Genomic DNA, 57,671 nt, shown 5'->3' with positions numbered 1-57,671 from the left:
GAAAGTCCAAACAGCAAAAAACTTCCATTAATCAAAGTAAGTGGAAATCGATTTGTTACAGAGAATGGAGATACAATTTTATTCAGAGGTTTATCAATTTCTGACCCGGATAAAATTGAACATCAGGGTCAATGGAATAAAATACTTTTTGAAAAAGTAAAAGAATTAGGAGCCCAAATTGTTCGAATTCCAATTCATCCAGTTGCTTGGCGGGAAAGAACTCCGGAAAAATATGTAAAACTGATTGACCAAGCAGTTGAATGGTGCACTGAATTAGGAATGTATATCATTATTGATTGGCATAGCATTGGCAATCTGGAAATGGAATTGTTTCAAGACCCAATGTATGAGACAACAAAAAAAGAAACTTATGAATTCTGGAGAACCATTGCACGCAGATACAGTGGAAACAATACAATTGCATTTTATGAGCTTTTTAATGAACCAACACTTTATTTCAATCAATTAGGTGTTGCCACATGGAGTGAATGGAAAAAAACAAATGAAAATATTATTAAACTAATCAGAGCTTATGATAAAGAAACAATCCCTCTTGTTGCTGGATTTGATTGGGCTTATGATTTAACTCCATTACTTATTGAACCAATTGATGCAGAAAATATTGCTTATGTAACTCATCCTTATCCACACAAAAGAACAAAGCCTTGGGAACCAAAGTGGGAAGAAAATTTTGGATTTGCTGCAAACCATTATCCAATTATTGCTACTGAAATTGGTTTTACTTTAGGTGATGAATCAATTAATGCAAATGGTGAATATGGAACTGCAATTATTAATTATCTCGAATCAAAAGGAATAAGCTGGATAGCATGGGTTTTTGATCCAGAATGGTATCCACGCATGATTAAGTCCTGGAAAACTTTTGAACTGACTGAATGCGGAGAGTTCTTCAAACAAGCAATGAAAAAGTGAAGTGTTTTTTATAAAAATAAATGCTGAACAAAAATGTCATGGATATCGAAAAGTAATTTTATGAAAATGATAAATTTTTTGGATTAACATTCATGATAAAACAATGAATCAACTTATTAAAATATTTTTGATAATTCTTTTTGCCGTATTTAATTCTATAAATTCACAGCAATATAACATTATAAATTATGGTGCTGTGGGTGATGGAAAAACTTTGAATACAATTTCAATTCAAAAAGCAATTGATGATTGTGCATCACACGGAGGAGGAACTGTTTACATTCCAGCAGGAACTTTTTTAACTGGTACAATCCAATTAAAATTAAACATTAATCTCTATCTCGAAAATGGTGCAGTGCTTTTAGGTTCTCCAAATCTGAATGATTACTACATTGACAGCATCAGAGTTGGATTAATTTTTTCAAAAAATTCTGATAATATTTCAATTAAAGGTGATGGAATAATTGACGGCAGCGGAGATTTATTTAATTATATAAATCAGAGAAAAAAATTTCTTCCTCCCGAGTTCAGGCTTTATACACGTCAAAAAGAAAATTATTGTCCTGATGACGCCGGAATTCAAGATGGACCAATTGAACCTCATCCACAGAGACCATATCAAATGATTATTTTTTCTAATTGCAATAATGTAAAAATTCAAGATGTCACAATAAAAAATTCTCCTTTCTGGACTTTACACTTTGCCGATTGCAATGGAGTAACTGTAAACAATGTAAGAATTCTTAATAACGTTTTAATTGCAAATAGTGATGGAATAGACTGCACATCCTGCAGCAATGTATTGATTTCCAATTGCGAAATTGTTGGTGGAGATGATGCTATTGTGCTCAACAGTTACAGCACTCACTTCGAATTGCCGGGTTTTCAAAATCTCAAACGTCCTTCCGAAAATATTGTAGTGAGCAATTGTATTCTTATGTCTCGTTCAAGCGGAATTAGAATTGGCGGAATTGACCATAACTACATGAAAAATTATTCTTTCAACAATATTGTAATCTATAACTCAAATCGTGGAATTGGTTTGTTTACTGGAATTGAAGGAGGAATTGAAAATGTTTCGTTCTCTGATATAATTATCGAAACAAAATTGCATACTGGCGATTGGTGGGGCAAAGCAGAACCAATTCATATTCAATCAATTCCAACTACAAAAGAAAGAAAATCTGGAATAATCAAAGACATTAAATTTCACAACATCAAAGCTACAAGTGAAAATGGAATTATTCTTTATGCATATGAAAAAGGAAGTATCTCAAATATAATTTTTGATGGATTAGAATTATTCATAAAAAATGGACCTCTTCAAAAAACTTATGGCGGAAATATCGATTTGCGTCCAACTGCATTTCAAGATTTGAATTTATTCAGTCATGATATTCCGGGAATCTATTTAAAAAATGTTAAAAATATATTCATCACAAATTCTTCACTCGAATTTGAAAAGAACATGGAAGATTTTTTTACATATGGAATATGGGCTGAAGGCTTTGAAAACATTATAATTGATAAATTCAGAGGAACACCGCCACCTGCAACAAAAGATGTGATGTTTTATCTTGAAGATGGAAAAGATTTTAAGATTTATAACAGCATCATAAAAGCATCTTCCAAAAATTTTATAAGAAAAAAGAATGTAACTAAAATTGCATTGAAAAATAACTTGTTCGAATAACAAATTTATGGCGGATAATTTTAATTGCTCTTACAATGAATAATAATTGGGCAATTTGAGATATGATAACTTTCAAGCAAACATGGGGATTTGCACTTTTACTTCTGCTTGCACTGGTATATCTTGGAATTTTTTATTTCCAAAGGTATAGAATTCAAAATAATCCTGTAACAGAAATTTATTTTGCTGATAGAATTACCGCTGCTCACCGAGTTTTGATTGATGAATACAATAAATTAATGAAAGGAAAAGTAAAAGTAATTCCGATTGATTTTCCAAATTTTGATTTCAGCACAAATGAAAGAAAAGAAGTTTTAGCAAGGTCATTAAGAGGAACTGGAGATGGAATTGATATTTTTGCAGTTGATATTATCTGGGTTCAAAGATTTGCAAAATGGTGTGAACCTCTCGATAAATATTTTACTGAAGAAGAAAAAAATAAAATTCTTCCTTTGGCTTTAGAATCATGTTATTCAAATGGCGAACTTGTTTCTGTTCCGCTAAATCGCGTGCAGGGAGTTTTATACTATCGAGAAGATTTACTCAATAAACTCAAAGATGGAAAAAAGTTAATAAATAAAATTCATAACAATATAACCTGGCAGGAATTTATTAGAATAAAAGAAAATTCAAGAATCGATTTTCCATTCTATATTTTCCCAGCAGCAGATTATGAAGGATTTATATGCAGTTTTATGGAATTATTATTAAGCCAGAATCCCGATTATTTCCATCAATATGGTTTTAATCTCGATAGACCAGAAGCAGAAAAATCTTTACAAATGCTTGTTGATTTTATTTATAAATATAAACTTACTCCTCGTGATGTAATAAAATTCACAGAAATACCAAGTTATGCTTATTATATCAAAAATGATGGATTGTTCTTAAGAGGATGGCCCAGTTACGACAAAGATTTTAAAGAAACTCCATTCGATCCATCAAAAGAAAAATATTTAAGAAAAGCTCCCCTTCCATATTTTGAAAATGGAAGACCTGCTTCTGTAATTGGCGGATGGAATTTAATGATTTCAAAATTTTCAGATAAAAAAGAAGCTGCTGTTGATTTTATAAAATTCTTGTTGAGTGAAAAATCTCAGGAAACATTTTATCGTTTGAGCGGGCATTATCCTGTAATCAAAAAATTTTATTATGATTCTTCTTTTGTAAAAAAATATCCTGAGTTCAGAGAAATTAGAGAACTAATTAAATACGGAATACACAGACCCGCACATGAAGAATATACTCGTTATTCAAAAATTATGTCTTACTATTTTGAACAAGCATTATTAAAAAAAATAAGTGTGAAGGAAGCTCTGATAAAAGCAACTAATTCAATTCAATATGAAAAAAATATAATCAAAGAATATTAACTATGGTTCGACAGAAAGTTAAAAGCAAATTTTCCAAATATAGATTTGAAATCAAACATGTAACTGCATTCCTGTTTATTTTGATTTTGTTTCAGATAATTATGGCTCTTGTTCAAAAATCTTCTCTTAATGATTTTCTTGTAGAAACTCAGTCGTGGTATCAAAAATATTCTGCAGAAAGACTTGCAATTGTAACCTCTACAAGCATGGAACTACTCTATGAAAATTTATTTATGGACAAACCTCAAAATGAATACGACGAAAGAAGAATTACTTATTCATTCAATGTAATTTTTAAGCAGCAGCTCATTCAAAAAAGCGTGGAGGATATCAGCTTAATCTTAATAAAGAATCACAGATTGTATGTAATAGACAGCGGACAAAAACTTTATAAATTCTTGACAAACACACTGCCGCCTTATGAAAGCCAAAAAGATGCACATATCGAAGCAGTAAATTTATTTTTGTCTGTAAAAGATAAAATGAAAGCTTCCGAAATAATTTACAGCACATTGGAAAATAATAGAACGTTCAACATACTTGTGCCTTTTGTACCTGATGGCGAATACCTCGGTGTGATGTATATGAAAATTACTCCCGATTTTTCTTTCCTCACAAAAGAAGTAAGAGCAAATTACGATAAAGTTGCTCTAATTTATACATCGCTTATTTTCATCGGCTTGATAATAATTTTTGTTGTTTCTTCCCAAGCAGTCAAAGAGCGTAACGAAGCCCTTCAAAAATTTTATGAAGAACATCAAGAAAACATTAAAAAACAAATCCGCCTCGAAAAGGAATCTCTCTTTACAAAAAGAATTTATCATACACATCACAAAGCAGAAAAAATAATTGGTTTTATAAAAGAAGATGTCCGAAAAATGAATGCACCTGGCATCGAAGAACTTAAAAGCAAAGTAATTACTTATTCGAATTTTATTTCAAGAATTATTTATGATATGAAATGGTATGACCAGGATATTAACACAATCATTAATCCAATGTTCAAAACAAATATCAATGAAGTAATTAAATTCATAGTAGAAAATGTTTTTCTTAGAATATCAAGCAAAAATGAGATGTTCACTTTTAAGCTTGACCTTGACGATAAACTTCCGCTTGTAAATGTAAATGAATTTGTAATCTGGGAAATTCTTGAACCATTAATTCAAAACAGCATCGACCATGGCAATAAAAGAATGATTACAATAAAAATTTCTACCAAGTATGATGCTATTGAAAATCTATCTTACATAATTATTGAAGATGACGGTGTGGGAATAAAAGAAGAACTTCTTGAAATTAGTGACAATGGAATAAAAAGAATATTTTTAGAAAATGAATCCACAAAAAAAGTTGAAGGTGCTAACTCTGGATATGGATGCTACATTGCATATCAAATGGCAGTTGAAAAATGCGGCTGGGATATTGATGCATTTAATCTTAAAGAAGGTGGATGCAGATTTATATTAACAATAAAAAATTATGGTGAGCACTATGAGCAAGAATGAACAAATTAATGTATTGTTAGTTGAAGATGAAGATTTTGATGTTAAGAGAGTAAAAAATACTCTCAACTATTACAATTCCATGGTTAAACTGCTCGATGTTGTTTCAAATGGACTGGCAGCTCTTCAGCTTATAAAAGAAAACCCGGATAAATATGATGTCGTTATTATGGATTATCAAATATCCGGAGGACTTAAAGGCGAAGAACTTATTTCCAAAATAAAAGATTGTGACCCGCTCATTCAAATTATTGTAATCACAAAGATGACTATTAACATTACCAACTATGATTTTGCTAATAAACTTTTACGAGCAGGAGCATTCTGGTACTGCACAAAATATCCTGGTAATATTGAAGAATATATTTATCAACCTACAGATTTTATACTTAGCATTTTCAATGCTTATGAAAAGAAAAAATTAGAAAAGCAAAAACTTAAATCCGATAAACGACTCAGACAAAGCATAGAAAAATTGCTTGAATCAAAAAAGATTATCGGTGAATCAAAACCAATGCTGCAGCTGAAAGAAAATATTGAAAAGTATGCAAAGAGTGATGTAAATATTTTAATTAATGGACCTTCAGGAACTGGAAAAGAATTAGTTGCTTGGAACATTCATCTTAAAAGCAAAAGAAAATATGAAAACTTTATTCCTATAAACTGCGGAAGTATTCCATCGGAATTAATTGAAAGTGAATTGTTTGGTTTTGAAAAAGGTTCATTTACAGGAGCCAATGGAAGTAAAGCCGGACTTTTTGAAATAGCAAACAACGGAACAATCTTTCTTGATGAAGTAGCAGAACTCCCGCCTTCAGCTCAGGTAAAATTGCTTAGAGTAATTCAAGACGGGGAAATTGAAAAAATTGGAAGAACGGAAAAAATTTCTGTAAATGTTCGAATAATTGCAGCAACAAATAAAAATCTTGCAAACGAAGTAAACAACAACCGATTTAGAGAAGATTTGTATTATCGACTTAATGTAGTTCCGATTGATATAGTTCCGCTTAAAGACAGAGGAGATGATATTATACTTCTTTTCGATTACTTCCTTGAATATTTCAGCAATGATATGGGAATTCCAAAACCTACTTATGATGAGAAAGCAAAAGAAATCTTATTAAATTACAAATGGCCTGGCAATGTAAGAGAATTAAGAAATGTTGTTCAGAGATTAATATTAAATTGCACTGGCGGCGTTATTACTGCAAAGGACATCAGCAATCCTTTAATTCTTGGAAGTCAAATAATTGCCAAAGAAGAAACTAACTTTGAAGATATTTATAATGGACAAGTATTGCCTCTTAAAGAAGTTGAAAAACTATTTCGCATAAAATATTTCAAGTATGTCAGAAGCATTTCAAGTTCAGATTCTGCTGCTGCAGAACGGCTTGGTTTGGCTCCATCAAACTTCTATAGAATGTGTAAAGAATTAGGTCTTAAATAATGCTGATGTTATTCAATTTGTCATGCTCAACAAATTGTAAACGAGATTGAACTTCATCAGTATTCCAAAATTATTTTAAATAAATAGAGGCACTATGAAAAAAATTTACTTGCTGCTTATTGGAATTTTATTCTTAACAGAAGGTTGTGCATCAACAGTTGTAAAGGATACTTCTGATTTCATTAAAGTAAGAGGAACTCAATTCGAACTAAATGGAAAACCATATTACTTTGTAGGCACAAATTTTTGGTATGGATGTTATCTTGGTTCGCCCGGGGCAACAGGTGATAGAGAAAGACTTAAAAGAGAACTTGATATATTAAAAGAAAATGGAATTACAAATCTTCGAGTATTAGCCTCTTCAGAAAAATCATACATTAAAACATCTCTTGATCCTGCAATTCAACCTGAACCAGGAATTATTGATGAAGATTTGCTTGAAGGCTTGGATTATCTTTTGTATGAAATGAAAAAAAGAAATATGCATGCAGTTGTTTTTTTAAATAACTATTGGGAATGGTCTGGTGGTTTTGTTGTTTATAATAAATGGTATGGTTCTGGCAAAGAGGTAGACCCAAATAGCTCAAATTATACTTGGCCCGACTTTATGAACTATTCTGCCGAATTTTATAGAAACGAAAAAGCAAATGAACATTTTCGAGAATACATCAAAAAAATAATTACTCGAAAAAATAAATTTACCAATCGATTTTATTTTGAAGACCCAACCATAATGGCATGGCAGTTAGCTAATGAACCGAGACCGGGCTGGGGCGATCCCGCTCTTCCTTATCTTGATTATTTTTATAAATGGATTGATGAAACAGCAGCATTTATTCATTCGATTGACCCAAATCATCTTGTTACTACTGGTAACGAAGGTTTAAGAGGAAGTCTTGACTCGGAAGAAATTTATTTAAAAGCTCATCAAAGCAAAAATATTGATTATATGACATTTCATCTTTGGCCCAAAAACTGGGGATGGTTCGATGCAAAAAGAATTGATGAAACTCTTCCTTCCACTATTCAAAAAGCAGTTAATTATATCAATCAGCATTTAATTTATGCCAGACAATTAAATAAGCCAATAACATTGGAAGAATTTGGATTATCACGTGATTATGAAATATGTTCACCCGGAACTCCAACAACTGCAAGAGATAAATATTACAAAATTATTTTTGATGTTGTTTATGACAGTGCAGCTGCTGGAGCACCAATTGCAGGCACAAACTTCTGGTCGTGGGGTGGAGTTGGAAGAGGCAAAAATAAGGATAATGTCTGGCGTGTTGGTGACCCATTTGTAGGTGACCCGCCTCAAGAACCTCAAGGATTTAATTCAATTTATGATACTGACTTATCTACTCTTTCAATTATTAAAGAACACTCAGAGAAAATGAATTCTTTGATTGAAAAAGGATTTAATCAAAAATTATTTTCAGAAAAATAATCCGGAATTTTGTTATGAGATTAAAACTGCCTTTATTCTTTTTAATAACCGCATTAATTACTTCCTGCATACCTGAGTATAACAGCATCGAATTTCAAAAAAAGTTGAATGTAAAATTATCAGATTCTACTGCAAGCAAAGAAACTGTTCTTCTATTTCATAATCTCAAAAAAATTTCTGAAGATAAAATTATTTTCGGTCATCACGATGATACTGCTTATGGTGTTGGATGGTTTGGCAAAGATAGTTCAGATGTCAAGAGCGTAGTTTTTTCTTATCCTGGTTTGTACGGCTGGGATTTCAGTCACATTACATCATACAACAACTCACCTATAAAAAAGTATTTTCAAAAACTTGTAACCGAAGCTTACATGCGAGGTGGAATTAATACTTTCTGTTGGCATTATAATAATCCAGTTACCGATAAATTATTCTATGATACAACAATTGCTGTTAGAAAAATTTTACCCGGGGGAGGCTTTTATCTGAAGTATCTCAGAGCACTCGATTCAATAGCTGATTTTGCTAACAATCTTAAAGATACAACTGGTAAATCCATACCAATTATTTTCAGACCCTTTCATGAATTTGATGGCAGCTGGTTCTGGTGGGGGAAAAATTTTTGTACAAAAGAAGAATTTATTCAACTCTGGAGAACTACTGTTACCTATTTGCGTGATAAGAAAGGTGTAAAAAATTTTCTTTATGCTTATTCACCTGATAGAAATTTCTATTCAGAAGAAGAATATCTCGAAAGATATCCAGGTGATGAATATGTAGATATTCTTGGAATGGATAATTATTATGATTTTGTTCCGGATGGAGATGGACTTGATTGGGTTATCAAAAAATTAAAAATTGTTACAAGAATAGCACAAAAGAAAAATAAAATTGCTGCTTTTACAGAAACAGGCCTCGAAGGAATTGTTAATGATAAATGGTGGACAGAAAAATTACTCAAAGCACTAAATGATGATTCAATAAAAGTTGCTTATGTGATGGTTTGGCGTAATGCAAACGAAAAACATCATTATGCGCCATACAAAGGTCATCCAAGTGCAGAAAATTTTGTAGAATTTGTATTCAGTCCAAAAATTTTGCTTGAGAAACATCTTCCCAAAATTTATGATGAAATTGTTGATGACAATACACTGAAAGATATTGATAGAAAAAAATCATTTGACATTATTAAAACACTTGGTTTTTATCCAAAAATATTTTGATAAATTATTCAATTGTAATTGAACAAAGCGGAAATAACAATGTTATCCATTCTTGCAAGAAGTATCTGAAACTAATTAATTATTACAAAGAGATTCTTCACTCAAAATGAATGTGTTAATTTTTTCTTGCAGGTCATTCTTAATATGTAAGTGGTGTATATCATTTAATTATTACTATTTGAGCAGCAACATTTTTTTTGTTTCGGTAGAGAATTTTGTGTGAATTGTATAGTAATAAATTCCACTCGATAAATTTTTATTATCTTCAGGAAAATTTATTTGATAAAATCCTGCAGCTTGGAAATTTTTGATTATAGTTGAAATTTCATTTCCCATGACATCAAAAATTTTTAGTATCACAAATGAGTCATACGGCAAATAGTAACTTATTCTTGTAGATGTGTTAAATGGATTCGGATAATTTTGATATAAAGTAAATTCTCTCGGGACCTCATCACTTACAGAAGTAGTGCTTGAATTAATTATATCTTTCAGAATCCAGTTTTCAGGGTCAAGTTCAACTTTAATGGGTTCTCCTTCAACTTCAAGCTGCCATGTCTGTATTTGCGAATCATTGAATAAGATAAATGTATTGGTTCCATTTTTTGTTGTAACTCTAAATTGAACCGGCATGGAAAAGAATTGAGGGTTTGTATTTTGTTTTTGTGTGAGTGTGAGATTCAAAATAAATTTATTATTGATTGATTTTGTATAATTCCATGTAAATGAATACTTAGGATAGCCTTCACCATAAATCCATTCATCAAAGAAATATTTTAAATTTAGATTCGAAACTCTTTCTGCAATTCTTTGAAAATCTTCTGTCGTTGCAACAGAATAAGCTAAATCCGGTTCAGTTAAATATTCTTGTAAAGTTTGAAAAAATTTTTCTTCACCAAGAATTCCTCTAAGCATATGAAGAACAGCGGCTCCTTTGCTGTAAGAGCGACTGTAATTAAAAATTTCTGAAACATTGTTAATATCTTGAACATAAATTGAACCTGATGCATTCTTGGCAGAATTCATCATCGAATTAATTCTGTTATTGAAGATTTCCTTGCCATATTTTTCTTCATAATAAATATTAGTAGCATAAGTTGCAAAACCTTCATTAAGCCAGATATGATGCCAGTCTTTGCATGTTATTTTATCACCAAACCATTGATGAGCAAGTTCATGAGCAATTATATCTTCATAAAATGCACCAATGGAGGTACAAGTTTGATGTTCCATTCCACCGCTGAATCCGCATTCTGCATGTCCATATTTTTCTTTCAGAAAAGGATATTCACCAAATTTCTTCGAAAAGATTTTTAGCATATCAACCGTTATATCAAGATTGCTTTTATAATCAGAAAAATTTTGAGGATAGATATAATGTTCTACAGGCAAGAATTTGCCGGTTTCGTATTCAAAAGGAGTTTCATATTTGAAATAATTTGACATTGCCAATGAAATTAAATAATTGGCAATTGGATAACTATTTTTCCACTTGTAAGTTTTTGTGCCGTCATTGTTATTAACAACATCTATTAACTTTCCATTAGAAACTGAAACAAAAAATGAATCTGCCGTAATCCATACTTCAGAAGAATCTGCTTTGTCTGATGGTGTATCTTTGCAGGGGAACCAATCTTTGGCACCGTAAGGCTGGCTTAATGTCCACACAACAGGATTATCAATTTTTGTTTTTGAAAAAACAAAACTTCCGCCAATACCGCCGCTTGTGTTAGGATTACCCTGGTAATAAACATCAATCGTTACTTCTTCTCCGAATGAATAATTTTTATCTAAATATATGATAAGATGATTATCAGATGTCTGATTAAAACTCAATCTGGTTTTGCTTGATATAATCGAATCAATTTTGAAACCCTTATAAAAATCTAAGTTAACAGAGCTGAGATATTCTTTGGTAGGTCTTAATTTTAAAGTTGCAATCCCTTTAAGGAATTTTGAGTTATAATTCACGGACAAATTTAGTTTGTAATATGTAACATCAATATTTATATCTCCATCATAATTAATTTTGAAAAGAAAGCTGGTTTTTTGATAATAATTAATTTTTCCTTTTGAACAATATTCAGCATCGATTTGAGCTAATAAATTTATATCCAGAGTAAACCATAAAATTATTATAAAGATTTTTTTGATTTCATACATGATGACTAATTAAGAATTTTTACACAGAAGAAAAAACATGAACATTGCCATGAGATAAAAATTTATTTTGGCAATTCACATAATTGAGTTAAAACTCCATGAGTAGATTTTGGATGAAGAAATGCATAGCGGTAACCTTCTGGACTTAATTTAGGTTCTGCATCAATTAACTGAACTCCTTTCGAAGCAGCTTCTTTCAGTGCTTCGACTAAGTTTGTTACAGCAAAAGAAATATGATGAATACCTTCACCTTTGTTTTCTATAAATCTTCCAATTGGTCCATAAGGTTCAGTTGATTCTACTAAATAAATTCTTGTTTGTCCAATTGTGAAATAAGCAGTTCTTGTTTTTTGTGTTCTTGATTCTTCAATCGAATCGCATTTAAGACCAAGAACATTCTGATAATATTTAATTTTTTCATCTAAATTTTTCACTGCAATGGCTATATGTTCGATGTGTGTAATTTCCATTATATTAACTCCGTTTTTGGTTAAGTCAATTTACAAATAGTAATGGATTAACAAAAGGGAAATATTGAAAGATTTGAATAATTGATAAAAAACTGATGGCACAAAGTTTATTTTGTGCCATCAATGAATTTATTTTATGCTAATAAAAATTTTATTTGCCGGTACTAAACATTACACCTGCAAATATTCCAAAGAAATCAGTTCCATTAGTTTGATAGGTAACTTCTGCAAATACTTTTAAATTTGGCGAGAATTCGTAGTCAGCACCACCAACTAATCTAATTCCGAAGTCAGAATCAGTTTCAGAACCTGAATAAACCGGTGAATCAATGCTTACCTTTCCAATAACAAAACCAAGTCCTGCCCCACCATATGGTTTTATTGGAGAATTGCTTAATGGGATATAGTATTTACCAAGTGCATAGATTGTAATTTCTGATAATGTAGTTTCCCAAGTTCCTAAATACGTTGTCCCAGATTCGTATTTTTTTGACCAATAATCAATGCCAGCATCTAACTTTATTGAAGAAATTATTTGCCCTAAATTAAATACTGCACCAAAGCCAATTGTGCTTTCGATTGGGTCTTCGGGTGAAACATACCCAAGTTTACCTCCAATGCCTTTAAACCCAATATCAGTTTGAGCATAATTTGCATTGCTGATTAATAATGAAAAAATTAATAATACGGTAATGGTGTTTAACTTTTTCATATTTTACTCCTGTAATTAGTTAATGATTTATTTAGGTATTCTATCAATGAAGATAGATATATTAATAATCATTGTTTATAAAACACTAATTGATTAATAAAGAAACTGCTTTCATATATACCGTTTATTTTTATTTGCCAGTCAAATGAGATTGTTACAGGAGTAGTCCCTTTCGCACCTAAATTTGTTGTTGATAATTCTATATAATTATTCTCATCTTTATGCACTTCAAGATAAAGATTCTCAATATCATAGGCTTTATCATAGACCCATTGAATGTAATTGTATGGGGTTTCACCAGGAGATATTAAATTAAATGTTACAGAATTTGAAGAACCCTCATCCCATATAATTTTGCCTTCGTACCAATATCCAATGTTTAGTGTGTGTTCTTTTGTTAAAATCATTTTAATCTTTTTGCCGGCAAAAGAAGATTTTTGACCAAATGAAATATACTCTGGCATTGTGGCTGTCCATGTCCCAAGCAACCAGCCTTTGGGACGCGGCATTGTCACAGTCAGTTGCTCCTCTTCTGTCGATGTTAAATTGTCTTTTTTATCACAACTGCATATCAACAAAACAAGGAGCAATAAAATGAAATTAAAATAAGTTTTCATATTCATTACTCCGTGTTGCTCATTTTATTAAAGTCATTTTTTTAATTTCAGAATGATTCTTAGTTTCAATTTTATAGAAATAAATTCCGCTACTTAGATTACCTGCATCAAAGTACAATCTATAAATTCCTGCATCTTGTTCTGTGTTTACAAGTGTTGCTATCTCTCTTCCCAAGAAATCATAGATAATAAGTTTGACATTTTCTTTTTCTGGGATAGAATATTCAATAGTTGTCATTGGATTAAATGGATTAGGATAATTTTGAGAGAGATAATATGATTCAGGTTTATTCTTGCACTTATCAACTAAATTTGTTGGAGTGGAAGAACGATATACAAATCCATTCTTAGCTCCCGCGTAAATAAATCCTTGTTTATCAATCGCTAACGAGTAAACTGCAATATCGCTTAGTCCTGCTTTTAATAGTTTCCAGCTTTTGCCATCATCAGCAGAAGAGTAAACACCACTTAAAGATGTCCAAAAATCTCCGCCATCTGCTGCAGCAAATATTTCACCTTCAGAATTTAAAATTAACGAACGAATAGCTGTAGACATAAGATTTAAATCGAATACACGTTCCCAGAGGTCGCCATTATTTGTCGAATAATAAACCCCATCCGAAGTGCCGGCTAAAATTTTGTTAGTTGGTGTGATAATAAACGAATAGGTTTTTGCACCGCTCCATCCTATGTTTTTCCATGTCAATCCATTATCATTAGATCGGAATATGCTATGTCCATCTGTGCCTATAAAAATATCTCCGCTTGAGTTAAAAATAATCGAAATAATATCAGCATTAGATAGATTCGTATTAATTGATATCCAGTTGTCACCATTATCAGTTGAATAATATAATCCCCCTTTGTAAGTGCCAGTAAAAATATAACCACTTGGATTAAATGCAAAAGATTCAATCCATGTCCATGAGATGTTTTTATTAATTTGTGTCCAAGTAGAACCATTATCTGTTGAGCGATAAACGCCTCCTGCATCAGTTCCTGCAAAGATATATCCATTGGAATTAATTGCTAGACAATTTACCCATGAATTTTTCAATGCAGTTTGCTGCCAAGTATTACCTTTATCAGAAGAAAAGAAGACCCCCTTTCCATAAGTACCTGCAAAGAGGTAACCGTTTAAATTAATTGCAAGTGAGCTTATTGGTTCTGAACCAGGTCCATTTGTTTTTTGCCAATAATCCTGTCCAAAAACACCATTCAATAAGCTGATAAACATTAACAAAGAAAAAATAAATTTTTTCATTTTATGTGCCTTTTAATTGCTAATGTTTTTCTTTTACCTAATCAGCAGCATTTTTTTAATAACATTGTATTTTTCTGTTTTTAGTTGATAAAAGTAAACACCGCTTGCAACATTATAACCAAGATTATTTGTAGCATTCCATTCAATGTTATGATAACCAGCATTCAACTCACCTTTGAATAAGGTCTTTATTAATCTTCCTCTTATGTCATAGATATTTATTTCAACATTACATTTTTCAGCAAGTGAAAATTTTATTTGTGTAGTGGGATTAAAAGGATTGGGATAATTTTGGTAAAGTTTATATTCATACTTTACGGATTCATCAGCTATAGATGTAATTACAGCTCTGAAATCAAAACTAATTTTTGAATGATTGCCAGCAAAATCATAAACAATTATTTCAACATGATTTGTTGCATTGTTGTTTATATCATCTCTTGTAGCCAAATAAAATATTTTAGATGTTGAGGGGTCATACATTATTTCTTTTTCTTTACCATTAATTATAATCTTTGAGTTAATTAAATCTAATCCCAAACCAAATCTATTTTCTTGAACTATAGCAAAAATTTCTGGATAAGTTTCAATTATAGCTCCTTGTTTAGGACCATAATCAATAATATTGGGTGCTTCTTTATCAGATATATTTGATAATTCAATCCCAAGTGCAAATTCACCAAGTTTATTTGTGCTTACAATTACAGAGTTATCCTTAAGTTCTCCTCCAAGGTAAACCCAGTTAAGAAGTTTTTTATCATAATAATAGATTTTAATATTTGATGAGTCTTCCATACTCAAATTAAATTTCTGTAATTGTTCTGGATGAATAAACATTTTAATCGTAAAAGGAGAATTCAGAGTATCCCGTAATATTGTTCCATCATTCTTTTTGAAAGAAATACTCATTACATCACTGATTATGATAAGATTGCTTTCATACAAGTCAAACTTTTTATTTGTAACTTGATGATATACAGTTGTTGACCTGTTCATATTCATTACTTTTGGTGGTTGGAATGGTTCTAATTGATATAATGAAGGCAAGTAAGAACCGAAAGTAGTAATAATCGCTGTCCCTGTATCAACCGCAGTTCCAACAACAGTTCCAATTGCATCACCAGTCTTAGAAACTACATCTATAACAAATTCCTTACCTGCAACGATAATCTTCTCCATTGTAGTAATAATATTTAGAAATGATTGTTTAACAAGAGGAATTACACCTGAGAAAATATCTCTTAAGATTGAAGTAAAGCTATCACTATTCATTTCATCTGAGTATTCGTTAGTATAGATTAAATAATTGTCGCCGCCTAAAAAAGCTTTAGAAAATTTTCTTGGAAAAGTAAGTTCATCGTAATATTTGAATTTTATACCGAATGATAAACCAACACCAACACCTAATGCGGCATCAAGGTCAATTCCAAGATCAAGAGCATAACCATTCCCTCTAATTTCTGATGTGGTAATATCAATTGGTATAGTTGCATCGTATGAAAATTTTATAGTATTTGTTAAATCTGTAAGTATATCTGAACTCAGAGGAATTTTTCTATCTTTTGTATAAAAACCAAGAATTTTAGTATTCGAGTTTGATAATTTTGGATATAATTCTTTTGGAACATCAAACTGTGTGCTGTAATATTGATTTGTCGAAGCATTAAATATATTAAGACCGCCACCACCTTTGAGTGAAAGACTTAATCCGTTGAAATTAAACGATGGATTAATTTTTGTTTCAATCGAAACCTCTGAACCTAAACCTGCATCGAAGAAACTAAAATTGCCTCCACCTAAATCAAAATCATGTTGAGATTTTAATCCAAAGTCGAGTGTTGAAAAATTGAAACTTAATGCCTCACTAAATTCTACAGAACCAACACTATTGTTACTTATTGATGGATGTGATGAATTGAAGTTATTAAGTTTTAGACCTACAGCAATTCCTAATGAAGGATTTAATGCATTGAATTCTATTCCTTGGAATTTAGATTGAAATCCTACACCAACTGAACCTTCAATGCCTAACCCTGTGTATATTTTGATTAAACCATCATTGAAAATTGGCATCATCCCGGCAGTAGCATTAATTGTCTCTACAATAGCAGCGAGAATTGCACCTACTCCAGGTGAAAGACTTGCACCGGCAAAAGATAAGGTCTCCAGCAAGAAACCAGCTTGAGCCATCTTGATTTTCTCTGGCTCCAAGTTTAGTTGTGAAAAACCAAATTTCTGTCCAAAGAAAGTTTTAATTGTAGAAGATGTATTTGTAACAGTAGCGGAAGCCACAGTAAGATTTACATCTGGAACTTTTACTTCTGTTGTTAAACTTGCTTCTAATCTTCTATCAAAAACTAAATTTTTGTTATGGTCTATTTGGATTTCTAATCCAGCTCCTGCTTCCCCTTTTACAGATAATTTAGCAGCAGAAGCTGAAGCTCCAACACCAACAGAGCCTACTGTTCCGCTTACTCCAGCACTTCCGCTTGCAAACACAGTCCATGTTCTTTGATAAGGTGTAGGAACTCTTCTAATTCTTATTTGAAATTGTGAAGCATTAAATGAATAAAAAGTATCACTAACTGTAATACCATTGCCTAGTATAAAACTCATCAATGAATCAACAAACAAGTAACCAGGTAAGTCAAGCCGGAAAATTCCCCGGCTAATAAATTTCCCTTCTACATTTATATTTCTGTTAGCAGATATTAATAATGCTTTTACATTTGAATTGGAATAAACTCCTGTTCCATTTGATGTCAATTTAAAGTAGCAATAACCTGTTCCATTTTGTGGAACTTGAATATTTTTTATCGAAATGCCATTATGTAATGTATCAATTTGTGCAGATACATTTAATGCAACTATTGAAATTTTATGAGGCTGATCATAAGTACCATGATAAGAACTTAAGCCGAAATCATCTGTTGCTTTAATGTAATATTCAATATCAACATTAGTTACAAATTCTTTGGGTATAACAGCAGAATAAACATTTTGAGATGTAAAATTCATTTGCAATGATTGATAAGATATTTGCCCGCTCTTTCTGTAATAAAGTTTTGCATCAGTTAAATTATTTGTTGTGTCTGTAATTATAGCAGTAATATTAATCGCAGTATTTTTTGAAGCTGCTTCGACAATATTATGCTCAATCTTTGGAGCCACATTTGGAAGAACAGCTAATTGATAAGGACTTTGTGCTGGATTTGTTTTGGGGTCCGATACTGTAATGTTCCCATCAGTTGCAGTAATATAATAATCTACACCGGGAGATTTAACAAATGAAGAAGGAATACTTGCTGCAAATTTATCTGCACCATATTTCGTCATCGTAACATTGTAATAATAACTTTGATTTGTAGGCTTGTAATAAAGTGTTGCTGATTTCACAAATGGTTCAATTTCATCTGTAATGACAGCACTAATTTTAAAAGATGTTCCTTCAGTCCATGCTTTTCTATGAAGTGCAAGCGTAGAATCTGTGCGCTGTATTTTAGGCATCGAAGCAGGGTTATAATAAATTGTATCAGAACTTTCATTTGACTTGTAATTGACAGTTACAACGATTTCTCGATTTTTATTCTTAGCAATAGGGTCCGAAGATTTATATTGAACAAGATAATTGTTTGAAATAATAGTTGAAATATAATTTAGTATTTGATTGAAATCAGAACGAATGTCAAGTATCTCACCATTGGTAACATTTGTAATTGGAGTAAATTTGTTATATAGATTTGAGTTAGTTAAAACAAATAGTGTTATTTTATTTTCCAGACAAATTGAAACAGCCTCGTCTATTGTAGCACCGCCTTGATCAGGGTCTTCATCAGTAATTATTATAAATATTTTTTGTGAACCCGGTCTAAAATTAAATGAGGATGCTGATTGTTTAATTGCATAGTAACCAGGTTCTTTTCCACCATCTGTTTTATTTAATTTCCATAAATTATTCTTAAAATAGTCTGCATCACTTGTTAGCATTCCATTATTTTCAATTATTGGATTGCCGGAATTTGCTAAAGCTCCATATCTACATAACCCAAGCGCATAATCGACTCCTGAACTTACAAGATTATTTACAAAGTTAATTACATTATTTGAAACAGCAGATTGCTCATCACCCATACTTCCACTGTTATCCATAATGAAAACTATATCTGCTAAACGTGCATTGCCAGATTGACCAGGTTGAATAACATTGAAATTCTCTGTTTGAAATGTCCCATCTTCAAATACTTTAAAATTCGATAAGTTTAATGAAGAGATTCCGTTATAAAATGTATCCACCGAAACATTTAATTGGATATTAGGAAAGTTTTGAATATCCAGACTAACAATTTTTGTTAATAATGGAGCAGCATAACCTTCACCACTTAATTCAACTTCATAAACTTGATTAGAGCTGTAATAAATTTTTAATGTTGCATTTTCTACACCTCGTATTGTTGGTTTATAAGTAATCAAAATTTCTTTTGATTTATTTGGTGAAAGCGAAAATAAGCTTGTTACTTCTTGGAAGTTCCTGATATAATTTACAGGTTGTTGAGTTAAAGTTTCATCATAAGATAAAATACTTAAAGTAGCACCAAGAACATATGTGAATTTGCTGCTATTAATTCTAATAGAATCGATTGTAATAGTTTGTGATGATCTGTTTTTTATAACTAAAGGTAAAGTTCTGCTGTCTTTTAAATTAACTACACCAAATGAAAGAGTTGTAGGTTCCGTAAAGATTCGAGATATCCCTTTCCCCTTCAATTTTATAATTGCAGGTGATTCATCTTGTTTGTTATTGTAAATTAATAAATTCGATTCTACTTGAGTTAATGATTGAGGAGTAAACTTAATTTTGACAGAAACAGTTTCTGATTTAGCAACCCAAATATTTTTAGGGGGAGTAACACTGAATGTAAATGCATTATTATCAATTTCAATTTTATTTATAAATAAATCAATTGAGCCCTTACTTGTTACCAGCTTGAGTGATTTTTCTGTATATGAACCAATTACATTTTCACCAAAGTCAATTTCATTTTGAATGACAGATAATAAAATATTGCCATTAAATGGACTTTGAGAAAAGGGAGTAAAATCAATTAAGCCATCTATTTTTTGTCCAATACCACTTGGATTATTTGTATTACTTGGTCCACTTGGGTCTCCCCAAAAATTATTTATTGCATTAATAGTTGAAGTGCTGTAATTTTTTATAGCTGTGTTGTTATTATAAAAATCATTATAAATTATAATTGGATTAGAATTATTTCTAACAACAATAGCATAATTGTCTTTAGTAAATCTGCAATTTTTTATTTCCGGAGATGAATTATCTATGTTTAGATAAACATTATTGAAAAGACATTTTCTTATTTGTGCGGTAGAATTATACAATACTTGAATTAATGCATCACTGCTTGATAAACCAATGAATTCAACACTATCAGCTATAAAATTTCCTTTTGAGGAAGAACTATAACCAATGTTTATTCCAGAACTTGTGGGAAAATAAATTTTTGTATCAGGTTCTATCGATAAAACAGCATTATCTCTTATTGTCAATCCATTAATGTAATAAGGCGAATAATTTTTAGTTAAAGTTAAGTTCTTGTTAATTGTGCCTTGATAACAAAGTCCCGGGTATAAAACATTAGTGTCATAAATAACATTATCAAGATTTATGCTTGCACCATCTTTGAGAATTACAGGGTAACCAACTCCCTTAAAAGTACTATTAAAAACAGTTGCATCATTATTTTCAATATACAAATAGGTGTTATCAAATATGCAATTAGTTAATGTACCTGTTCCGCATTGATTCTTAAAATAAATTCTTGAATCGCTTGAGGTTATTCCTTTCCAGTATACATTGCTTGCGATTAAAGTTCCTTTTGATGTAGAAGACGAGCCAAGAGTAATTGGAGTTGATGTAGTAAGATAAATTTCACAATTAGATTCAATAAATAATGTTGAATTGTTCCTGATTGTTAAATTATCAATATAATAAGGAATGTTATAGTTTTTCAAAGTATAATCAGAAGTGATATCACCATGAAATTGAATACCAAAATTTGAATTGGAAGGAAGAATATCAACATTGCTTAAAATTGCTTTGCCTCCATCGTTTAATACAATTGGATAAACACAATTACTAAAGCTGGAATTACTAATTGTTATCTCATTATTTTCAATTAAAAGATAAGTATTATCAAAGGAACAATTTTCTAATGTTCCACTTGCAGAATTATCTTTGAAATAAATCCTTGCATCATTTGTTAATAGTCCTTTAAAGCTGACACCATTTGCAATTAAATTACCTTTTGAAGATTGGCTGTATCCTACAGTTATATAAGATGATGTTGTAAATTGAACTACAACACCGCTCTCGATAGTAAGAGTCGCACCATCTCGAATAGTAATAGAACCTGTAATATTGTAAGGACTTCCATTAAGTGACCATATTGTATTTGAATTTATGGTGCCCTGAACATTGGTTTGAGAAAAAGTATATGAAACAACCAAGAAAAAAAAGAAAACAAAATACCTAATATTTGCTCTCATTTTATATTAAATATTGTTCATTTTCCCGAAATAAGAGCAAACTGGATTTATAATTAAATGTATTTTCTAATTGAGAGCAGTACAGGTATTTTGTTCAGGAAGAGAATTCTTTATAGCATTAATTTAACAAGATTAAATATTAATGCAAACAATTTTTTTAAAGGGTTAATTTACATCACATGTGGTTAAATTTTTATAAAAAGTAATCTTCAAAAAATTTTTCTGATTACTTGACAAAACAATTCAGATAATCTATTTTTGTGCACGATTTTTTGTTATAATGTATTCCGCGTTAGCTCAATGGTAGAGCATGCGGCTGTTAACCGCAGGGTTGCAGGTTCGAGTCCTGCACGCGGAGCGAAGGGACTTGTGGTTAAAACAAGTCCCTTTTTTTATGAACTTGAGCAGTAGTAAATTGTTTTTTAGTAAACAATTCAGGTGCTCTGTTCGCAATTAATTTATTTATTAACAATTTTAGGAGCATCTTTAAGATGGCAGAAAAAGTAAGAGGAACCGTAAAGTGGTTCAACAGTTCTAAAGGTTATGGATTCATTTCTCGCAAAGACGGAGATGATGTTTTTGTTCATTTCCAGGCAATTGTTGGCGAAGGCTACCGCAGTCTTCAAGAAGGTCAACAAGTTGAATTCACTATTGCTCAAGGACAAAAAGGTCCGCAAGCTCAGGAAGTAAAAGTTATAAAATAATTCTTTAACAGAATTTTAACTTAGCTTCATTAAAGCCCAATTAATTTTAATTGGGCTTTTTTATTTCAACTTGTTGCTAAAATATTTTTTGAGCTTTTCTAATTTGGGTGATATAACAAAATTGCAGTAGGGCTGAAACTGATTGTTATTATAATAATTTTGATGATAATCCTCTGCTTTATAAAAATTTTTGAATTTACTTACCTCAGTTACAATTGGACTATCCCATATTTTACTTTCATTTAATTTCTTAATCATCTCTTCAGCTATTTTTTTCTGTTCTTCATTATGATAAAAAATTACAGAACGATATTGAGTGCCTACATCTGCTCCCTGTCGATTTAAAGTTGTGGGGTCATGTGTACTGAAAAAAATTTCAAGCAATTCTTGAAATGAAATTATTTTGGGGTCAAAAGTTATTTGAACAACTTCGGCATGACCTGTTTTTCCTGTACACACAGCTTCATAAGTTGGATTTGGAACACTTCCGCCTGAATACCCGCTTTCAACTTTTAGCACACCACGAACTCTTTGAAAAATTGCTTCTGAACACCAGAAGCACCCTTCTCCAAATGTTACAATTTCATACTTATCAGAATTCATAAGATTCTCTTTGGATTTTTTTGTTAATTCATTATCAATGTTCAAAATGTTAATTAATAGAATAATCAAAAAAATTTTTATTGCAGTCATTTTATATCTGCTTTATGAACCATTACAAAAATTGTAGATAAATAGTTCAATAAAAATTTTGATGATTTTATTAATGGAAATAATTAATTTAATTTAGAAAAAATCCTTCCTAAATATGAGAGGCAAAAATGAAGGCAATTGTAAAATTATTCATTCTTTTATTATTGCTGTGTTTTTCCTCTGTTAATTTTTCACAGGTAGCTAATCATATTGTAATTGCTGAAATCTATGCTGCTGGGGGTAATGCTGGAGCTGTTTACAAGTATGATTATGTTGTTTTGTATAATCCATTACAAAACGACGTTGATTTAAACGGATGGTCATTACAATATTCACCATCTACAAGTTATAATTATAACAACAACATTATATTACTTAGTGGAACAATAAAATCAAACAGCTATTACCTTATTCAGCTTTATAGTGGAGGAGATATTGGAAATGTATTACCTATAACCCCCAATGTAATCGGAACTACTAATTTATCAGCGACTGCAGGTAAAATAGCTTTAGTCAATAATTCAGAAGCAATAAGTAATAGGTTTGACATTAATGTTGTTGATTTTGTCGGGTATGGAAGTTCTGCCAATGAATTTGAAGGAAGTAATTATGCGATTTATCCAAGCTATGCAACAAGAAGTCTTTGCAGAAAGGATAACAATGGTAATGAAACTTATGGAACAAATGGAAATGGCTGGGATTCAGATGATAATAAAAATGATTTTTTCTCTAATAATATTCCCTCTCCTCTTCCTGTTGAACTTGTCTCATTTAATGCAATTCCATTTGGAAGTAAAATCCATTTAACTTGGTCTACAGCAACAGAAGTAAATAATTATGGTTTTGAGTTGCTTCGGTTAAACAAAACTTCTGCAGATAATCAATGGAATAAAGTTGCTTTTATTCCAGGTAATGGAAACAGCAATTCACCTAAATTTTATTCATACATTGATGAACCTACAGGTGGTTATGAATTTCTTTATAAACTAAAACAAATTGATTATGACGGCTCCTTTGAATATTCTAATAATATTTATGTAAAACTTGATTTACCCAGCCAAATTAAATTATATCAAAATTTTCCGAATCCTTTTAATCCAATTACGAAAATCAAATATTCTATTCCTGATAATGTTAATCATGCAAGCACAAAAATTGTAATTAAAATCTTTGACGTACTTGGTAAAGAAATAAAAACTCTCACAAATGATTTTTATTATCCAGGAAATTATGAAATTGAATTCGATGGAAGTAATTTATCGGCAGGAATTTATTATGTTGTGCTTATGACTGATAATCAAAAATTTATAAACAAATGTTTATTGATTAAGTGAATCCTAATCTAATTTGTAACATCAAATTGATGAACAAAAAATTTTACGAGGAGGAAATATGAAAAAAAATGTTGGAAGTACAGACAAAATAATTAGAATAATTTTAGGTCTTGCAATAATTATTATTGGAATCATTACTCAAAGTTTATGGGGATTAATTGGTTTAATACCAATTGTTACTGCATTGATTGGTTGGTGCCCTTTGTACTTACCTTTTGGCATATCAACTTGTAAAACAGAAAAATCTGAGTAATCTTATTAAGCTCTATAGGTAATATTTGCTAATAGCAATCAAGAGAAATCTTGATTTATCAATGTAAACTTTTTTGCATTTTCATAAGGATTACCATTAAATATTGCTGATACAACAGCAAGTGCATCTATTTTATATTCAAGCAGTAAGTGATAATTATTTTGATTAATCCCTCCTATAGCTACAATTGGGATTTTAATTTTTTTTCTTGCTGTCTTAAAAAAATTGAGTGAGTTTATTACTGGTTCATTTGGTTTTGTTGGAGAAGTAAAAACTGCCCCAAAAGCAACATAAGTGGCTCCTAATTTCTCAAATAATCTTGCTTTTTCAATATCGTTGTAACAAGAAATTCCAATTATTTTATTTTTCATAAGAGATTTAATTTTTTTGAAATATTCAATTGCATTTGCTCCCAAATCATCTTTCCCGAGATGCACACCATCTGCATTACTTTCAAGAGCAACATGGACATCATCATTGATAATTAAAGGGATATTATACTTTTCTGTTATTACTTTTAGTCTTTTAGCTCTTTCAATTCTTTTCTCGAAGCCAAATGATTTATCTCTAAGTTGAATTAATTTCACTCCGCCTTGAATTGCCTTTTCGACACATTCTTCGAGTTTATTATCAGGAATTAAATTTTCATCTGTTATTGCATAAATACCTTTTATTGCTGCCATTGCCACCCGTGATTTAATGGACCAAAACCTTTTCCTATTTGAATTTCATTTTGTAATGCATTTTGAATGAAAGCTCTTGCTTCTTTAATAGAAGAAAAAATATCAAACCCTTTTGCGATATTTGCTGTGATGGCAGCAGAAAAAGTGCAGCCAATGCCATGAGTATTTTTTGTTTGAATAAAAGGATTTTCTAAATATTCAATTTTATCTTTTGTAAAGATTAAATCGACTACAAAATTTTCAAAAGGCAAATGCCCGCCTTTTATTACTACGCATTTTGGTCCAAACTGATAAATTTTTTCTGCTGCTTTTATCATATCTTCTTTTGAAATAATTTTAATACCAGTTAGCATTTCAGCTTCAAAAATATTTGGTGTAATTATCAATGCTTTTGGTAATAATTTTTGTATGAAAATATTCAGTGAATTTTCTTTCAATAAATTGGTTTCATCTTTAGCTTTTAACACAGGGTCAATGATTAACTTTCTAATATTGAATTCATTAATTGCAGATACTACATTTTCTATTATATCTGAATTAGAAAGCATACCTGTTTTTACAGCATCAATTTCAATATCTGTGATTATAGATTTAATTTGTTCATAAACCAAGTATCCAGGCAAATCATATACAGTTTCTATTCCCTTTGTGTTTTGAACAGTAATGGAAGTGACAGCACTTGTGCCGTAAACATTTAATGCCATAAAAGTTTTTAAATCTGCCTGAATGCCAGCACCAGCACTGCTATCACTTCCAGCTATTGTTAATACTTTTGGAATTGTTCTCATCTTTCTAATTAATTTTCATTTCAAAAGCTTGGGCTATTGCTTGCCAAAATGGGTCTACTCGTGGATGTTCTAATTGTTTAGTTTGATTATTCTCTACAATCCATCTTCCCTTTTCAAAAGGAAGTATCTCACCAATAACTGCGCAGTCAATTCCTTGATTATTTAATTCATTAACAAGTAAATCAACTTTATGTGGTCTTACAGTAATTACTAATGTGCCTTCACTAATTGAAATATAAGGGTCCATATCGAACAGTTCGCATACAGATTTAACTTCTGGCAACACAGGAATTTTATCTTTATAAATAATAATTCCTTTATTGCTTGCTTGTGCAACTTCAAACACTCCTCCAATAACTCCACATTCGGTTGCATCATGTAAAGATGTTACCCCTTCTTCTTTTACTCCAATTTTTACTGCTGTTAAAGCATCATCAACAGTACTCATTTTATAAAATAAATTTTCTGCTTTTGATAAAATATCAGCATCCAAATTTTCTTTAATATAATTTGGAAAAGTGTTAGCAAAAATTCCTGTTGCTTCTATTGCAGCTCCTTTTGTTATTACAATTAAATCTCCTTCCATAGCAAATTTGGGAGTCAAATATTTATCCTTTGGTCCAACGGCAATAAATGTAGCTCCGCCAACCATTGGATAATCTGTTCCTGTGTAACGAGCTGTATGGCCTGTTACAACAGCAGTTCCATATTTTTCACATTCTTGATGAATTACTTTCCAAACTTTTTCAAAATCATCTTCGGTAATATTCATTGGTAAATTAAAATCAAAAACTGCATAAGCAGGAGGAAATCCGCTTGTTGTAACATCACTTGCAAGAATGTGCCATGCAAACCAGGCTGCTTTTTCCCAGCCATATTGAGGAACAATATAAATTGGGTCTGTAGTAATTGCCATCACAGTTTCATTTGATACTTGAACAATCCCAATATCTATTCCATGAGAAGGAGGAATTAAAACATCATTTCTTTTTGCACCAAGTTGCGGATAAATATAATGATTAAAAAATTCAGGACTAATTTTGCCAATTGCAGGGAATTCGACTTTCTTCATATTAGACCTCGACCAATTTATTTTTGCGGATTGTATTTTCAACTAAATTCATTGGACAGAAAGGACCACACATTGAACAAGCTTCTGTTTTGCTTGCTCGACTATGAAAAATTTTTTTTGCTTCATTACCATATAATGCTAATTCAAATTGTTTATCCCAATCCAATTTGTAACGGGCTTCGCTCATTTTTTTATTTCTTTCAAGTGCATCTTTATTCCCTCGAGCTATATCAGCAATATGAGCAGCAATTTTAAAAGCTATAACTCCATTTTTTACATCTTCAACTGTCGGTAATCCTACATGTTCTGCAGGAGTTATGTAGCACAGCATATCAGCACCGTACCAACCGGCAAGTGCACCACCAATTGCACCTGCTATGTGGTCAAATCCTGCTGCAATATCAGTCGGCAGCATTCCAAGAATATAAAATGGAGCTCCTTTTGTAAGTTTCTTTTGAATCTGAACATTAGTTTGTATTTCATTAAGTGGAATGTGACCCGGTCCTTCAACCATTGTTTGAACTCCAGCTTTTCTTGCTCTTTCTACTAATTCGCCAATTATCATTAATTCAGCAATTTGTGCTCTGTCAGTTGAATCATTCAAACTACCTGGTCTTAATCCATCGCCAAGTGATAATGTCATATCATATTCACGAGCAATTTCAAGAAGTCGGTCATAATACTTATATAAAGGATTTTCTTCCTTGTTCTTAAGCATCCAGGCTGCAATTAAACCGCCGCCTCGAGATACTATACCGGTAATTCTTTTTTCGTTCTGGTATCTTTTCAATGTTTCCATCGTGATACCACAATGAACTGTTATATAATCTACTCCTTGTTTTCCATGTTCTTCAATGACATTAAAAATATCATCAGGTGTCATATCATAAATAGATGATTTTTTTGCAGCGGTAAATTCAGCTTCATAAATTGGTACTGTACCAAGTGGGATTGTGCAAACTTTCAGTATTTCCTCTCGAATAAACTTTAAATCTCCTCCAGTTGATAAATCCATAAGAGTGTCTGAGCCATATTCAATGGCAATTTTAGCTTTTTCAATTTCTTCAGCGATATTTATGTAGTCGTAAGATGTACCAATGTTTGTATTTATTTTAACAGTAAGAGATTCACCAATGGCTGTAAAGTTCGAAAGATTTATGTGATTTATATTTGCAGGGATCACTGCTCTTCCACTTCTGACAAGTTCAAGTATTTCATGTGGAGATTTATTTTCTTTTTCTGCTACATATTTCATTGCTTCCGTAACTTTGCCCATTTGAGCAAATTCTAATTGTGTCATTTCAACCTCCCTAATTTTAATAAGATTAAAACCGATGGAAGCAATGAGGGGATAATATAGGCTTAGAGAGAAAGGAATTTTTGATTACCTTCCCTACGCCGGTATTACCCGGATCAGGTTCAAAAGGCCGAAGTCGCATTCTAGACTTCCTCTCAGCCGGGTTGTCCCCAGCTTCCTCGGTATTGCAAAGTTCTAAAATTTTTATTTGATAATCAAATGAACAAGAAAATAAATTCAGGTATCAGAAGCGTTCTCTTTTAATCCCAAAAATTCAAGTAATCTGTTGTGTGCATCTTCAGACAGCTGCACATTATATCTTCTGTAAAATTGAATTGTATCTTCAACTGATTTGAAAAAATGCTGACAATTATCACAACTTTCTAAATGAGTTTTAATTTCTATGCATGTTGGTGAATTTAGTTCTTCACCAAGATTATCGCATATATGCATCATAACATCTTTACATGTTGGTTTATTCATAAGCTAATCTCTTATTTAATTCATTTCTCAAAAAAGCTCTTGCTCTGTGCAATCTTGATTTTACAGCTGGAATAGAAAGTTCAACTATTTTGGCTGTTTCTTCTGTAGACAATCCTTCAACGTCTCTTAACATGAATACAATTCGATATTCCGGTGCAAGTTTTTGTATAGCTTCATCAAGAATTTGTTTTAATTCATTATTTTCTGTTACATGTTCTGGAGTAACTTTCCAATCCGCAAAATTTTTTTCATCAATTAATGCTTCGTCGTCATCAATAGATGTAAATCCATATTTATTTTCTGAACGGGCAAGCATTAAACAATGATTTGCCACAACACGATAAAGCCATGTCGATAACTTTGAATCACCACTGAACTGATGTAAATTTTTTACCATGCTCAAAAAAGTTTCCTGCATTGTATGTTCAGCTCTTTCTTTGTTTCGGCAGATTTTAAAGGAAAAATTATAAACTGTCTGCTCATACATTTTTACAAGCTCAGTTAATGCTTTTCTATCCCCCTTTTGTGCTTTTTCAATTAATTCTTTTTCGTCCATTGAGTATGATGCCGTTATTTTAATTAAGATTCAGGTTGATTATTCAAACTCTTCCACAAATAGATGCTTGCTACAGTACAGTATGGATGCCAGTTCTTTTCTTTTGCAATTTTTATAACTTTATTGCTATCAGGCAAATTTTTCAATCCGTAATTTAACATTACAGCTTTTCTAATTCCAAGATCTGTATACGGAAGAACATTCAATCTTCCTAATGTAAAGATTAAAAACATGTGAACAGTCCAAATTCCGATTCCTTTTACTTTTGTCAATTCATTAATAATCTCTTCATCCGACATTTTAGAGATTCCGCGCAGTGTAATTTTTTTATTTATAACTTTTTCAGATAAATCTTTTATATACTTTATTTTTGCATTTGACAAACCAATAGTGCGCAAATTTTCGTCGCTTGTTTGCAAAATTAATTCAGGTGTGGGTTTATTATTAAAATATGACATCAATTTTTTCTCAATCGATGCTGCAGCATACATAGAAAGCTGCTGACCAGTTATTGCTCTTAATAATGCAAAAAAGTATTTTTTGTGTGGTTCTATTTTGCATGTGCCGTAGTTTTTTATTAATCTTGACAGCACATTATCATTCTTTGAAAGATATTCTATTGCTTTTGTAATTTCATTATTTAGCATAAAAGTATAATCAAAATGGAAAATCAATTAATAATAACATTAAGTAAAAACAAATTACTGAAAAATATTGACACTTCTAAAATAGACTTCAGCAAGATTAAAGGAAAATTATTAACACTTAACGAAGGTCAAATAATTTATCGTGAGGGGGATGCGGTAAATGAAATTTTTTTAGTAATAAGCGGAGAAGTTAATGTTCTTAAGAAACGATTGCTTGGCAAAAGCAAGTCATATATTTATTCTGACAATTCATTCTTTGGACATGAAGAATATTTGGAACAAACATCAAGAACTTCAACTGCAGTTGTATTGCGGGATACTTACTTAATTGTTTTATCAAAAAATGAAATTGATGATTTAATTAATCAAAATGAGAACATAAAATTAAATATGCTGGAACCGGCTCCAGAATATGAAGATACCTCTGAAGAAAAAAAAGATGTAAAAGAAATAAAGCATCCAACATTCGAAGACTTTACAGAAACAAAAAATGAAATTACCGAAAAGACAGAAGAAAATTTCTTTAAGACAATTGCAGATGTATCTTCTGAAAATAAAGTTATAGAACCTTTACAAGAAAGCTCTGCTCAAGAATTTCAAAAAGATGAAGAATTAACTGATATAGAAAAAGTTCTATTTAATGAAGATGGAATTCCAAAACCTGAAGTTGATTTATCAGAACCTTCTGAAGAGCCTAAAGAAGAATTTTTAGAATCGATGCTAAATGAAAATGGAATTCCAAAGCCAGAATTCGAATTGCCTGAACAAAAAGAAGAAACTGAAGTACAACGCAGTTTAAGTGATAATATTGATGATGCTTTCTTCCAGATTTTAAGTGGAGTAGAACAACCTCCTACAATTTCACCAGATGAAGAACCCATTGAAAAAATAGAAGAGAAAAAAATTGAATTAGAATCAGATGCAAGCAGCATTAAACCAGAGCATGTTGAAAAATTAGAAGAATTAATTGAAGAAGAAAAATCATTAAAAGAAGAATCTGAGAAAAAAGACAATATCACATGGCAGGATTATGAAACAGAAGAAATATTCAAAGAAGTTGATGAGAAATTAACAAACATTAACCAGAAAGATACTAAAACACCATTAGATATAGTTCAAGAGGATATAAAAATGAAAATTGATCAACTTCAAATGATAATCAAAGCAGCAGAACTTGTTAACTCAACTATTAAAATAGATGAGGTTTTGAAAAACATAGTTGAGGTTGCAACAGAATTAACAGATGCCGACAGAGGCACATTATATCTGATTGACAAAGAAAAAAATGAACTATGGTCATTAATAGCAATGGGCTCAGAAATTAAAGAGATAAGATTAAAAATTGGCGAGGGAATGGCAGGCTATGTTGCAAGAACAGGCGAAATTCTGAATATCAAAGATGTATCAAAGGATCCGCGTTATCGTTCCGACTTTGACAAAGCAAGCGGCTACGAAACTAAAAATGCCTTGACATTCCCGATTAAAAATAAAAAAGGAGAAATAATTGGAGTTCTTCAATTATTAAACAGCAAGAAAGGAGAATTCTCCAAGTACGATGAAGAATTATTAAATGCTATGTCGATACACTCAGCAATTGCGCTTCAAAATGCAGAACTTGTTGAAAAGCTGCTTCAAGCAGAAAGAGTTCAATCTCTCGGCAAGATGGCTAACTTTCTAATTCAGGATATTAAAAAGCCAATCCTCGTAAGCAAACGATATGCAGAACATCTGAAGAATAAAAATTTATCTCCAGATAATGTTCAAATAGTTGATATGCTGCTCGAACAATTAAATCATGTAGCAGATTTGGTTCAAACCACATCGAGTTATTCTGAAGGAAAAACAATTTTAAGAACTATAACTGTTAGCCTCAATAAAACATTGACCGATTACTCAACACGAATCGAAACTTATGTTGAATCCCGCAATTGCAAAATAGCAAACGAATTTGATAAAGATGTAAATGTAAAACTTGATGTTAAAGAATTTTATCAGTGCTACATGCACTTAATCAAAAATGCATGCGATGCAATGCCCGACGGCGGAACAATTACAGTTTCTACAAAAAAAGATGAAAAAGAAAAGAAAGTAAAAATATTCTTTAGAGATACAGGACTTGGCATTGCTGAAAGTCTTAGAGAAAAAATCTTCGAGCCATTTTTCACTCAAGGGAAAAAAGAAGGAACCGGTTTAGGGTTATCAATTACTAAACAAATTGTTGAAGCACACGGTGGAAAAATTGAAGTGCAAAGCTCCCTTGGCGAAGGTGCTACATTTATTATTACTCTTCCTACAGTGACTGTTTTATAAAACGATTCTGTGATTAACGACTTTGTGTGTGATGATTTTATTTTATGAATTATAATTTAATTACAATTTTAGGTCCTACTGCTTCCGGAAAAACAAGATTAGCTGCCCTTCTGGCAAATCGATTTGACGGAGAAATTATTTCTGCTGATTCCCGTCAAGTTTATAAAAGAATGAATATCGGAACTGGAAAGGATTTAGATGATTATATCGTTGACGGGAAAAAAATTCCATATCATTTAATTGACATAATTGAACCAACTGAGGAATTTAATCTTTTTCTCTTCACACAACATTTTTATAAAGCATTTGAAGAAATTAATTCAAGAAATAAAATTCCATTTCTCGTTGGTGGAACTGGTTTATATCTGCATTCAATTTTGAAAGGCTATAAACTCAATAAAGTAGAATTCAGTAAAGAAAAATATGATGAACTAAATAAATTAAGTATTGAGGAACTCCGAGAAAGACTTAAAAAAGTTAATCCAAAACTTCACAATACAACAGACCTGCTCATAAAAGATAGAATTATAAAAGCAATAATAATTTCCGAAGAGCAAGGGAATTCAACTATAAAAATTCCCGAGATAAATTCATTAACAATTGGAATTTATCTCGACAGAGAAAAAATTAAAGAAAGAATTACAAACAGATTAAAATATAGACTTGAAAATGGAATGATTGAAGAAGTAGAAAAACTTGTTGCAGATGGAATTACATTTGACAAATTGGAATTTTTTGGTCTAGAATATAAATTCATCGGCATGTATCTTAAATGCGAACTCAATTACAACGATATGTTTCAAAAACTGAACAGCGCAATTCATCAATTTGCAAAAAGACAAATGACATGGTTTAGAAAAATGGAAAGAGAAGGAATAAAAATTCACTGGATTGATGGAGCCGACTACAAAGCTGCAGAAAAAATAATAATTGAAAATTATTTTTCATGAAGAAGCAATTAGAAAAAAATTTGCCTTCCTTTGTTTTATCATACTTAAAAAAGTATTCATCTTATAAATGGAGTATTGAAGCAGAAGAATTTAACAACATCAATAACATAGTTGTAATCCCTGTAATTCAAGAATATGAAAATATAAACAATTTCTTAAAGTCTATTGCAGAAAACGAAACAAATTATTTTGATGAAACATTATTTCTTTATGTAATCAACAATCCTAAAAATTGCAGCAAAGAGATTAAAGAAGATAACAGAAAAACCATTGACTATTTGAAAGACTTAATCAATAAAAAAAGTGGAGATGACTTTGCAAAAAAAATTTACGAGAAAGGAATTAAGATTGGGGTTGTTGATGCCTCAAGCAGCGGCAAAGAACTTCCTGATAAAGAAGCTGGTGTTGGACTTGCAAGAAAGATTGGAATGGATTTAGCACTCAAGATTTTTGATTATAATAACAATCGAAAAAAAATATTAATCTGCCTTGATGCAGATTGTACTGTAGAAAAAAATTATTTGCAGGAAATAATCGATAATTTCAATAAAAAAAATTATAATGCTGCTTGTGTTTATTATGAGCATATTCTTCCAGAAAAAGAAGACGAAAAGCTTGCAATAATTTGTTATGAATTGTTTTTGAGATATTATGTTACAGGACTTAAATATGCAGGTTCACATTATGCATATCAAACAATTGGTTCAACTATTGTGTGCGATGCAGAAAGTTATTGCAAAGTTGGTGGAATGAATAAAAGAAAAGCAGGAGAAGATTTCTATTTTCTTGAAAAGCTTGCCAAGATAACAACTATTCATCAAATCACTACAACAACAGTTTATCCATCAAGCAGAGTTTCTATGCGTGTCCCTTTTGGAACTGGAAAACGAATAAGTAGATTTCTGCAAAATCCTGTTAATGAATATTATTTATATCATCCCAAAAGCTTTGATATTCTAAAAAATTGGCTTGAAATATTTCATTCTGAAATTATAACAGATGAAAATTATTATCTAAATGAAGCAGAAAAAATTCACATTCGCTTGAAAGAGTTTTTGGAAATTAATTCATTCAAATCTGCAATGAAAAATATTTTTGAAAATTCAAAAAATGACGAGCAAATTCAGAAACAAAAACTCTATTGGTTTGATGCATTCAAAACATTGAAATTAATTCATTACCTTCGTGATACAGATTTTCGTATGGTTAATACGTTTGATGCAATTGATGAATTAATCAAAATGTTTTCACAAAAAATTAATATAAAGAGAAATGAAAATATTCCACCTCTTGAAGTTCAGCTTGAGTATTTAAATTTTTTGAGAAAACTTAACAAAACTTTTTAAAACTAATTAAAGGCATAAATTATGTGTTACGGTTTTGAATCAAAAGTAGAAGCTGCAATTTTAATTCAAAAAATACTTGAGAGAAAATACGATGTTGATGCATCGTCATTAACAGAAACTTTCAAAAAGGAAAATATTCGTCCAAATGATAAAATTCTTTGCATATACAAAAAAGAAAACAAATTGCAGATAAGCCTTATCAACTGGGGAATAAAATTTTCAAAAGATAAACCTACAATTGTAAACTCAAGAATGGAAACAATAAAAGAAAAGAAATTTTGGAACGATTTGTTCATGAATAATAGATGTCTTGTGCCAATGACAAGTTTTTATGAATGGATTGAAGTTAATGGCAAAAAGGTGCAGCACAGAATTTATATTTATAACGAAGAATATTTTTTTGTGCCTGGAATTATTTATAAAGATAAAGAAGACAATCTTTCCGTATCAATTATAACAACAACTCCAAATAAATTTATTGAACCTTTTCATAACCGAATGCCTGTTTTAATGAATATTGACGATGCATTGAATTTATTATTTGATACATCAAAAGAGAGCGTTGATAAATTAAAACCTTACCCAAATTATCTTGATATGAGAAAAGAAATTGCTGTGCTACCGGTAAGAAAGAAAAAGTTGAATGAGCAGTAAATTTTTACAAACTACCAATTAAAGCATTTCAAACTTTTTGTATATTTGTGAAGTTTTTCCCGGGGTTTTATGGAACTTTACGAAAAATTAAAATCGATAAAAGAAAAATACAGTGTTATCAATGAACAACTTGCTGATCCAAACATTATTTCGGATCAGTCAAGAATGATTTCATTAAGTAAAGAACGACGTGAACTTGAAGAGATTGTAAAAGCATTTAATGAATATGAAGAGTTAATGAGAAACATTGTTGGTAATCAGGAAATTATTAATACATCAGATGATAAAGAGCTTGTTGAATTGGCTGAAATTGAATTAAAAGAACTGAACAGAAAATTAGCAGAGCTCGAAGAAAAAATTAAAATGCTTTTAATCCCTAAAGACCCTGATGACGATAAAAATGTTATAATTGAAATTAGAGCAGGAACTGGAGGAGAAGAAGCAGGATTATTTGCTGCAGATTTATACAGAATGTATTCAAGATATGCAGAGAGACGTGGATGGAAAAAAGAATTAATTGACCTGAATGATACTGGGCTTGGCGGAATTAAAGAAGTAGTCTTCTCTCTTTCAGGTGAAGGTGTTTATGGTGATATGAAATATGAAAGTGGTGTTCATCGTGTTCAAAGAGTTCCAGTTACAGAAGCAAGCGGACGCATTCATACATCTGCCGCATCAGTTGTTGTTCTTCCTGAAGTTGAAGATATTGAAATTGATATCGACCCAAATGATTTGAGAATTGATGTTTTCAGAAGCGGCGGGGCTGGTGGTCAGAATGTCAATAAAGTAGAAACTGCAATTAGAATTACTCACATTCCTACTGGAATTGTAGTTCAATGTCAAGATGAACGCTCGCAATTAAAAAACAGACAAAAAGCAATGAAAGTACTTAAAGCAAGATTGTACGACATGAAAATGGCAGAACAAATGAATGAAATTGCAGCTCAAAGAAAATCGATGGTGCGAAAAGGTGACAGAAGCGATAAAATTAGAACATACAATTTCCCTCAAAACAGAGTTACAGATCACAGAATTGGACTTACACTTTATAACCTTGACAGCATTATGGAAGGCGAGCTTGACGAGCTTATCGAAAAATTAAAAATTGCAGATAAAACAGAAAAATTAAAAGAAGCTTAATTCATATGGTCTGCAAAGATTTTTACTCACTTAATTTTTTTTGTTTTACTTCTTTGTTTATGTTAATCAACTCAGGCTTATCTTCAAATAATTTTAAGATATCTTCGAAATGAAAGATTTTATTTTCTTGATAAAGAGATTCATAAATTTTTTCAATTAATTGGAAATCCTCAATCGTATCGACAGTCCATCTGTGAAATGAATAATCTTTTTCACATGGGAAATTTATTATCTTGAAAATTTCCGGATGTTGATAAATGTAAGGTGTAACATGTTCTCGTTCATAATTTTGTTTTGCTTCAATATAAGTTTTCTCTAAAACTTGGAATGGAAAAATTTCTGCATCAAGCCCGCGTGGAAATGTTCTGATAATAGTATTGCTCATGTAATCAATATTTTCTTTATCATAAATATTCATAAACTCATTTAACATTTTATCGATAATTTGAGGGTCAATCACAGGACAATCAGAAGTAATTCGAATTATCAAATCGACATTAAATTTTTTTGCTGCTTCATAATATCTTGATAAAACATCATCAGAACTTCCTCGATAGAAAGGAATCTTATTTGATTTGCAAAACTCTTCTACCTTATCATCTTCCATAAGATTTGTAGTAGCAACAATAATTTGATTAATCTGTTTAGAATAAGAAAGTCGATTTACTACATGCCATAGAATTGGTTTGCCGCAAAGTTCTTTAAAAATTTTATTTGGTAAGCGAGTTGACCCTGTTCTTGCCTGAACTATCGCAGCTATATTTTTGAAATTAATTTTTTTGTTCATATCATTAGTTAAAAAGGAATAATGAGGAATAATTTTAATTATGGTTAAACAATTTCATTAAGAATCAATAAACTCATTTAATAAACCTCTGTTTCTCAAATAATTTATAATATCAAATAAATAATTTTCTAAATCCGGAATTTTTGAGAAAAGCATATTTAATACTTCGACTGTGAAAGGTTCTTCTGTTTCATATTCATGAGCTAATTCATTTCTTAAATTCCTTAAACTTTTCCATTTATCATAATCTTTTACAATTCCGAGTTGTTCTAATCTGTTAAAAATGTCAATCTGAGACTTGTTTATAACATCTTCATCAAGAATTATTAATATGCTTCTAAATAGTTTATTTCCAATTGCATCCTGAAGTTTTGTAAATCTATATATTAATTGGTCTAAAATTGAAACTTGTTCTTCAGTCAAATTTGATAATTTATCGATAGTTAATGGAAAAATTGGTTTTAATCTGTTATATGCATATTGCAATCTTTTACGATGTCGGTAGCATTCTTTTAATATTGAGTTTAGTATGTATTCATCTTTTGTCATAATAATATTCCTTCATCTTTTGCAATTTGGTAAATAAACTTTTCATCAGAGAAATTATTTATAACAATATCAATTTTTTGTTCGCCGAGATGTTTATGCAGTTCATCAATTAGTTTTAATTTTCTTTCAATAATATTTTCTTTGAGATTCGTTTCGATGTACAAATCTATGTCGCCCCCTTTTTTGTTATCATCAACTCTGGAACCAAATAAATAAACTTTAGCATCATTGCCAAAGATTTTTTTTGTGGTCTCCTTAATAATTTCTATTTCATCTTTCTTTAATCTCATTTTTATTCAATCAAATCCCAGTTTAATGGAGTTCCTTTTTTAATATCAGCTTTGGCTTTTTTACCCAGAACATCTTTAAGGTATTTCGGCGGCAATCCATAGGAAGGACGAATTGATTTAACATTTTCTTTGGTTAAAATTTCACCTGCTTTAATATCTTTTACAGCGAACAATGACCTTGCAAATGTTCTGCTTTTCTTAATTTTATCATTGAGTTCTAAAGTTGCTTTTCCAAGTGCTTTTTCAACTTGTCTGATTTCGTCGACCATTTTTTTGAATTCATGAGGTTCTAAAGAAAATGAAGAATCTGGTCCACCTAAATTTTTATCAAGTATAAAATGTTTCTCGATAATTCTTGCACCAAGAGCAACGGCAGCAACTGGCGCTGTAGTTCCAGTTGTGTGATCGGATAATCCAACAACAGTATTAAATTTCTCTTTTAATAATGGAATAGTATTAAGATTTGCATCTTCAATTGGAGCCGGATATTCTGAAGTACATTTCAACAATGCAATTTGATTGTTACTCATTCTTCTGCAGGCATCTACTGCTTCTTTAATTTCATCTTCTGTTGCAATGCCTGTAGAAATAATAATTGGTTTCCCTTTTGATGCAACATATTCAATCAATGGAATATCAACGATTTCAAAAGAAGCAATTTTGTAAGCAGGAACATTCATTTCTTCAAGGAAGTCAACTGCTGTTTTATCAAATGGAGTTGAAAAGCAAATAAGACCAAGCTCTTCTGCAATTTCTTTTAACTTTGGTTGCCATTCCCAAGGTGTATATGCTTTTTTATAAAGTTCATATAAAGTGACTCCATCCCAGATTGTGCCCTGCTTAATTTGAAAGTATTCATTATCACAATTAATTGTAATTGTATCAGGAGTATAGGTTTGAAGTTTAACTGCATCAGCACCGCATTCTTTAATGGCATTAATTGATTCAACGGCAATTTCATATTTTTGATTATGATTTGCAGAAAGTTCAGCGATAATGAATACTTGCTCATTTAGATTAATTTTGCCTATGTTCATTTTAATTTCTTTCCAGTACGAATTTTAAAAACTTTTCATGATTAATAATTTTTTCACCTGCTGGTATAAATCCGGCAGAAGTAAATCCATTTATTGATGCTATATTATCAGGTAAAATATATGCAATTATAGATTTAACATTAAACTCGCTAAAAATTTTTGAACAACCACTCTTAATTATTTTTTTAGATAATCCTTTCCCTCTAAAATCTTTTGTAATACTTATGCTTACGACTGCAGCACTATTTTCAACTTGAAATCTAATTTGTCCAATAAAATTATCATCTTTATCGAAAGCAAGTAGAAATAAGTAATTCTTATCATTAATTTTTTCTTGAAACCAGTTTGAATGTTCTTCCCATTTTATTTGATTTTTATTAATTGACTGCTGACGCACCGCCGGGTCATTTGAAAGATTAAATACTTTTTCTGAATCTTTCAATGTTGCTTTTCTTAAATAAAAAAGTTCCTTCTCACAATATTTTTCAATCAAATAATCAACAACTCTTTTACTTCCTTTTCCATCTACTTTTGATTTGCCATTATTTCCTAATTTTTTCCGTATTCGAATTGAATTTAATTTTTCTAATTGATTGATAATTTTTTTTATGCAGTTTATATCATTATGAAAAATTGGCTCAATTAAAAATCCTGCTTTGTGCCATTCACTTATGTTATATTTCTGATTTTCAGCAACTGCTATAGCAATTGTTGGTGTTCCTGTAGCAGCTAGTTCATACAATGTTTGACCAGCAGCAGCAATTGCTAAATCACATTCAAGCATTAATCTTTTCATTTCTTCTTCATTGAGAGAAAAATAAAACTCAGTTGCCGAAAAAATTTTTTTCAACTCATCTTTTTTGCTGTCACTTTTATTCCCAAAAACCACATAAGTTTTTAATTCTGGTTTATACTCTTTAATTGCTTTAAGAACAGGAATCGTTAAATTCCTTATATCCTGTCCGCCAAATGTAATTAAAATTGATGTTAATTCACTTTTATATTTTCGTGGAGGATTATCCCAAAAAGATTTTCTAACAGGAATATATTTTGTGCCAAGAAGATATTCGATTCCTGATTTAGCAGGATATGGAAGTGATTCTGCATTTATTGTTCCATTTAAGACAATGCCAGATGGATAATCAATTCTCATAAAGTCATCAATTATTAAAAACAATTTTGTAAACTTAGAAATGTTTTCATAAAATTCTTTGCTTGCATGATATGAATCAATAATGAGTATATCGCTGTTGATAATTTTTTTTGTTAATTGAGCTGGATGATTGAGCCAGTCAATTAATTCATAATTAGATTCGGACAAAAAATTTTTTGATTTCTCATCACCATTTACATAAAATGTTGGAATAATATTTCTTTCCTCGAATGCCTGATAAAGTGACAAACATCGAGTTATATGTCCATACCCTGTATTTTGAAATCCCTCTGTAATTATTGATACTTTCATTTCATTTCATTTAAAACTTTCTTGAGAGTATTGCTGATATATATTAAATCTTCTTCTTCAAGTGATGGATAAATTGGAATAGATAATTCTCTTTCATAAAATTTTTCAGCTTCAGGGAAATCTCCTTCTTTGAATCCAAATGTTTTTCTGTAAAAAGGATGCAAATGAACGGGAATATAATGAACCTGCAAATGAATATTATTTTCTTTCATTTTAAGGAAAAAATCTTTTTTAGAAATCTTTAGTTCATCAAATTTAATTTGTAGAGGATAGAGATGATATGCGTGTTTTACTTTTTCTGAAACTTTCGGAATTATAATTCTATCGTCACTATAAAAAAAATCATCATAATATTTTGCGATGTTTCTTCTCTTTTCAACAAATGAATCGAGTTTTTTTAATTGACTTATGCCGAGTGCACATTGAAAATCTGTAATTCGATAATTAAAACCAACTTCGTGCATTTCATAATACCATGGTCCATCATTTTTTTCTAATTGAGATTCATCTTTTGTCATTCCGTGAGTTCTTAAAGTTTTGATTCGTTTATCCAACTCTTCATCATTAGTTAAAACTGCACCGCCTTCACCAGTTGTAATATGTTTTACAGGATGAAAGCTTAGGTTAACTGCATCGGCATATTTTACTGCATACTGAAAATCATTTTTATATTCTGCACCAAGAGCATGACAAAAATCATTAACCAATTGAAAATCGTATTTATCTTTTAATGCTTTTAATGAATCCCAATCGCATGGATGACCCGCATAATCAACAGCAACAACTGCTTTTACTTTTTTATTCTGAGATAAATAGAATTTGATTTTCTCTTCTAATTTATTTATGTCGATTGTGTATGATGAGGAATCGATATCAGCAAAATCAATTTGGGCTCCAGCATAAATTGCACAATTCGCACTTGCAAGAAAAGTAATTGGCGAGGTGATTATTATATCATCTTTTTTCCATTTTAATCCTAATGCAATTAAATGTAATCCTGCTGTTCCATTCGAAACGGCAGAAGCATATTTACTTCCAAATTTTTTACAAAGTTCATCTTCAAATTTTTTAATTGTAGGACCTTGAGTAAGCCAATCTGATTTTAATGTTTCATCTACTGCTTGAATATCATCTTCTGATATAGTTTGTTTTCCATATGAATAATTTTTTTTCATTTAATTACCATAAATAATTTCTTTTGAACCTTCTACATTTTGAATAACAAGTTCTCTAAGTTCATCAATTGTTAGAAAATGTGGATTTGTCCCGCTGTTGTAAGAAAATCCGTATTCACAAAATTTTCCAGGCTTGCTGTTGCTTTTAGTTCTGAATTCTTCTGTGTCCCAAAGTTTTAAGTGATTATCGTTTCCAAGCTGAACTGAAGGAAGTATAACAAAATATTTTTCGAATTCAATTGTATTGAGTGCATCAGCTTGAGTTATCATTTCTTCGTGAATTTTTTCTCCAGGTCTTATTCCAACAATTTCAATTTTGCATTCAGGTGCAATTGCTTTTGCAAGGTCAAGAATTCTGTATGAAGGAATTTTGGGAACAAACAATTCGCCGCCCCACATTTTTTCTAAACAGAATAAAACAAAGTCAACTCCTTCCTGCAGAGTAATATTAAATCTTGTCATGCGTTCATCAGTGATTGGTAGAACACCTGTTTTCTTTTTTTCTAAAAAGAAAGGAATAACTGAACCGCGACTTCCCATAACATTGCCATATCTTACAACAGAAAATTTTATATCACGTGTCCCCTTGTAATTATTTGCAGCAACAAAAAGTTTATCAGAAGTTAATTTTGTTGCACCATATAAATTTACCGGAGCTGCTGCTTTATCTGTGCTAAGTGCAATAACTTTTTTAACACTTGATGATAGACATGCATCAATAACATTTTGTCCGCCGATGATATTTGTCTTAACAGCTTCAAATGGATTATATTCAGCTGCTGGCACCTGTTTTAATGCTGCTGCATGAATTACAATATCTACACCTTCCATTGCACGTTTCAATCTTTCAACGTCGCGAACATCTCCGATAAAATAGCGCATTAACACACCATCTTTTTGAAAGCGCGGGTTGTGCTGCATTTCAAATTGTTTTAATTCATCACGACTGTAAATAATAATCTTCTTGGGATTATATCGCTTGAGAACTGTCTCGACAAATTTTTTGCCGAATGAACCAGTGCCGCCTGTAATTAAAATTGTTTTGCCATCCATGTTTATCCAAATTTATTCAAAACAAATTTATGAAAATTTTTTGTGTATTGGCGGGAATTATAGAGGTAGAAAATATTGATGCTAATTGGAAGCAAATTTTGTTATGCAATTATTCCTTTTATCTTATTAATAAAATCTCTAATATCTTCCAAAGAGTTTAGATAATCATATAACTTTTTAACATCAATTATTCCATATTCATGAACAAGTAAATTTCTTAATCTTATCATCCTGATTAACTTTTCCCCTAATTCTTTTTCAATATTATTATTAGAAATAAGTAAAGTAATAGTTTCAGAATAATTTTTTGGTGTGCCTAAGTTCTTTTCTGCTACTACACTGCTTGCTATATCTATTATTATTTGAATAGTTTCAAAAATTCCGTATCGAAGTCCTCATTCATCAATCTTATCGTAATAAGATCATCAGGTTTATAAGTATCTTTAATCTTATAAAGAATTTTTAGATTCTCTTCCAGTCTCTTTAACTTATCTATTACCATTTATAAAGCAAATTTATTTTTAGATAATCTTTCTAAAAACAAGTTGTGAAATTTATCTCGTAATGGTTTGAAATCGAGGTATCTTAGTATTGCATTTTTTTTGAAATCATTTACAATGTTGATATTTCTGTGAAAAATTAATATTCCATCTTTAATAATATTATAAGCTAATTCAGGATTAGTATCGTAAAGGTCATTCAATTTAATTAAATCTATTTCACAATTAGATGCTGTTTCAAGCTCGTAGCAAAGCTTGCCTATTTCATCAAGTGTTGGTTCAGATTCAAAAAATATTGCAATATCTAAATCACTGCCAAATCTAACTTTGTTTTTGACTCTTGAACCGAATAAATATGCAAAGCTGATATTTTTATTTTCTTTTATTATATCGCTTATAAAATTGTTAACCATTGTAGAAAAATTTGATGTTATGTTTATATAAAAATAGTAAATACTTATTTAAGATGATAAAAAATCAGCTGATTATTTTATGAGGGAACAAAACAATAACAGCTAATTAATTGTACCATTCATGAGCTGGTGTTAATAAAAATTCTTCGATAGAGATTCCATCAGGACCAATTAATAATTTTCTTTTGGGATTATATTGTTTACAAAACATATCAAAACCTCTCAAACTTTCTCTTAATCTTCCGCTTTTAACTTCTACAGCTATTAAATTAAAACCGTTTTGTAAAATAAAATCTACTTCGTAAGAACCTTCTCTCCAGTACGTCAGTTTTAGTTTTGTACCAATTGTAGCCGAGTATAAATGTGAACCAATTGCATTTTCGATAAGACGTCCCCAGAAATCGGTGTTTAATTTTGCTTCTTTGAAATTATATTGAGATTGCGACGTAATCAAAGCATTATTTAATGATAAAAATTTTGGACTGGAAGAACGCTGTCGAATTTCTGAGCCCGAGTACTTTTGAAGACCTGTTAGCATTCCAGCATTTGAGAGTAATTGCAGATAATGAGCTAAGGTAGTAGTATTGCCCGCATCATGAAGTTGCCCTAATAATTTTTGATAAGAAACAATTTGACAGGAATAAGAAGTCCCCAGCTTCAATAATTGGCGGAATAAAGGCTGCTTATCAATTCTTGTAAGAAGAAAAATATCTCTCGAAACGGCCGTTTCAATCAATGAATCTCTTATATAGTTTGCCCATCTTTCTTCATCATTTATTAGTTTAGCTGACCCTGGATAACCTCCAAAATAAATATACTTGTCTAAATCCCAGCCAAAAGCTTCTTTCATTTCTTTATAACTCCAATGATAAAGAGGAATCAGTTCAAATCTGCCGGCTAAGCTTTCTGTAAGTCCTTTTTGGATTAATAATGGGGAACTGCCGAGGATCATTACTTTTAAATTTATTTTATTAGCTTTGTCTTCATCCCATAATTTTTTTACTACTTCAGGCCAGCCATGAATTTTTTGAATTTCATCTAAGATTAAAAGTGCACCTTTAGAAGATTTTTTAGATAACAGTCTTGCCACTTCCCATTGTTGTTCGAGCCAAGTTGGTGTAAGAGGGGTGGGAGAATCAGCAGAAATATAATGAGTTTTAATTTTAATTGATGCTGCAACCTGTTGGGCTAATGTGGTTTTACCACATTGCCTGGGACCTATAAGCACTTGTATAAAATTACTTTTTTCTTTAAGTCTTTTTGATATTATATCGTGCTGTTTTCGCTTATACATATAATTTGAGCCCATAAAAATACTCAATATATTGAGTAAATTTACTCAATATGCTGAGTAAAAATACTCAATAGAAAAAAACTTATCAAATTTGAAAGCCAAAGAAATTGTTATGATAATAAGTTAAGGATAGCAGTCATTTAATTAAGATTCTTTCAAATGCATCTATGTAACTTTTGGAGCTGGCATTATAGATTTTTGCGTTTAAAAACTTTGCATATTCTCTTAAAATAAAGTAACCTTTAAATGCATAATGAAGTTTTCTAAAAATATCATGAAGATGATATTCCCTGCCATCAAGCTTGTACATCGGCATTCGAACTTCAGAGTTATCGTAAAAGTGTCCATGGTCTACAGTAGCTTGATTAAATTCATTTACCTTAATTTCTTCATGCCATGAATGGTCAGCACCAAAGATATAAATTTTTTTGTAACCGATATTTAACGCCAAAAATATTGCAGGAATTAAAACATTGTGTGGACGAGGCATTCCTAAATTTAATTTAAATAACCAATTGATTATAACCTGAAAACCTTCGACTGGAGTATTATTATAGTAAATAATATGAATATTTTTGTTTTTCCTTATAGAATTAATCAGTTCTGAATTTTTTGCTTTGAATGGAATAAGCAGAGACATCTGCCAATTTGTTTTGGTTAATAGATTCTCAACCAGTTTTGTTCGCTGATTCCTAAAAAATTCTGTTGTTTTATTTATCCAGAATTCTGGTGCAGCAAGAACATAATACTCTGGTTTAATTTTTTCATACTCATCTGATAATGCAAAAAAATTAACACAGAATTTGATTCTCTCATTTATAAACTTTCTATTTATTTCTAAATCATTTTTAAGAGAAGGTCCATTGGCAAGGATTACACATTCTTTTCCGCTAATATGTTTATTCTTTAGTCTTGTGAAATATATTGATAATAGTACAATCTTGATTAACGAAAAGAATGTTTGAAATATTTTAATTAGAAAATCACTTAATTTTTGGAGAATCATGTTACATCCTTCTTAAAGTATCCAATAAGTGTATACCATCTATTTTTAATTAAATATATCCCTTTCAAAAAATCTAATTTTATAAAATAATATATAGAAATGGCAACAGCAGAAAAAAACTTAAAAATGTATTCAATTATTTTTAATAGCTTAATATAAACAGGACTATTTGATAACCTAACTCTTTCACCAATACCAACGAGATAAGAAATTTTTTTTATTGATTCATTAGTCAATCTGTTTCTATCAATATTATGAAATACAATAAAATCCGGATTATATAAATATTTCTTTTTGAATTTATCCATTTGCTTAAATATAAACTTATCATCGCATCTTAATGTTAAGCTTGCATTAAAAACTCCAATTTCATCAAAAATTTTTTTTCGAAATGACATGCTGCACCCAGGAGGATATTTACTATATGGATATTTTCTAATTTTATTCCCCCAGTCACTCTTTGTTACAAGTCCCCACAAAAATATCGACATCCATTCAGGTTCTTTACCGTCTTCATATTTTGGAATTATTTTACCGCCCATTGCATCAACATCATCATAAGTCTGAAAGAACTTAACTGCTTCTTCCACATAATTTGGAGTAACTTCAGCATCGTCATCAATAAAAATTATAATTTCTCCATCTGATTCTTTAATCCCTCTATTTCTTGCCGCCGATAATCCTCTTTGTGTTTCTACAACGTATTTTATATTTAAGTCAGGATTTTCTTTTATAAATCTTTTTGAAATTTCTTCAGTTTTATCAGTTGAATTGTTATTAACAATAATTATTTCATATTTCTTTTTATCAACTGTTTGATTTTTCAATGAATGTAATGCTGATGGAAGGTATTTCTCTCGATTGTAAGTACAGATAATAACTGATGCAAGTGGTTTTTCGTTCATAATTTTTGATTGTTATTCATTTTTGCTAATAAATGTAAATAATTTTTTCGGATTCATTATTATTTGAATTTCGGATACTTCATAAAAGTTAAATAAATATAAAATAAACGGGAATATTAATGTTAGAATCAACTTGAGTATTTGAAAAATAATTTTATCAGGTAATATGTACCCTGCAAAAGATAAAATCATACCAGTAAAAATCATTAAAAATAATTTTTTGTTTTCAAAAGGAATTTTATAATAGTTGTCGGATACTTTTTGTGTGATAAAATAAAAAATTACAAACGCAATCAATGTATTTAACGCTGCTGCAATTATTCCAAAATATGGAATTAAAATGAAGTTTAATATAATGTTTAATATTGCCGCACCCAATGTAATGGTTGCAATATGTTTTGTGTTTTTTGTTAACATCATTCCAAGTGAAGCTGTCAGTCTCATTCCACTGAATGTATAAGCAAACAAAACAATCGGAACAACGTAATAAGCACTATAATATTCAGATTTGGTTGCAAATATTTTTATTATTTCTTTGCTGAAAAGTGATATAAAAATAGAAGCCCAGACAAAAATAAAAGTTGAATAAGTCATTACCTTGCTGAAAAATCTTTTATCATCTTTTTGACCATAATACTTATATGCAATTGGCATTAAACTCATGCTAAAAGGCATTACTAAAAACATATTTAATACACCGGCAACGCGATAACCTAAACCATAAATTCCATTTGCTTCATATCCTAAAAGATATGTGATAATATATCTATCACTTAAATTCAAAAGCATAATGCCAAGTGATGCAAAAATTAATGGGAAGCCAAATTTCAAAGAGATTTTAAGAATTTCTGTATCAAAACTGAAGTTCATCTGATTGATTAGAGTTAAGAAAAGAAAAACAGATGTTAGTGCTTCACCTAAAACTGCTGCAAGAAAAATTCCTTCAATTCCTTTTTTCATTGATACAAGAAAATAAATTGTAAGTGCTGCAACTATCAAAAGTTTGATAATGTTTGTCAATGAAAAGAATATTGCTTTTTCTTCTGCTCTGTATTTTGAAAGAAATAAATTATTCAAGGTTCTGAAAAGAACTATAAATACAATCAATCTGACATAATTTGATTTAATTAAACTTTCCTGCAAGATGTTTAGCGAGATTAGTATTTCTGAAGTTACTATCAGCAAACCACACACAAAAAAAAGAAAAATGAATAATGTAAATAAAGTTTTTTTCTTTCTGTCTTTATATTCAGATGAATTGTTAAGAAAAATAAGAGAAGCTGCCTGACCCAATAAAAATATTTCACATAAAATATTTGTGGTTACATCAAGTAAATCCCAATTCCCAAATTCTGCTTTTGTTAATTCTGCAGTATAAATTGGAAGTAAAACTACACCAATTACTTTTGGTGCAATGTTGCTTAAACTATAAATGAATGTATCTTTTAAGGTGCTTTTAAGTCTGTCTAACATTCATTTTTTCTTATTATGAAGAATTAATACAACAATAATTCCAGCATAAAGAAGCAAATTCAAAATAAGCGAAATATTTTTCCCAATTACAAAAGCTCGTGGTTCATACTTAAATTCAATTTTATGTTCACCTTTCGGAACTACAATTCCCATAAATCCATAATTTGCTTTATATACTTTTGTTTGATTGCCATCGATATAAGCTTTCCATGCTGGTAAATATGTAGTTCCAAAGAATAAGAAGTTATTTCCATTTGATTTTGTATCTATAGTTATGTGTTCATCTTGATATTTAGAGATAACAGCTTTAGTTGTGGAATCTCTTGGTTCAATTTTAAAATCAACATTTTCTAAATAAGCTATATGTTGTGGATCAAATGAATCATTTTTAATTGCATTTAAAATTTCCATTGGTCTTACCGAAATAACGCTGTCAACAAAATACAAACGTGGTAATGCTTTATCGTTTCTGTAAACAAAAGTTTTTTCTGATTGATAAATCGGCATAAAGCCATCTGGATTGTAAGGTTGATTTGTTATAATGTATTTAACATTTAACATTCTCCATAAAGTAACATTAAAAGGTGAAACAACATCAATAATATCCTGATAAGTGCGAGGCTTAACTGCTGAATAACCAAAGAAATCTTCAAGTAAGAAATAGACATTGTAATTAGCATTATTTCTTAAAGAACCAAGTGAACCATCTTGTTTTAGATTAAGTATTCTAAATGGTTCTTTATCATTTTGTTGTTTGATGGCTGTTACATAATCCGGCTCATTGAAAAGTTCATCAATTTGTTTTGCATCAACATAACTTGCCCCGCGGTTATCAATTCTAAACAAATCAAATAAAATCAAGAATACAAAAACAGCAATGAGTAATTGCACATTTATTTTTGAATTCAGGTAAGCATAAATCAATCCAAATGTAATTGATAATAAAGCCATTGCAATTTGTAAATCACCTCTAAACATATCTGCCATATAATCTGAAAGTGCATTATACATTTGTGAATCTCGTGGGTCTGATAAAGAAGCTGCATGTGTTTTAACTCTATCAATAAACCAATCTGAAATAGTTCCGCTTAATAAAATTGATAAAATAAATAAACCAGAAAATATCAGTGCTGTGTATTTAATGTTCTTCAATATCTTAACATTTTTTTCTTCTCTTAAAGAAATTATTTTCATAATTCCAAAGCCGGCAAGAATTGGAAAGATAATTTGAAGAACATGCAAAATCATTGATGGCGTTCTGAATTTATCAAAAAATGGGAAATAGTAATACATTAGATTATAGATTAAAGGAAAATTTCTGCCGAATGAAATTAAGAGAAAGAAAATTATAATGATTCCAAAGAATTGAATTACGGGTTCCTTCCATCTTACAAACAAAGTAAAAATTGCAAGAGCAAAGATGATTACTCCCATATACATAGCTGTATCAACAAAAGGCATTTGACCAAAGTAAGTATTTACTTCCACAGGTTGACCATTTGTAAGAGGTCCTTTATAAGTTGATCTTCCAAATCCATAGTAAGATGGAACAATGAATGTTAAAACTTCTCCAGGTGAGAATGACCAATTTGTTGCATATTCATATGAATCTGTTGTTAAGCCTGTTGTTTGATTTTGATTTTCAAGAATACTTTTTGTTCCTCTTGTCGAATATGGATTGTATTCATAAATCTGTCCATAAGTATCGTATGACATCATAACCGCAATAAGTGCAGCAACTGCAGAAATCACAAGTGATTTCAATAATTGTTTTTGTAAGAATTTATCTTTTTTAATAAATGAATGAACAAAGAAGTAAATAAAATAGACAAGCCCAACCAAACCGAAATAAAACACAATTTGCACATGAGCACCAAAGACCAAATAGTGAAGCCCAATAATATAAATGAGAACATCAATCAATTTAATTTCTTTCTGGAACTTGAAAAGCATCATCAAAATGAATGGGAAAATTGAAAGTGAAATAAGTTTTGTTGTATGACCAATGTAGAATAGCACAACAATTCCAGTGCTGAATGCTGTTGCAGCGGCAACTAAAAAGCTTATGCCTCTTGATGCACCAAAACTTCTCATAAAGAAAAATGCGGTAAATGCAAGAATTAATAAATTGAATGTATAAACAGCATTATAATTTTTGAAAGCAGCAGAATAAATTCTTGAAGCATAAGAATAAATCATTGCTGTTAAATCATAATAACGAGGCGACATTGAAGTAACAACTGCAGGCATTCCACAAAATATATATGGATTCCAGAGAGAAACTCCTTCGCGATCTTTCAACGCATATTGGCGTAAACTTTTTCCTTGTATCAAATCGCCAGAATATGTTGTTTTATCTCCAAACATCACAGGCGAAAAAAAGATGAACAATAGCAGTAAAATTATTACTAACAAAAGTGCAGTGTGATATTTTTCTGGAATTAGATTTTCAATAGAAAAACCGAATTCTTTTTGTGGTTGAGAATGAATTCCTTTTTTTTGCTTACTCATTTATGCACCATTTTTTATAATAATTTTTTAATGAATTCATATAATATTTCACGCAAAGACGCGGAGTCGCAAAGTTTGATTTTATATTATTAATTCAAATTCCTTCTCTTTCATATTTAATATTTCTTTATGTTATTTCTCTCAGCGGCTTTGCGTCTTAGCGAGAAGCTTTTTAATCAACAACTTTACTGATTTACTATAAAACTTAACACCATATATTACTCATTCAAAATTGCTTTGGCATAGTTTTCCCAGCTTAATTTTTTTGCCTGCTCTTCAATTCTTCCACGAGGAATTGGATTGTTCAGGAAATCTTTCATAGTCTGATACATCGATTCAATATTGTTAGGTTCTGCAAGATAACCATTATAACCGTGTTTGATTGTTTCAGGAAAATGTCCAACTGCTGTAGCAATTGATGGAAGCTTAAAATTATAAGCCATCGATTCCACACCAGAAGGAGTAGCAACTTCATAAAATAAAACATTGCAGTCAGCAACTTGAAAATATTTGTGCACTTCTTCATTTGGCACATATTTATTTATTACAACCACTTTATCTCTGATACCAAGCTCATCAATTAAATCAAGTGGACGGTAATCACTTTCATCTTCTGTATCTTTTATAAGAAGTTTTTTAATAAAACCAAATAACGACTTCTTAACTTTTGTTGACAGCTTTTTATTATCCAGAGTGTGCCAGAAAGATTCTCCAACAATTAAAAGTGAAACATCCTCTCGTTCTTTTGCTAATTTTGCAAAAGCTTGAATCACGTTGTGCAGACCTTTATACTTTCTAATAAAACCAAAGAAAAGAAAAACATATTTTCTTAATCCAAGTTCTTGTCTAACTTTTTCTCTGTCTATGTTCATATTTGGTGTGAACATATCATAAACAGGATGATAAAGTTTAATCACCTGTTGTTCGCCGGTTTTAATGAATTTTTTATAATCTTCTCTTACTTGATTTTCGCACAAAATAAATTTTGATTTTGGAAAAACTTCTTTTAATTCATTAAAAGTTTTTAATGAATGAACAATAAAAGTATGAGGTTTTGACAATGCATATTTTAGAAATATTGTATCAATTACACTTCTTTCTTTTTGTGCTACAACATGTAAATCAAATATAATTTCACATGAACAACATTTCTTGAGTCTTTTAGCAATGTAACCCATTGGCAATCCTTGAATAGCGATTGCCCATTGAAAAACAACAATATCGGGTTTTAACTCTTTAATTACACGAACTGTATTTCTCCAAGAAAATGGATTATTATAATTCGTTACATAATGAACTTTAACTGGAGTTCCTTCAAGAAAATTTTTTTGGCTTGAGTGGTCAATGAAATCTCTTGGAATAATTGATGGATATTGTTGCGTCCATGAAACTATATGAACTTCTGCACCCAATTTGCTTAGCGCCCTTGCAAGCGATGAAGTATAATTTGCAATGCCTCCTTTAAATTGAGGACCTGGACCAAAGATTATAATTTTTTTCATAATGGTTTGTCATCTGATAATTTTTGTAAATATTGCAAATCATCAATGTCTTTAGGTCTGCTCATTGCTTTTTTATTCTTAATTAGTTCTTTTAAGCCGATATAATAAATTTCTGCATTTTGATTATTCAGCAATGTATTAATTATGATTTTGTTATTGTATGCTTCACTAAAATTTACACCTTCTATTTGATTCATCAAGTCAATCCTATTTGGAGGTAAACCAAACTGGATGATAATTCCAGGTTCTTTTAATTCTGATTTTTTTTTAATTCCTGGAATTTCATTGTTCCAAAACTCTAAAAGAACATTAAATAATTTATCAACATTCTCATTAGAATTTTCATAAAATATATCAATATCGCCTGTTAATCTTGAGTGACCATGAAACAATACTGCTTCTCCGCCAACTATCAGATATTTAACCTTATGCTTAAAGAGCAAAAGCAAGAATTCTGTTATGTCTTCTGTGAAATATAAATTTTTTTGCATACTCTTGTTTCTCTTACATCTTTAGTATTCCTACCGTAAGCTTTTATTTTTAATTCATAAGCAATTCTCTGGCGTTCTTCTGGAGTTAAAGAAATTTGTTGTTTTATATCCCATTCTGTGGCTTCTTTATGGGATTTTGCAATGTTTACAATTCTTTTCATAATCTATTTTTGATTTTTAATTCTTTTGACTGCAGCATCATAAACACGGCGCATTCCTTCTTCGAGAGAAATTTTTGGCTGCCAGCCAAGTTTTTCTTTTACATAACTCATATCAGAATAACGAGAATGAACACCCATTGGTTTGTCAACAAGCGGTTTTATAGTTGGATTGTAACCAGCAAAACTTGCAAATAGTTTAATTAATTCAATGAAAGTTGTTAATTTGCCCGAACCAATGTTAATTGCACTTCCATCATGAATTTTGTCCATCGCAAGAAACATACAATCCATTACATCATCAATGTGAACAAAGTCTCTGCCTTGCTGACCTGTTCCCCAGACTTCAAATGGATTTTCTTTTCGTGCCGCGCGGTCCGCAATAGCAGGAACTGGATAACTTAAATCCTGATCTTCTCCATAACCAGAAAATGGACGAATACAAACTATCGAAATTCCATAATGCTTTGCAGCAATTTTAGCAAGATATTCTCCTGTTAATTTTGTCCAGCCATAAGTCATATCTGGTTTGCCGAGTGTATAACCGTCAATATCAATATCAGATTCTTTGAGTGCAACAGCATTATCTTCTGTTTGTAAATGAATTGGATAAGCTGCAGAAGAACTTGGATAAAGAACTCGTTCGGGTTTTGCTTTTGAAATCCAGTTGAAAAATTCTGCATCAATTGATAAGTCCAATGCAACAGCCATCGGGTCGCCTTCAATCTTTGCTCTTCCCCCAACAATTGCAGCAAAATGAAATACATCGGCAAATCTATCGATATTCAAACCATATTCTATTTTCAACCATTCTGGATTTTCTTGGAGATGATTTAAAAATTTTCTTACATCCATTTTCCAAAAAAATAATCGTTCATCTTTCCCGAATATTTCAATATCCTTAAATTTTTTTGTGATAGAATCATTTAACCAGGTTGAAGGATGAGTCCCAACAGATAAATCATCAATCATTAAAATTATATCATTCGTTCTCTTAAGAAGTTGTTTAACAGTATTTCTTCCCACAAATCCGCATGCACCAGTAACAAGATGGTATTTCATAAAATTATTCCTTTTTCTTTTAAGGAAAAATAAGAATTTTTAATTAGAATATTGGAAAAGAAAAATGTGAGCATAAAAAATTGATATTAATTTTATGAAGGCAATACTACATCAAGATAATTTCTGAAATAACGATTATTTCTTTTCTTTAATCACATACTCTTTATCATTTTGAAAGTTGTGAACAAAAAGTTCGCCAAGCAAACCAATTGCAAAGAATTGTATACCAACAATAATTAATAAAATTCCAAGGAAAAATATTGGGCGATTATTAATTCCTCTTCCTAAAAATATTTTTTCATAAGTTAACCAAAGACTTATAAAACCACCAAATAAAGCTGTGAGCAATCCAACAAAGCCGAATAAATGCATTGGTCTTTTAATATAGCGTGTAGTAAAAAGAACTGTGATTAAGTCGATAAATCCTTTGAAAAATCTGGAAATGCCAAACTTGGTTTTTCCATATCTGCGCGGATGATGTTTAACAACAACTTCAGAAATTGAAAAACCTTTCCAGCCGGCAAGAACTGGAATATAGCGATGCAGTTCACCATAAACATTGATGCTTTGAACTACAGCTCTTCTATAAGCCTTTAAGCCGCAATTGAAATCATGTATTTTAACTTTTGAAAAAAGTCTTGTTACAAAATTGAAAAATCTTGAAGAATATTTTTTAATGAAAGGGTCATATCTTTTCTTTTTCCAGCCGGAGACAAGGTCGTAACCTTCTTCAAGTTTTCTTAAAAGATTTGGAATTTCTTCCGGGTCATCCTGAAGGTCTGCATCCATAGTAATTATTACATCGCCTGATGAATATTTAAATCCCATTTGAAGTGCAGCAGATTTTCCATAATTTGTTCTGAAACTTAAGTAGTGAACATGATTATCATGTCGAGCTAATTCTTTTATTATGCTTAAAGATTTATCTGTGCTTCCGTCATCAACAAAAATAATTTCATGCTCGCACGAAATATTTTTTAATGACTTTTTTAATTCATTGTAAAGTGGTCTTAAAGATTCTTCTTCGTTGTAAAGTGGGATTACAACAGAAATTTTCTTAAAGCTGAAGCTTTGAATTTCTCTAATATCTTGTCTTGCAATAACTGGTTGAACTTTTTTTCTGAAATAAAATCTTCTTTGTTTTTTTCTTGGAGGAAATTGGGAGTTATGAGATTCGTATTTTTGATTATCGCTCAAGATATAATCCATATTATTAGTTAATAAAGTATTAATTACAATGATAAGTTAAATTTTGTTAATTCTAAAATCAACTTATTGAGGAAGTTGGAATGAATAGAAACTTTTATTTACTTTCTTCAAACTTTTCTGGATTCTTTGACATACCTGTCCGCCTATGGCGGATTGTAAACAAGATAGAAACAACATCGGTTGGCAAATTGCTTATTCTGATTTGCTTTTAAGTTATTTCTTTGTCATATTGTTAGCAAGAAAAAGTTCAATCCTCGATTTTCACATTAGTTGCAATTTGTTCCCTCTCAATTTTGTTGGCATTCTTTGTAATTTTGAAATCAATAAAACCGCATTGGTCGAATATAGACAAAATCTTGATATTTTCTTTTTTCCGACCTTGCCGGGATTTTTTGTTAAAAATAATACCCCTTCAGAGTAAATGCTCAGTTGTTATTTGCTTTCCCGACAAAAAGAGTTGGGATAAGTCAAATATTTTCTTTGTCATATTGTCTTACTCTAATTAATTGTAATCAATGAGTAACTGTTAGGATACTATTGTGGTTAAAAAATAACCAAAGAAGAAATTAATAGAGGTAAAGAACCATGAGAAGAACATTTTATTGTTTAGCTTTGACTCTAACAATTATGGTATTGATACCCCATTTCACTCTCTTTGTGTCATATTCGTATGCGACGACCTACTATGTTTCTGCAACAGGGAGTAACAACAATTCAGGCACCTACGAACATCCATGGGCAACCCCTGGTTACGGCTCACGACAGCTTCACCCTGGTGACACCCTCATTATACTTAGCGGACGATACATTCTCCGTCAGGATGATGATATCATTAACCCGACCTCAGGTGCTTTCAACGCCTGGATAACAATCAGAGGCGAAAATGGCAACCGCCCTGTATTAGTTGGTCGGGATAACTTGCTCACTGCTATCAACATAAGTGGTGTCCAGTATATACGCATTGAGAACTTGGAAATCACACATGACGAAACCGCAACAGGCGAAGCTCTTTGGTTCCGCGAAGGGGTAGAAATCCTTGGAACTCCAGCCGCACACATTGTCTTAGAGGACCTTTACATCCACCACATAGACGAGTTCGGTATGGACATTCAGGACGTGGATGATCTTCAAATCCTCAACTGTCGAATCGAGTATTGTGGCTTTGGTGCGTTAGGGGGACCAGCGGGGGAATATGGTGGTTGGCGGAACGTGACAATCAGAGGATGCTCACTCTCTTGGAGTGGCCACTATTATCAGGGCACCGATGGTTCTAACCGTCCCTACGACCGTCCGGACGGCTTCGGCATTGAACCCTCCAAGGGTCCTGTTATAATTGAGAATACTTTAGCCGAACATAACTATGGTGACGGATTAGACTCTAAGGCAGAAAACACCACCATCCAAAGTTGCATCATCGCTAACAACTCTTGCGACGGTGTAAAGCTCTGGGCAAATAACAGCCGCATCGAGAATACACTCATATACGGACGAGGCGATGCTAATCCAGAAGTCACTCCTTGGGCACCCATCGTTATTGACCAAGTGGAACAACCTAATGCCCGCTTTGAAATCGTTAATGTAACTGTAGATGATTCATTGGGACATAATTACCTGCTCTACGTGCAATATCTTAACCCGGTTCCCGTTCAAATTATCTTACGCAATTCAATTTTCTGTGGGCGGGGTCATGAATCACCCATTTATGTTTACCCTGCCAGCACACTCATTGCCGACCACAACCTATTCTATTTGCCACAAAGTGAAATTATTCTTACTTATGGCGACACAGTTTATACACATGCTAATATTGCGTCGTTTGGAGAGGGTAATATTTATGGTAATCCGAACTTTATACGACCGGCCTGGGGTCATAATGGTGACTATCACTTACAGGAAGGTAGCCCTGCAATCAATGCTGGCACTGCAAATGGTGCTCCAAGCGAAGACCTGGAAGGCAGACTCCGTATCAACCCACCCGACATCGGCTGTTACGAATTCCAGAGTGCAGTGCATGTTAAAGAATACCACAACAGACAATCACACTTGTTGCTCCTCCAAAACTACCCGAACCCATTTAACTCAGAAACAGTTATTCACTTCCGATTACCAGCAAAGCAACATGTGCGCATGGAAATTTTTAATCCCCTGGGACAGACAATAGCCCTTATTACTGACGATGAATTTTCAGAAGGCGACCATTACATTACATTCTCTCCACCAGTCAACCTTTCCAGTGGAGTGTATTTTTGTCGCTTGAGCACAATAAATTTCACTAAGACAAAAAAACTTTTGCTTATGAGATGAATATTCTTTACAATACTTGGTTGTATATACAGGCTGTTGTTATTTATTTTCTTCAAACTTTTCTGGATTCTTTGACATACCTGTCCGCCTCTGGCGGATTGTAACCAAGGAAATACAAATAAAAGTTTATTTGGAATGTGTTGTGATTTGCTTTCTCCCGACT

Annotated in this window: 49 protein-coding genes, 1 tRNA gene and 1 riboswitch (1 of these 51 running past the window's edge); of the genes, 17 read left to right on the top strand and 33 right to left on the bottom strand. The window is 31.1% G+C overall.

What is annotated here, in order from left to right; genetic code table 11:
* The 7 genes from AC27L2_RS02750 to AC27L2_RS02720 form a co-directional block, all read left to right on the top strand.
* A protein-coding gene (locus AC27L2_RS02750; protein WP_487210132.1) for a glycoside hydrolase family 5 protein crosses the window boundary here: on the top strand, positions 1–933 show its 3' portion. The gene continues 117 nt to the left of window position 1, outside the view; only the last 933 of its 1,050 coding nucleotides appear in the window; the start codon falls outside the window, past its left edge; its stop codon occupies positions 931–933.
* Positions 934–1,036: 103 nt separating this feature from the next.
* Positions 1,037–2,626, top strand: coding sequence for a glycoside hydrolase family 28 protein (locus AC27L2_RS02745; RefSeq protein WP_487210131.1), 1,590 nt, complete (start codon positions 1,037–1,039; stop codon positions 2,624–2,626).
* A gap of 62 nt (positions 2,627–2,688) precedes the next feature.
* Positions 2,689–3,999: an extracellular solute-binding protein gene (locus AC27L2_RS02740; protein ID WP_487210130.1), complete on the top strand. Its 1,311-nt coding sequence runs from the start codon at positions 2,689–2,691 to the stop codon at positions 3,997–3,999.
* Positions 4,000–4,001: 2 nt separating this feature from the next.
* Positions 4,002–5,507: a sensor histidine kinase gene (locus tag AC27L2_RS02735; protein WP_487210129.1), complete on the top strand. Its 1,506-nt coding sequence runs from the start codon at positions 4,002–4,004 to the stop codon at positions 5,505–5,507.
* Entirely contained in the window at positions 5,494–6,951 is a 1,458-nt protein-coding gene (locus AC27L2_RS02730; RefSeq protein WP_487210128.1) for a sigma-54-dependent transcriptional regulator, read from the top strand. Before AC27L2_RS02735 ends, AC27L2_RS02730 begins: the two co-directional genes overlap by 14 nt.
* A 94-nt stretch (positions 6,952–7,045) precedes the next feature.
* Complete coding sequence (locus AC27L2_RS02725; RefSeq protein WP_487210127.1) at positions 7,046–8,401, top strand: glycoside hydrolase 5 family protein; 1,356 nt, start codon at positions 7,046–7,048, stop codon at positions 8,399–8,401.
* A gap of 14 nt (positions 8,402–8,415) precedes the next feature.
* Positions 8,416–9,624, top strand: coding sequence for a glycoside hydrolase family 26 protein (locus AC27L2_RS02720; protein WP_487210126.1), 1,209 nt, complete (start codon positions 8,416–8,418; stop codon positions 9,622–9,624).
* Between the two features lie 174 nt (positions 9,625–9,798).
* Here the strand turns inward: AC27L2_RS02720 and AC27L2_RS02715 are convergent, their stop codons facing one another.
* The 6 genes from AC27L2_RS02715 to AC27L2_RS02690 form a co-directional block, all read right to left on the bottom strand.
* Complete coding sequence (locus AC27L2_RS02715; RefSeq protein ID WP_487210125.1) at positions 9,799–11,787, bottom strand: M1 family aminopeptidase; 1,989 nt, start codon at positions 11,785–11,787, stop codon at positions 9,799–9,801.
* Positions 11,788–11,849: 62 nt separating this feature from the next.
* Positions 11,850–12,257: a methylmalonyl-CoA epimerase gene (mce, locus tag AC27L2_RS02710; RefSeq protein WP_487210124.1), complete on the bottom strand. Its 408-nt coding sequence runs from the start codon at positions 12,255–12,257 to the stop codon at positions 11,850–11,852.
* Positions 12,258–12,408: 151 nt separating this feature from the next.
* Complete coding sequence (locus AC27L2_RS02705) at positions 12,409–12,969, bottom strand: outer membrane beta-barrel protein (protein ID WP_487210123.1); 561 nt, start codon at positions 12,967–12,969, stop codon at positions 12,409–12,411.
* Between the two features lie 68 nt (positions 12,970–13,037).
* Positions 13,038–13,586, bottom strand: coding sequence for a hypothetical protein (locus tag AC27L2_RS02700; RefSeq protein WP_487210122.1), 549 nt, complete (start codon positions 13,584–13,586; stop codon positions 13,038–13,040).
* A gap of 19 nt (positions 13,587–13,605) precedes the next feature.
* A complete protein-coding gene (locus AC27L2_RS02695; RefSeq protein ID WP_487210121.1) occupies positions 13,606–14,850 on the bottom strand; it encodes a DUF6242 domain-containing protein in 1,245 nt (414 codons plus the stop codon).
* 33 nt (positions 14,851–14,883) lie between these two features.
* Entirely contained in the window at positions 14,884–21,414 is a 6,531-nt protein-coding gene (locus AC27L2_RS02690; protein ID WP_487210120.1) for a vWA domain-containing protein, read from the bottom strand.
* A 286-nt stretch (positions 21,415–21,700) separates the two neighbouring features.
* On the opposite strand from AC27L2_RS02690, the gene AC27L2_RS02685 reads away from it, so the two are divergent.
* A tRNA-Asn gene (locus tag AC27L2_RS02685) sits at positions 21,701–21,772 on the top strand.
* A 133-nt stretch (positions 21,773–21,905) separates the two neighbouring features.
* A complete protein-coding gene (locus AC27L2_RS02680) occupies positions 21,906–22,118 on the top strand; it encodes a cold-shock protein (protein ID WP_353676824.1) in 213 nt (70 codons plus the stop codon).
* A gap of 60 nt (positions 22,119–22,178) precedes the next feature.
* Here the strand turns inward: AC27L2_RS02680 and msrA are convergent, their stop codons facing one another.
* Positions 22,179–22,811: a peptide-methionine (S)-S-oxide reductase MsrA gene (msrA, locus tag AC27L2_RS02675; protein ID WP_487210119.1), complete on the bottom strand. Its 633-nt coding sequence runs from the start codon at positions 22,809–22,811 to the stop codon at positions 22,179–22,181.
* Between the two features lie 128 nt (positions 22,812–22,939).
* On the opposite strand from msrA, the gene AC27L2_RS02670 reads away from it, so the two are divergent.
* Both AC27L2_RS02670 and AC27L2_RS02665 read left to right on the top strand, forming a co-directional pair.
* Positions 22,940–24,145, top strand: a complete 1,206-nt coding sequence (locus AC27L2_RS02670) for a lamin tail domain-containing protein (RefSeq protein ID WP_487210118.1) — start codon at positions 22,940–22,942, stop codon at positions 24,143–24,145.
* A gap of 58 nt (positions 24,146–24,203) precedes the next feature.
* Positions 24,204–24,398 carry a YgaP family membrane protein gene (locus AC27L2_RS02665; protein ID WP_487210117.1) on the top strand — a complete coding sequence of 65 codons (195 nt, stop codon included), beginning with the start codon at positions 24,204–24,206 and terminating at the stop codon, positions 24,396–24,398.
* Between the two features lie 38 nt (positions 24,399–24,436).
* On the opposite strand, the gene thiE is transcribed toward AC27L2_RS02665, so the two are convergent.
* From thiE to AC27L2_RS02630, 7 genes are all read right to left on the bottom strand, one after another.
* Positions 24,437–25,081: a thiamine phosphate synthase gene (gene thiE / locus AC27L2_RS02660; RefSeq protein ID WP_487210116.1), complete on the bottom strand. Its 645-nt coding sequence runs from the start codon at positions 25,079–25,081 to the stop codon at positions 24,437–24,439.
* Positions 25,069–25,869, bottom strand: a complete 801-nt coding sequence (thiD, locus tag AC27L2_RS02655) for a bifunctional hydroxymethylpyrimidine kinase/phosphomethylpyrimidine kinase (protein WP_487210115.1) — start codon at positions 25,867–25,869, stop codon at positions 25,069–25,071. The genes thiE and thiD overlap by 13 nt, the downstream gene beginning before the upstream one ends.
* 4 nt (positions 25,870–25,873) lie before the next feature.
* Positions 25,874–26,941: an AIR synthase family protein gene (locus tag AC27L2_RS02650; protein WP_487210114.1), complete on the bottom strand. Its 1,068-nt coding sequence runs from the start codon at positions 26,939–26,941 to the stop codon at positions 25,874–25,876.
* Position 26,942: 1 nt separating this feature from the next.
* Entirely contained in the window at positions 26,943–28,241 is a 1,299-nt protein-coding gene (gene thiC / locus AC27L2_RS02645; protein ID WP_487210113.1) for a phosphomethylpyrimidine synthase ThiC, read from the bottom strand.
* A gap of 72 nt (positions 28,242–28,313) precedes the next feature.
* Positions 28,314–28,429: riboswitch (TPP riboswitch) on the bottom strand.
* Between the two features lie 46 nt (positions 28,430–28,475).
* Positions 28,476–28,721 (bottom strand): zf-HC2 domain-containing protein, encoded by a 246-nt coding sequence (locus tag AC27L2_RS02640; RefSeq protein WP_487210112.1) that lies wholly within the window; start codon positions 28,719–28,721, stop codon positions 28,476–28,478.
* Positions 28,714–29,277: an RNA polymerase sigma factor gene (locus AC27L2_RS02635; protein WP_487210111.1), complete on the bottom strand. Its 564-nt coding sequence runs from the start codon at positions 29,275–29,277 to the stop codon at positions 28,714–28,716. The genes AC27L2_RS02640 and AC27L2_RS02635 overlap by 8 nt, the downstream gene beginning before the upstream one ends.
* 23 nt (positions 29,278–29,300) lie before the next feature.
* Positions 29,301–29,924: a DNA-3-methyladenine glycosylase family protein gene (locus tag AC27L2_RS02630; RefSeq protein WP_487210110.1), complete on the bottom strand. Its 624-nt coding sequence runs from the start codon at positions 29,922–29,924 to the stop codon at positions 29,301–29,303.
* 15 nt (positions 29,925–29,939) lie between these two features.
* Here AC27L2_RS02630 and AC27L2_RS02625 point away from each other — a divergent pair, with 15 nt between their 5' ends.
* The 5 genes from AC27L2_RS02625 (at position 29,940) to prfA (ending at position 36,324) form a co-directional block, all read left to right on the top strand.
* Positions 29,940–32,234: an ATP-binding protein gene (locus tag AC27L2_RS02625; RefSeq protein WP_487210109.1), complete on the top strand. Its 2,295-nt coding sequence runs from the start codon at positions 29,940–29,942 to the stop codon at positions 32,232–32,234.
* A gap of 44 nt (positions 32,235–32,278) precedes the next feature.
* Positions 32,279–33,184, top strand: coding sequence for a tRNA (adenosine(37)-N6)-dimethylallyltransferase MiaA (gene miaA / locus AC27L2_RS02620; protein WP_487210108.1), 906 nt, complete (start codon positions 32,279–32,281; stop codon positions 33,182–33,184).
* Positions 33,181–34,530 carry a glycosyltransferase family 2 protein gene (locus AC27L2_RS02615; RefSeq protein WP_487210107.1) on the top strand — a complete coding sequence of 450 codons (1,350 nt, stop codon included), beginning with the start codon at positions 33,181–33,183 and terminating at the stop codon, positions 34,528–34,530. Before miaA ends, AC27L2_RS02615 begins: the two co-directional genes overlap by 4 nt.
* A 21-nt stretch (positions 34,531–34,551) precedes the next feature.
* Entirely contained in the window at positions 34,552–35,184 is a 633-nt protein-coding gene (locus tag AC27L2_RS02610; RefSeq protein ID WP_487210106.1) for an SOS response-associated peptidase, read from the top strand.
* Between the two features lie 69 nt (positions 35,185–35,253).
* Positions 35,254–36,324: a peptide chain release factor 1 gene (gene prfA, locus AC27L2_RS02605; protein WP_487210105.1), complete on the top strand. Its 1,071-nt coding sequence runs from the start codon at positions 35,254–35,256 to the stop codon at positions 36,322–36,324.
* 22 nt (positions 36,325–36,346) lie between these two features.
* Here prfA and AC27L2_RS02600 read toward each other — a convergent pair whose 3' ends face one another.
* From AC27L2_RS02600 to AC27L2_RS02510, 19 genes are all read right to left on the bottom strand, one after another.
* Complete coding sequence (locus tag AC27L2_RS02600; RefSeq protein ID WP_487210104.1) at positions 36,347–37,111, bottom strand: cytidylyltransferase domain-containing protein; 765 nt, start codon at positions 37,109–37,111, stop codon at positions 36,347–36,349.
* A gap of 57 nt (positions 37,112–37,168) precedes the next feature.
* Positions 37,169–37,660 carry a HepT-like ribonuclease domain-containing protein gene (locus AC27L2_RS02595; protein WP_487210103.1) on the bottom strand — a complete coding sequence of 164 codons (492 nt, stop codon included), beginning with the start codon at positions 37,658–37,660 and terminating at the stop codon, positions 37,169–37,171.
* Positions 37,657–37,950: a nucleotidyltransferase domain-containing protein gene (locus AC27L2_RS02590; protein WP_487210102.1), complete on the bottom strand. Its 294-nt coding sequence runs from the start codon at positions 37,948–37,950 to the stop codon at positions 37,657–37,659. Before AC27L2_RS02590 ends, AC27L2_RS02595 begins: the two co-directional genes overlap by 4 nt.
* A gap of 2 nt (positions 37,951–37,952) precedes the next feature.
* Positions 37,953–38,987, bottom strand: a complete 1,035-nt coding sequence (gene pseI / locus AC27L2_RS02585) for a pseudaminic acid synthase (RefSeq protein ID WP_487210101.1) — start codon at positions 38,985–38,987, stop codon at positions 37,953–37,955.
* A gap of 1 nt (position 38,988) precedes the next feature.
* A complete protein-coding gene (pseG, locus tag AC27L2_RS02580) occupies positions 38,989–40,452 on the bottom strand; it encodes a UDP-2,4-diacetamido-2,4,6-trideoxy-beta-L-altropyranose hydrolase (RefSeq protein ID WP_487210100.1) in 1,464 nt (487 codons plus the stop codon).
* Entirely contained in the window at positions 40,449–41,627 is a 1,179-nt protein-coding gene (pseC, locus tag AC27L2_RS02575) for a UDP-4-amino-4,6-dideoxy-N-acetyl-beta-L-altrosamine transaminase (RefSeq protein ID WP_487210099.1), read from the bottom strand. Before pseC ends, pseG begins: the two co-directional genes overlap by 4 nt.
* Positions 41,628–42,680 (bottom strand): UDP-N-acetylglucosamine 4,6-dehydratase (inverting), encoded by a 1,053-nt coding sequence (pseB, locus tag AC27L2_RS02570; RefSeq protein WP_487210098.1) that lies wholly within the window; start codon positions 42,678–42,680, stop codon positions 41,628–41,630.
* 101 nt (positions 42,681–42,781) lie between these two features.
* Positions 42,782–43,030 (bottom strand): type VII toxin-antitoxin system HepT family RNase toxin, encoded by a 249-nt coding sequence (gene hepT / locus AC27L2_RS02565; RefSeq protein ID WP_487210273.1) that lies wholly within the window; start codon positions 43,028–43,030, stop codon positions 42,782–42,784.
* 152 nt (positions 43,031–43,182) lie between these two features.
* On the bottom strand, positions 43,183–43,593 hold the full coding sequence (gene mntA / locus AC27L2_RS02560; protein ID WP_487210097.1) for a type VII toxin-antitoxin system MntA family adenylyltransferase antitoxin: 411 nt from the start codon (positions 43,591–43,593) through the stop codon (positions 43,183–43,185).
* Positions 43,594–43,699: 106 nt separating this feature from the next.
* Positions 43,700–44,902: an ATP-binding protein gene (locus tag AC27L2_RS02555; RefSeq protein WP_487210096.1), complete on the bottom strand. Its 1,203-nt coding sequence runs from the start codon at positions 44,900–44,902 to the stop codon at positions 43,700–43,702.
* Between the two features lie 121 nt (positions 44,903–45,023).
* Positions 45,024–45,893 (bottom strand): hypothetical protein, encoded by an 870-nt coding sequence (locus tag AC27L2_RS02550; RefSeq protein ID WP_487210095.1) that lies wholly within the window; start codon positions 45,891–45,893, stop codon positions 45,024–45,026.
* Positions 45,890–46,798, bottom strand: coding sequence for a glycosyltransferase (locus tag AC27L2_RS02545; protein ID WP_487210094.1), 909 nt, complete (start codon positions 46,796–46,798; stop codon positions 45,890–45,892). Before AC27L2_RS02545 ends, AC27L2_RS02550 begins: the two co-directional genes overlap by 4 nt.
* Before the next feature lie 12 nt (positions 46,799–46,810).
* Positions 46,811–48,271, bottom strand: a complete 1,461-nt coding sequence (locus AC27L2_RS02540) for an oligosaccharide flippase family protein (protein ID WP_487210093.1) — start codon at positions 48,269–48,271, stop codon at positions 46,811–46,813.
* Positions 48,272–50,782 (bottom strand): YfhO family protein, encoded by a 2,511-nt coding sequence (locus AC27L2_RS02535; protein WP_487210092.1) that lies wholly within the window; start codon positions 50,780–50,782, stop codon positions 48,272–48,274. It lies immediately after the preceding gene.
* Between the two features lie 218 nt (positions 50,783–51,000).
* Positions 51,001–52,284: a glycosyltransferase gene (locus AC27L2_RS02530; RefSeq protein WP_487210091.1), complete on the bottom strand. Its 1,284-nt coding sequence runs from the start codon at positions 52,282–52,284 to the stop codon at positions 51,001–51,003.
* The gene (locus AC27L2_RS02525; protein WP_487210090.1) at positions 52,281–52,775 is read right to left on the bottom strand and encodes a nucleotidyltransferase; all 495 of its coding nucleotides are present in this window, start codon (positions 52,773–52,775) and stop codon (positions 52,281–52,283) included. Before AC27L2_RS02525 ends, AC27L2_RS02530 begins: the two co-directional genes overlap by 4 nt.
* The gene (locus AC27L2_RS02520) at positions 52,742–52,936 is read right to left on the bottom strand and encodes a hypothetical protein (protein ID WP_487210089.1); all 195 of its coding nucleotides are present in this window, start codon (positions 52,934–52,936) and stop codon (positions 52,742–52,744) included. The genes AC27L2_RS02525 and AC27L2_RS02520 overlap by 34 nt, the downstream gene beginning before the upstream one ends.
* A gap of 3 nt (positions 52,937–52,939) precedes the next feature.
* Positions 52,940–53,995 carry an NAD-dependent epimerase/dehydratase family protein gene (locus AC27L2_RS02515; protein ID WP_487210088.1) on the bottom strand — a complete coding sequence of 352 codons (1,056 nt, stop codon included), beginning with the start codon at positions 53,993–53,995 and terminating at the stop codon, positions 52,940–52,942.
* A gap of 135 nt (positions 53,996–54,130) precedes the next feature.
* On the bottom strand, positions 54,131–55,081 hold the full coding sequence (locus AC27L2_RS02510; protein ID WP_487210272.1) for a glycosyltransferase family 2 protein: 951 nt from the start codon (positions 55,079–55,081) through the stop codon (positions 54,131–54,133).
* Between the two features lie 708 nt (positions 55,082–55,789).
* Between AC27L2_RS02510 and AC27L2_RS02505 the strand changes: the two genes are divergently transcribed.
* Positions 55,790–57,508: a right-handed parallel beta-helix repeat-containing protein gene (locus tag AC27L2_RS02505; RefSeq protein ID WP_487210087.1), complete on the top strand. Its 1,719-nt coding sequence runs from the start codon at positions 55,790–55,792 to the stop codon at positions 57,506–57,508.
* The last annotated feature ends 163 nt before the right edge of the window (positions 57,509–57,671 follow it).

This window comes from Rosettibacter sp. KY25, assembly GCF_057554405.1.
Note: the sequence above shows the minus strand (reverse complement) of the source record. Positions and strands in the feature narration are given on the sequence as shown.

What these genes read in the sequence shown, in the direction of transcription:
- AC27L2_RS02745 (WP_487210131.1), top strand. Translation starts at nt 1,037, where the DNA reads ATGAATCAACTTATTAAAATATTTTTGATAATTCTTTTTGCCGTATTT.
- AC27L2_RS02740 (WP_487210130.1), top strand. Translation starts at nt 2,689, where the DNA reads ATGATAACTTTCAAGCAAACATGGGGATTTGCACTTTTACTTCTGCTT.
- AC27L2_RS02735 (WP_487210129.1), top strand. Translation starts at nt 4,002, where the DNA reads ATGGTTCGACAGAAAGTTAAAAGCAAATTTTCCAAATATAGATTTGAA.
- AC27L2_RS02730 (WP_487210128.1), top strand. Translation starts at nt 5,494, where the DNA reads ATGAGCAAGAATGAACAAATTAATGTATTGTTAGTTGAAGATGAAGAT.
- AC27L2_RS02725 (WP_487210127.1), top strand. Translation starts at nt 7,046, where the DNA reads ATGAAAAAAATTTACTTGCTGCTTATTGGAATTTTATTCTTAACAGAA.
- AC27L2_RS02720 (WP_487210126.1), top strand. Translation starts at nt 8,416, where the DNA reads ATGAGATTAAAACTGCCTTTATTCTTTTTAATAACCGCATTAATTACT.
- AC27L2_RS02715 (WP_487210125.1), bottom strand. Translation starts at nt 11,787, where the DNA reads ATGTATGAAATCAAAAAAATCTTTATAATAATTTTATGGTTTACTCTG.
- mce (WP_487210124.1), bottom strand. Translation starts at nt 12,257, where the DNA reads ATGGAAATTACACACATCGAACATATAGCCATTGCAGTGAAAAATTTA.
- AC27L2_RS02705 (WP_487210123.1), bottom strand. Translation starts at nt 12,969, where the DNA reads ATGAAAAAGTTAAACACCATTACCGTATTATTAATTTTTTCATTATTA.
- AC27L2_RS02700 (WP_487210122.1), bottom strand. Translation starts at nt 13,586, where the DNA reads ATGAAAACTTATTTTAATTTCATTTTATTGCTCCTTGTTTTGTTGATA.
- AC27L2_RS02695 (WP_487210121.1), bottom strand. Translation starts at nt 14,850, where the DNA reads ATGAAAAAATTTATTTTTTCTTTGTTAATGTTTATCAGCTTATTGAAT.
- AC27L2_RS02690 (WP_487210120.1), bottom strand. Translation starts at nt 21,414, where the DNA reads ATGAGAGCAAATATTAGGTATTTTGTTTTCTTTTTTTTCTTGGTTGTT.
- AC27L2_RS02680 (WP_353676824.1), top strand. Translation starts at nt 21,906, where the DNA reads ATGGCAGAAAAAGTAAGAGGAACCGTAAAGTGGTTCAACAGTTCTAAA.
- msrA (WP_487210119.1), bottom strand. Translation starts at nt 22,811, where the DNA reads ATGACTGCAATAAAAATTTTTTTGATTATTCTATTAATTAACATTTTG.
- AC27L2_RS02670 (WP_487210118.1), top strand. Translation starts at nt 22,940, where the DNA reads ATGAAGGCAATTGTAAAATTATTCATTCTTTTATTATTGCTGTGTTTT.
- AC27L2_RS02665 (WP_487210117.1), top strand. Translation starts at nt 24,204, where the DNA reads ATGAAAAAAAATGTTGGAAGTACAGACAAAATAATTAGAATAATTTTA.
- thiE (WP_487210116.1), bottom strand. Translation starts at nt 25,081, where the DNA reads ATGGCAGCAATAAAAGGTATTTATGCAATAACAGATGAAAATTTAATT.
- thiD (WP_487210115.1), bottom strand. Translation starts at nt 25,869, where the DNA reads ATGAGAACAATTCCAAAAGTATTAACAATAGCTGGAAGTGATAGCAGT.
- AC27L2_RS02650 (WP_487210114.1), bottom strand. Translation starts at nt 26,941, where the DNA reads ATGAAGAAAGTCGAATTCCCTGCAATTGGCAAAATTAGTCCTGAATTT.
- thiC (WP_487210113.1), bottom strand. Translation starts at nt 28,241, where the DNA reads ATGACACAATTAGAATTTGCTCAAATGGGCAAAGTTACGGAAGCAATG.
- AC27L2_RS02640 (WP_487210112.1), bottom strand. Translation starts at nt 28,721, where the DNA reads ATGAATAAACCAACATGTAAAGATGTTATGATGCATATATGCGATAAT.
- AC27L2_RS02635 (WP_487210111.1), bottom strand. Translation starts at nt 29,277, where the DNA reads ATGGACGAAAAAGAATTAATTGAAAAAGCACAAAAGGGGGATAGAAAA.
- AC27L2_RS02630 (WP_487210110.1), bottom strand. Translation starts at nt 29,924, where the DNA reads ATGCTAAATAATGAAATTACAAAAGCAATAGAATATCTTTCAAAGAAT.
- AC27L2_RS02625 (WP_487210109.1), top strand. Translation starts at nt 29,940, where the DNA reads ATGGAAAATCAATTAATAATAACATTAAGTAAAAACAAATTACTGAAA.
- miaA (WP_487210108.1), top strand. Translation starts at nt 32,279, where the DNA reads ATGAATTATAATTTAATTACAATTTTAGGTCCTACTGCTTCCGGAAAA.
- AC27L2_RS02615 (WP_487210107.1), top strand. Translation starts at nt 33,181, where the DNA reads ATGAAGAAGCAATTAGAAAAAAATTTGCCTTCCTTTGTTTTATCATAC.
- AC27L2_RS02610 (WP_487210106.1), top strand. Translation starts at nt 34,552, where the DNA reads ATGTGTTACGGTTTTGAATCAAAAGTAGAAGCTGCAATTTTAATTCAA.
- prfA (WP_487210105.1), top strand. Translation starts at nt 35,254, where the DNA reads ATGGAACTTTACGAAAAATTAAAATCGATAAAAGAAAAATACAGTGTT.
- AC27L2_RS02600 (WP_487210104.1), bottom strand. Translation starts at nt 37,111, where the DNA reads ATGAACAAAAAAATTAATTTCAAAAATATAGCTGCGATAGTTCAGGCA.
- AC27L2_RS02595 (WP_487210103.1), bottom strand. Translation starts at nt 37,660, where the DNA reads ATGACAAAAGATGAATACATACTAAACTCAATATTAAAAGAATGCTAC.
- AC27L2_RS02590 (WP_487210102.1), bottom strand. Translation starts at nt 37,950, where the DNA reads ATGAGATTAAAGAAAGATGAAATAGAAATTATTAAGGAGACCACAAAA.
- pseI (WP_487210101.1), bottom strand. Translation starts at nt 38,987, where the DNA reads ATGAACATAGGCAAAATTAATCTAAATGAGCAAGTATTCATTATCGCT.
- pseG (WP_487210100.1), bottom strand. Translation starts at nt 40,452, where the DNA reads ATGAAAGTATCAATAATTACAGAGGGATTTCAAAATACAGGGTATGGA.
- pseC (WP_487210099.1), bottom strand. Translation starts at nt 41,627, where the DNA reads ATGAAAAAAAATTATTCATATGGAAAACAAACTATATCAGAAGATGAT.
- pseB (WP_487210098.1), bottom strand. Translation starts at nt 42,680, where the DNA reads ATGGATGGCAAAACAATTTTAATTACAGGCGGCACTGGTTCATTCGGC.
- mntA (WP_487210097.1), bottom strand. Translation starts at nt 43,593, where the DNA reads ATGGTTAACAATTTTATAAGCGATATAATAAAAGAAAATAAAAATATC.
- AC27L2_RS02555 (WP_487210096.1), bottom strand. Translation starts at nt 44,902, where the DNA reads ATGGGCTCAAATTATATGTATAAGCGAAAACAGCACGATATAATATCA.
- AC27L2_RS02550 (WP_487210095.1), bottom strand. Translation starts at nt 45,893, where the DNA reads ATGATTCTCCAAAAATTAAGTGATTTTCTAATTAAAATATTTCAAACA.
- AC27L2_RS02545 (WP_487210094.1), bottom strand. Translation starts at nt 46,798, where the DNA reads ATGAACGAAAAACCACTTGCATCAGTTATTATCTGTACTTACAATCGA.
- AC27L2_RS02540 (WP_487210093.1), bottom strand. Translation starts at nt 48,271, where the DNA reads ATGTTAGACAGACTTAAAAGCACCTTAAAAGATACATTCATTTATAGT.
- AC27L2_RS02535 (WP_487210092.1), bottom strand. Translation starts at nt 50,782, where the DNA reads ATGAGTAAGCAAAAAAAAGGAATTCATTCTCAACCACAAAAAGAATTC.
- AC27L2_RS02530 (WP_487210091.1), bottom strand. Translation starts at nt 52,284, where the DNA reads ATGAAAAAAATTATAATCTTTGGTCCAGGTCCTCAATTTAAAGGAGGC.
- AC27L2_RS02525 (WP_487210090.1), bottom strand. Translation starts at nt 52,775, where the DNA reads ATGCAAAAAAATTTATATTTCACAGAAGACATAACAGAATTCTTGCTT.
- AC27L2_RS02520 (WP_487210089.1), bottom strand. Translation starts at nt 52,936, where the DNA reads ATGAAAAGAATTGTAAACATTGCAAAATCCCATAAAGAAGCCACAGAA.
- AC27L2_RS02515 (WP_487210088.1), bottom strand. Translation starts at nt 53,995, where the DNA reads ATGAAATACCATCTTGTTACTGGTGCATGCGGATTTGTGGGAAGAAAT.
- AC27L2_RS02505 (WP_487210087.1), top strand. Translation starts at nt 55,790, where the DNA reads ATGAGAAGAACATTTTATTGTTTAGCTTTGACTCTAACAATTATGGTA.